The organism is Salinispora sp. CH2A1_6, assembly GCF_056820975.1.
This window is the reverse complement of record NZ_JBXEDG010000003.1, coordinates 909,219-963,951: the sequence shown is the minus strand read 5'-3', so window position 1 is coordinate 963,951 and position 54,733 is coordinate 909,219. Positions and strand designations below refer to the sequence as shown.

Here is a 54,733-nt window from a genome sequence, read left to right as displayed (position 1 = left end):
GGGCGAGGCGACCCGTCGCTTCGCCGACGAGGTCCGCGACGGCGGTTTCCCCACCACCGAACACACCTTCTGACCGGCCTGGCGGTGGCCCGGCCAACACCGGGCCGCCACCGACCGGCCACTCAGGGGAAAGGGTGAAGTTCTTGTTCGTGCTGAAGACAAGCTTCTTCCGGGCCTTGCTGATCCCTACCGCCGTCCTCGCTCTCACCGCCTGCGGCGGCGAAGAAGCCTCGGAGCCAGCCGCCTCCGAGTCGAACTCCCCCTCAGCGGCCTCCTCGTCGGCCCCAGCCGCAGCTGCGGCCAAGAGCGACGAGGAGGTTTGCGAAGCGGTGGTGGCAAACCTGAAGACCTGGAAAGAAGCCATGATGGAGACTGTCATGGCTGACGATGAGCTAACGGACGAAGCATTGACTGAGATCTTCAGCGAGCTGGCGACGGGAATGACCGAGATCGCCGCCGCCGGCAGCGCCGACAGCGAGGTCACCATCGCCATGCAGGCGCTGAGCGCGGAGGCCGAGAAGATGGTTGCCGACCCGAACCTGATGGAGGGAACGGACAACCCCGCCTACGAATCGGCTGCCGAAGCCGTCACCGAGGCTTGCCAGAAGGTCGGCGTCGTAGTCGAATGACGGCGATCTGATCAACAGGCCCGGGTGGCCGTGGGCTGACCAGGGTAATGCCGCTCGTGGGCTCCGCCGGGATTCCGGCGGAGCCCATACTCATCGCCCACGTCCACCCACAACCCGGCGATAGCAGGCTCCTACCCGGAGCTCACCGCCTTGACGGACCTCCATATCGGGGGTCGATCCGAGTAACATTCCCTTTCGTGCGTAAGACAACTCTCGTCCAAGCTCTGCTGGTCCCCGCCGCTGTCCTTGCCCTCACCGCTTGCGGAGGGGACGACCCGGAGCCGACAGCATCCGGGACACCGACGACCGACCCCACGACGGCCTCTTCCTCGGCGCCACCTGCGGTTGCCGCCGGCAAGGGCGACAAGGAACTCTGCGAAGCGGCCAACGAGGTCAGCTTGGAGCTCCGGCAAACCCTGCTCGACGCCGTGTCGGCAGGCCAGGAGCCGACGACGGAAATGTTCCAGGAGATCTTCACCGGGTTGGCGACGGAGTTCGCCACCATCGCCGCCACCGGAGAGGCCGACAGTGCGGTCGCCGCCGCGCTGACCACGTACAGCGAGGAGGCCGGCAAGGCGGCTGCCGCCGCGAGCCCGGAAGCCGCCGACAACCCCGCCTTCGACAAGGCCACCGACACCGCCACCGAGGCCTGCCAGGCGGTTGGTGTTTCGGTCGATTTCTGACCCCACGGCAACTGGGGCTGACCGACGAACATCCGCCAGTCAGTTAGCTATGGCCCGGTAGGACGTCCGTGCGGCCCGCTGGAAGCCCAGCGGGCCGCACCACAAGCCCAGCGGGCCGCACCACGTTTCGCCCAACCTCCGAACGCTGCTCCGATGGAGGGGCGGATCCGTCCGGGCCCACGCCACCCTTCAGAGGTCGGTGACGCGGATACCGGCGTGGGCCTTGTACCGCTTGTTGACGGCGATCAGGTTCGCCGTGAAAGCCTCGATCTGGTGGGCGTTCCGCAGGCGACCGGCGTAGATGCCACGCATGCCGGGAATCCGGGCGGCGAGAGCACCGACAATGCCAGCCAGTTCCCGCTCCTCGGTGCAGATCAGCACGTCCAGCTCGATCCGATCGATCTGCGGATCCGCCAGCAACGGGGCACTGACGTGGTTGAACGCCGCGCAGACCCGGGACTGCGGCAGCAGCGCGGCAGCCTGCTGGACGGCGCTGCCCTCCGCCACGGTGAGGGCATACGGGCCCTGCTTGTCGAAGCCGAGCGGGTTGACGCAGTCGACAACAATCTTGCCGGCGAGGGGTTCGGCGAGCGCGCCGACGATGCTGGCGTGGCCGTCCCAGGGCACCGCGATTACCACGACATCGCTGCGCCGGGCGACGTCCTCGTTGGCGGCCCCGGTGACGCTCGCGCCGGCGGGCATCCCGGGCAGGGCGGCGATCTCCGCAGCGGACTGGGCAGCGCGCTCGGCCGAGCGGGAACCGATCAGCACGGTCTGGCCGGCACGGGCGAACCGGTAGGCGAGACCACGCCCCTGGTCGCCCGTGCCGCCGACGATACCGACAGTGAGCCCGGAGACATCGGGTAGGTTGCTCGCGTCGTAAGCCATGCGAACATCCTCGCAAACGGCCGATGCACGAGCAGCAGTCGATGCTGTGACAATCCCCGCTGGGGTCAGGCCCGCTCCACCGGAATCCACAGTTCGGACTCCGCGGTCGTGCCGTCCGCCGCGACACTGCTGCGGGAGATCTCCGGACCCGGACGACTGCGGTACGGGGTTAGCCGGGAACCACAGGGTGAAGACGTCCCGCCACAGCTGCTGGACGGTCTGTGGGAACGGACCGGAGGTGGTGAAGACCGCCCACTTGCCGGCGGGTACCGCCATCGCGTCGAGCCCCTCCGGCACGCTCACGCCGGTGACCCGTGACCACACCGTGCCAGTAGTCCAGCTCACCGCCCTCCGCCCGACCCGTCAGCGATCTTGGTGCTGACGTTGACGATGCCCTTTGGTTCCTGGTCGGACAGCGCCGCCATCCGGTTGACTGTCTCCTGGTCGATGCTCCGGACGAACTCAACGATCGCGGGGTTCATCCCCTCGTGCACCAGGGGCACCCGGGTGCGCCGGCCATCAGGCGGAAACATCCTTGTCAACGATTTGGTAATCCATACTGCCACTCCCATCGAGGGTGAGACGGAAGGAGATCCGGGCCAGTTCAGCTACGTCGACCGGCTGGTCGAGTCGCTGCTCGAGGTGCGCCATGACATCGTTGAGCCGCTTCAGCACCCGGACCTCCTTCCCTTGTGCCCACGACGCCAGGGCCCCGCAGGCACCACCAACCCGACAAGCTATGCCAGATTCGATCAGGTCATCCCAGGCTGGGGAAGCTACCCGGCGGCGGCACCACGCGTTGCGGGACCAAGCTCCGGTGCACCGTTCCAGTCGACGAGTTGGACGATGACACCATTCGGGTCGCGGACCTGGAAGGCACGCTCGCCCCACTCCTCGGCGGTCAGGGGCATCGTGATCTTGACACCTTCGGTCTGTAGCCGCGCCAGCTCACCCTCAAGGTCGTCAACCACGAACGCCAGAATCACACCGCCGGCATGGTCGTCACGCTGGTCATCAGGGAGGGTGGCGAGTCCACGCTGCAGGAAGACAACGTGGACACCGGCGTCGTCACGGGTCAGCGAGGCGAACCCGTCCGCGGCCATCTCCTGACGAAACCCGAAGTGCTCGGTCAGGAAGGCGGCAGCGGCGGGGACATCCTCAACATTGAGTGATACGGCAGTGGAGGTGATCTTCATGGAAGAGTCCTTCTCGCGATGATCTGAATACCTCGTACGTCGTACGCTGTACATTGTACAACGTACGGAGAAATTGGGGAGATGACTATGGGTGCACCTGACGTGACCAGCGGCGGAGACCCCGCGCGTACGCTCGCCCTGCTCTGGCGGGAGCCATCGACGGCAGCGCGCCGAGGCCCGCAACGCGGCCTCAACCTCGACGCGGTGATCGAAGCGGCGACCAGCATCACCGACACCGAGGGCCTGACCGGTCTGACCATGCGCCGCGTCGCCCAGGAGCTGCGGGTTTCCCCCATGACCCTCTACACATACGTGCCCGGTAAGGCGGAGCTACTCGACGTGATGCTCGACGCCGCGTACGGCCGGATGTCGCGCGCCGACACCACCGGACAACCCTGGCGGATACGGCTGACCGCCGTGGCCGAGGAGAACCGGGCACTCTTCGATACCCACCCATGGACTGCCACGGTCTCCACGTTGCGGCCCCCACTCGGACCGGGTGCGATCGCCAAGTACGAGCACGAGCTGACCGCCCTGGATGGTTTGGGCCTCGACGACGTCGAGATGGACGACTGCCTGACCCTCCTACTGAGCTTCGTCCAGGCCAACGCCCGCGTCGCCGCCGATGCCCGGGCCACCGCCCGGCTCACCACCATGACCGACAAACAGTGGTGGGCGGCCGCCGGGCCGCTCCTGGCCCGGGTCCTCGACCCCGCGGCCTACCCGCTGGCCACGCGGGTCGGCAGTGCCGCCGGCGCGGCGCACGGCAGCGCCCACGACCCCGCCCACGCCTACGAATTCGGCCTCCGCCGCCTCCTGGACGGACTCGCCACCCTCATCGAACGCACGACATCCGCAGCCGCAGGGAGCTCCTGATCCCACTCGGGAGAGCGGCAACGAGCCGAGCAGCAACTCCAGAACGATCAGCGACTGGTGATGCTCCGAGTGTTCACTCGGCGGGGCGCCGGAGCAGAGTGACGGCGAAGTCGCTCTCCTCCCGCCACGGACGCAGATCCCAGGTGGCGAAACGGTGCTCCCGGCGTAGCCCGGCGGCAGCCGAATCATCGTCGAAAGCCGACAGCGGATAGCCCCGGTCCGTGCCGAAACCGACCGCCACGATGCCGTCGGGACGCAGGTGGGCCGCGATCCGGCGGAGCACGGCGGCCTCAGTGCCCGCAGCGACGAAGGTCATCACATTGCCGGCGACCACAGCGGCGTCGAAAGGTTCCGGCTCGCCGTCAGCGGCCAGATCGAGTTCAGCCAGGTCGGCCACGAGCCAGCGAGGACCGGGATAGGCGGCCCCCGCCGCCTCGACCAAGACGGGATCGGCGTCAACACCCACCACAGTGTGACCTCGCAAGGCCAGCGCGGCCGCGACCCGACCAGTGCCGCAGCCGGCGTCGAGGACCCGAGAACCCGGCGCTACCAGGGCGTCGATCAGCCGGGCCTCGCCGGCGAGGTCCGCCCCCTCCGCCGCCAACCGACGGAAACGGTCGATGTACCACTGGGAGTGCTCGGGGCCGGTTTCGGTCACCCATCGGGTCGGCTTTGCCATGACGACAACCGTATCCCCTGGGACCTTCACCCAGTCCGGCGCGGTCACCGCTGACCCCGGCCCCAACCAGCGGTTTCTCGTCCGTGGCGGGCTTGGTATCCGCCCGGAGACGGCTGTTGGCCGGCACCCGAACCGGGTGCCGGCCAACAGTTTCTTTCCCCCTTGGTTGGGTCAGGTCTGTGGGCGGGGGGTGTGGTGCTGCGGTGGGGTCAGTTGGTCCAGTGCGCGGCGACGAGGTCGGCGGCCTGGGTCTCCCACTGGGCGTAGTGGAACGGGTAGGCCGACACCTGGACCTTCTGGGCGGCTTCGGTCAACGGCAGTTCCTGCCAGCCGTCGACCTGCTTGAGCCCGTTGAGGAAGGCGGTGGTGGAGTACTCGGGGTCGGTGATCTGCTCCACGCTGCCCCAACCGGAGGAGGGGCGCTGCTGGAACAGGCCCTGCGAGTCGTGGTCGTTACGCGCACCCAGGTGACCCAGGTTCTCCAGCTTCGACTCCTGCAAGCTGGTAGCGATCGCCACCACGGCGGCGCGTTCGTCCATGCCGGCCTTCTTCGTGGCCTCGATGATCGCCTTCACATTCGATACCTGCTCGTCGCCCAGGTCGATGCGGGACTGCTTGCCCTGGGTGCCGTGCGGGATCAGCGTGTCCATGTCCGGCTTGTCCACCTGCACGGCAGCGGCGGCGGCGGGGGTGGTGTCGGTGAGGGTGGCCAGGGGGCCGGCGACGACACCGGTGGACAGGGCCAGACCAGCGATACCAAGCACACTACGACGCAGAATCGTGTTCACCATGAGGGTTGCTCCATTCGGGGGTCGACACCCATCACGCACGCCCGAAGGGGGTCAGGCGGCAACAGGGTGCAAGCACCGTCCGGCGCTCAAAACAAAACGAGAAGAAAAGAGAAGGGGGTCGGCTACCGCGGTCCGGGGACACGCACGGCGCCGGGTCCAGATGTAACGACCGGCGGACCGCCACCATTCCGGGGCTCACGCACGCCCGGCATCCGCCATCGGCGGGGCGCTTCCACGGCCGTACGCATGATGTAACGCCCCGACGGCCGCCGAGATTCCACCACCACGGTGCCCCCGACCACACCCCAAACCGGCATAAAGCAGATGGCAATGATGTTCAACCGTTATACAGCTGTAAATTAGCCTATAGCTGACTGTAATCCGTCCGCCCTGGAGATGGGATACAGAGGGCAAGAGTCCAGATATGCCCCGGTAGCGGCGCCGGAACGGGGTGCATCTCCCGCGCCCAGCCATGCAAACAGACCAGGAGGGGACACCCGTTCGGCAACGAACGGGTGTCCCCTCCGGGAATCAACAGACCAAGTCCGCAGAGCCCGACCGGGCTACGCGAGGGCCGCGTAGATCAGGAAATTGGGCCGAACTCGGTTGGGTCATCCCACCCCAGACTGCCTGGCGTCGTCGCGGGGTAGCGCCACACCTGCCCACTCGCCGACGCACCTGCAATCAGGGCGTCCCGCCCGTCCTGATCGGAGCGAATTGAGACGAGTTCGTCGCGTTCGGCCCAACCACCGCTCGCGACCTCAACTCGGTCGTCGAAGCCGCCACCGACCTTGCCCGGATACAACCATAGTTTGCCAGTGTCTTCCTCCACAGCCACCAAGTCGTCGTACGAGTCGTCGTTGAACTGGCCTCGCGCCAGAGCGCCAAGCGTGTTCCAGTTCGCGGTGTCGAGGTCGACGCTCGCCGCCCAGGTGGCATTGCCGTGCCCTGCCCACATGCGCAGTTTGCCGGTATTCCTATCTACAGCTACGAGGTCGTCGTAGGCGTCGTCGTCGAAACGACCAGCGGTGAGCCGCTCGTTTCCATGCCAGCCCCACCCGACAGGATCCGTGCCCTTGTAGCCCCACTCGGTTCCGCTCTCCGTGCCCGGCCATAGCCAAAGGTCGCCGGTGCTAGAGTTGATGGCCAGCAGGTCGTCGTAGCTGTCCGCGTTAAACCGGCCCACCGTCAGATCCCGGAACCCGGTCCAGCCTGTACCCACCTGGATTCGGGGAGCCCACACGCCGGCGCCCGTGCCCGGGTAAAGCCAAAGTCGGCCAGTATCCTTTTCGACGCCGATCAGGTCCGCATACTCGTCGCGGGTGAACTCGCCGGTGACCGCCTCCAACAACCTGTGCGGCTGCAGTGCTGGAACACGCCCGATCGGTGCTACCCGCTCGCCAAGCAGGCCGCCAGCCACAGCGCCGGGGTAAAGCCAGAGCTGGTCGCGTTCGGTGGCGATCAGGTCGTCGTAACCGTCGGGATTTAGCTTGCCGGCTGCGAGCGAACCAAGCGCGCTACCGCCCCCGGCAATCGTGATCGCCTGACCCCAGACTCCACCGCCAGCGGCGCTACCGGGATACATCAGGAGATCACCGGTGCCCCTCGCCAATGCCACGATGTCGTCATAGCCGTCCCGGTTGAAGCGGCCGACGACCAGTTCGGTGAGATTTCCCCAGCGCTTGCCAATCACCGTTGACACACTGAAACCACCAGCGCCGTTGCCCGGCCACATCCGCAGTTCGTTCGTGGAGCGCGCGACCGCTGCGATGTCGTCGTGGCCATCCCGGTTGAACTGGCCAGCGACCAGGTCGGTATTACCTTGCCAACCGCTGCCGACCTGCACCCTCTCTCCGAGCCCTCCGGCACCGTCGCCGGGAAACAGCCAGAGTTTCTCGGTAGCGGTTTCGATGACGAGCAGGTCGTCGTTGGCGTCCCCGCCGAACTGGCCGACAGTAAAGTCGCGGTAGTCGGTCCAGCTGACATCCGATCGGACCTGGATCCGGTCGTCCCAAAACCGGTCGGTGGCGGTCCCAGGATAGAGCCAGAGCTTACCGGTACCCGACTCGACCGCCATCAAATCATCACGGCCGTCTCCCGTAAACTCTCCCGTGACCGTGTTGGTCAATGCATACGGCTGCAGGCGGGTGCTCTCCCGGAACCAGTCGGCTAGATCATCGAGGCGAGTCTGGGTAGCATCGGTCCGGGTTTCGGTCTCACCGAGACAGCCACCTTGCCAACTGGTGTTGTTGATCGCAACGAGTTCGACACCTGACTCGGTCTCACGAAACGCCGGCCCACCACCGTCGCCCTTACAGATCGTTGCTGCGGCTGAGGTGCCGATGACCCCGATTGTCGTTGCTGCCACCTCGGAAACCGTAAAAGTAGCTGAATGTAAACGGTCGGGCACCCACTCGGTCGCAGTGCGACCATATCCGGTAACCCTCAGCGTTTCCTGTGCCAACGGTGCGGCAGTTGACCATTCGACTGGCGTCACATCAGTGACCGGCGCCGACAGCTCAACCAGCAGAACATTGCGGGTTGGATGCGGAACTAGAGTCGTCACTCCGAGGCGGTGGCCCGCGTTGCCGGCGAGATTGGTTCGCCCAACCAGTACGCTGGTCGGACGGCTGGGAACGGCCCCAGCAGGCGCTGACCCTCCTTCGGCAAAACAGGATTTCGCTGTAACGACCCATCGACTGGCAACGAGAGCGCCGGTACAGCTATGTAATTCACCAAAGTTCACCTTGGCCGAAAAGGGATACCCCCCGTCAGGGACCTCTTCTCCGCCGGAGACTGCAGATACAGCACTCCCCGTCAGCACACCAGCGGCCAGCCCGGCCACCAGCATGACGCCAACCCTGACCCGTAAGGATCTACTAAACAATTTCACTCCAAGTTATCCAGCCATCGGCTGGACCATCAATCAATATACAACACCCAAGGATAACCTCCCGCCGAAAAGCGCCCCACCCACGGGGTAAGCTAGGGCAAATCACCCAGAGCCGAAATTTTTATACAATATTAAGATCAGTGGAAATTTGCCTAGATAAACACCCCAGCGCGTTTGCCTCAATCAGTACGTGGAGCTGGCGGTAGCGAATGAGTCGACCGGCACGCCGGATATCAAGTAAAACTAAGCAGGCGCCAGGCTTTCGCTCGCTCCACCCCGGGGCGACGACATGACGCACTGTCAATAACACCATGTTCGCCCGAATTGCCCACTCCTTCAGCACGCTTCGATCAGTGCCATGTACACACAGACACGCAAGCTCAATTAGGGCAGACCTGCCTTCGAGCGCACCCCCATCATGAGCAAAGTCACGTAGATACTCGCTCCCGAAGGAGTCGGAGCTGCGATCTCTTTAGGGCGATGAGCGGCCCGAACCTTAAGGCTGTCAGATGCTGGCCAAAGTTGATCATGAAAGACTATCGACACCCGGAGATAGAACCAGCTCAGAGCCTTGATCAGGTCTCTGAGCTGGTGGGCGACGGACGAGTCGACCTGTACGCCGGATTCTGTGCGCGACGCGAGCCCGAGGGCACGCGCCGGCGGCGGTCATCCATCTCGGCCTGCCGTCACCGGCAGGCTCCAGCGGCCTACCCGCAGACATCGGGCGGGCCGCCCTCGATCGCCTGCGCGGGTTGTCGTCTCAGCAGAAGACGCCCCTTCTTGGCCTTGCTCCGGGTGGGGTTTACCGAGCCACCCCGGTCGCCCGGGGTGCTGGTGGGCTCTTACCCCACCGTTTCACCCTTACCGTCCCCGTCCGGAGACGGCGGTCTGTTTTCTGTGGCACTGTCCCGCGGGTCACCCCGGGTTGCCGTTAGCAACCACCCTGCCCTGTGGAGTCCGGACGTTCCTCGACGGCAGGTCGAAAACCCGCCGACGCGACCGCCCGGTCGACTCGTCCGTCGCGCACTCATCCTAACGACGCTGTCGCCGCACCCATTTCCGCCCCAACCACCACACCTATGCCCTGCACCGGGTACCGCGGGTGAGCGGCTCCCCGGGGCGTATTAGCCTGCCTGAGCATGCACATCGCCGACGCCGCGCTGCTCGTCCCCGCCGGCCTCGCCGCCGGCATGCTCAACGCGGTAGCCGGTGGGGGTTCGCTGATCACCTTCCCGGCGATGATCGCCGCCGGGTTGCCGCCGGTATCGGCGAACGTGAGCAACTCGGTGTCGGCCTTCCCCGGGTACGCGGCGAGCGTCGCGGGCGGTCGCGCGGAGCTGCCGCATGGTCGGGAGCTGTTGGCCCTGCTGCCCACCACCGTCCTCGGCACGGTCGCCGGTACCGTGCTCCTGTTGGCCACGCCGGCCCGGGCGTTCGAGTTGGTCGTACCGTTTCTGGTGCTCGGGGCGACGGCGGTGCTGGCGTTCCAGGGGCCGCTGCGCCGCTTCGTCGGACACCCCCGCGACCGGTCGAGGGGGCACCGTAGCGTCTCGGTGCAGGCCATGGTCGCGCTTGCCGCGGTGTACGGCGGCTACTTCGGCGCGGCGCTGGGAGTGATGTTGGTGGCGGGCCTCGCGCTGATGCTGGACGCGTCGCTGGTCCGGGTCAGCGCCATCAAGAACCTGCTCTCGGCGGTGATCGGGCTCACCACGCTGGTGGTGTTCGCACTGTTCGGGCCGGTGAACTGGCCGGCGGTTGCCGTGGTCGCACCGGCGACACTGGTCGGCGGGTACGCGGGCGCGCGGCTGCTCCCCCGGCTGCCACCGATGGTGCTCAGAACGGTGATCGTGGCGTTCGGGACGGCCATCGGGCTGTACCTGCTCTGGCGGACCAGAAGCTGAATGGACCAGCTGTTGAACGGAACAGCCGACGGCGTGGGCCAGAGGCTGAGGGGGCCAGCAGCCGGGTTGATCAGCTGGACGGGAGGTGGGCGGTGTCGTTGACGGAGCGTACGGCCACTCCGCCGTCCGGCCACAGGTCCACCACGGAGATTCCCGCCGCATCGAGGAACAGCCGATGCAGCAGCGTGTCTCCGCCCCCGAGAGCATCCCGCAGGATCAGTTTGATCGGCGAGACGTGCGAAACCACCACGACGGTCTCCCCCGGGTACGCCTTCCGCAACTCGTCAACCGCCCGCCGGCTGCGTGTGGCGACTTCGGCGAATGACTCCCCGCCGGGCGGGGCGACCGTCGTGGCGGCGAGCCACGCGTCCATTTCTCCGGCCCAACGCTCCCGCACCTCGGCGAAGGTGCGTCCGTCCCAGGCCCCGAAGTCACACTCGACGAGGTCGTTGTTGTCGCGGACCGGCTTTCCCCCGAGCACCGCGGCGATGGCCTCGGCGGTGTCCCGGCACCGGCTCAGTGGGGAGCTGACCACAGCCGCGGCCGCCGGGGCCAGCACGGCCACCCGGTCGGCGGTCGCTTCGGCCTGAGCCCGACCGTGGTCGGAGAGGGGCACGTCGACCCGGCCGGAGTAGCGGCGCTGTTCGGTGTACTCGGTCGCCCCGTGCCGGACGAGAAGCAGCCGGGTCGCGGTGAAGCTGGGCCGCGGCTCCCAGGAGGCGGGGGCGGTGGCCGGGTCGGTGCCGCTGGTTCGGGCGGTGGCGGCGCGGGCCGCGGCTTCGCGGGCCGCTGCCCGGGCGGGCGAGTCGGCGGCGGCCACCGGTCGGGGTTCCTCGGCTGCTCGCTTCGCTGGCCGGGCTGGTGCTCCGGCGGCGGCGTCCATGGCGGCGTTGGCCAGGGCATCGGCGTGTCGGTTGCGGTCCCGTGGAATCCAGGTGAACCGGACGGCGGCGAACGCGCCGACCAGCCCGGCTGCCTGCGCGGCGAGCGGACGCAGACCCGGGTTTTTGATCTGCCATCGGCCGCACATCTGCTCGACCACGAGCTTGGAGTCCAACCGGGCTTCGACCTCGGCGGCCCCCAGCTCGGCGGCGGCCTCCAGGCCGGCGATCAGGCCGCGGTACTCGGCGACGTTGTTGGTGGCGGTACCGATCGCCGCTGAGCGTTCGGCGAGCACCTCGCCGGTGCCAGGGTCGCGGAGCACCGCGCCGTACCCGGCCGGACCGGGGTTCCCCCGAGATCCGCCGTCGGCCTCGACGACGACCACACGCGGCGCCACGACTACAGCCCGGACTCGTTGGTACGGATCATGATCCGGCGACACTCCTCACAGCGCACCACGTCGTCCGGATCCGCCGCGCGGATTCGGGCCCGGTCCGCGCCGGAGAGTTCCAACCGGCACCCGCCGCACCGACCGGCAGTGAGCAGGGCCGCACCGAGTCCGCTCTCCGCCCGAATCTTGTCGTAGAGCGCGACCAGTTCATCGGGAAGGTCGGCGGCGAGGGGCTGGCGGGCGCCGCGCTTGAACTCCTCCTCCTTGGTGATCTCGCTCAGGCTGTCATCGCGGCGCTGCTCGACGGCATCCCGCTTCTCCCGGGCCTCGGTGATCCGCTTCTCGATCCCGGTCAGGACGCCCTGCGCGGTCTCCCGCTGCTCCATCAACTCCAGTTCGGCGTCCTCGAGGTCGCCCTGGCGGCGGTTGAGGGAGGCCAACTCGTGCTGAAGCGCCTCCAACTCCCGGGCCGGGCCGACGCCGGCGGCGAGGCGGTCCTCGTCCTTGCGCTTGCGGGCTCGCACCTGGTCAACGTCCTGTTCCAGCCGGTCGATGTCCCGGTCCAGGTCATCGATGGCCACCTGGGCGCGGGCGCGTTCGTCCTCCAGCGCGGACAGTTCCCGGGCGAGGGCGTCCAGTTCGGCCCGCTCTGGCAGCGTCCGACGGCGGTGAGCCAGTTGGGCGAGGGTGGTGTCGATCCCGGCCAGGTCGAGCAGGCGGCGCTGGACTAACGGTTCAGCCTTCATGGTCGGGCTCCTTGTCGTCCGCCGCGGGCGGGGCGGCATGTACGGTCCATGGGTCAGTCTCCAGGTCGGACACGAGCGTCGCTACGCCCATCGTCTCCCGCAGGGCGGCGGCCAGGTCGTCCAGCCACGGGCGTTCGGTCGCCCAGTGCGCGGCATCGAGCAACGCCGGACCACCGGTCGCCAGGTGCTCACTGGTGGGGTGGTGCCGCAGGTCGGCCGTGAGGTAGGCGTCCACCCCCGCGGTCGTCGCGGCGGCGAGGAAGCTGTCGCCCGATCCGCCGCTGACGGCGAGCGTACGCACCTCGCGTCGCGGGTCGCCGGCGGCGCGTACGCCCCAGGCGGTGGCGGGAAGCACGGCGGCGGCGTGCCGGGTCAGCTCGGCGAGGGTCATCGGCTCAGGGAGCTCGCCGATGCGGCCGATCCCCCGGCCGGCACCGTGTGCGGGTGCGCCGACGGCGGGAGGTGCCAGCGGCCGAAGCCCGGTCAGCCCGAATCGGGCGGCCAGTGCGTCGGAAACGCCGGGTTCGGCGACGTCCGCGTTGGTGTGCGCCACGTACAGCGCGACATCGGACTTGATCAGCTGGTGGACAATCCGCCCCTTATAGGTGGTCGGGGCGACCGACGACACCCCCCGCAGGAACAGCGGATGATGCGCCACGACCAGGTCGGCCCGGGCCTCAATCGCCTCAGCGACCGTCTCCGGCACCACGTCCACCACGCAGAGCACCCGGCGGACCGGCGCGTTCGGGTCGCCGAGGACCAGACCGACGCGGTCCCACTCCTGCGCCCACGCCGGTGGGTAGCGCCGCTCCAACTCGGCCACCACGTCGGCGACCGTCGGCGGGAATTCGGGTGTCCTCACGGCGGGCCAGCTTACCGGCGCGGGTGGGGACAGAACGCGTCGCCACCCAGGCGGACGGTCAGGCGACCCTGGTCGCCGCCGATGGTTCCGGCAACGCGGCCACCACCGCCTCCCAGGGGAAGGCGGTTAGGTGACGCTCACCGGATCCGGGTGGGTGCAGTGGGACGACGTGGTCGCCGAAGAGCACCGTGACGCCCCACTCGGAGAGCCGGCCGAGGGCCGTCTGGAACGCTGGGTGGGCGGCCATCGCCGCGTTGGTGAAGGGGACCGCGACCAGCGGCACCCCGCGGCCCTGCGCCTCCACGAGCAGGCCGAGGGGGAGGGTGTCGGCCATCCCCACCGCCCATTTGGTGACCGTGTTCACCGTGGCCGGGCAGACGATCATCGCGTCCGCCGGCGGCAGGACATCCGGGTCACCCGGGTTCTTGTAGTGGCTTCGGACCGGATAGCCGGTCTGTCGGACCAGCGCCGGCCGGTCAACGAACTGGGCCCCGTCGGGGGTGGTGACGACGCAGACCTCCCACCCGGCCTGCTGGGCCAGTTCGACGAGCCGGCCGACGCGACGGGCCAGCGGCGAACCACAGGCGAGCACGTAGAGAACCCGGCGACCAGCGTCGGTCGGCTGCGACGTGGCCAGCGGAGCGTCCACACTCATATTCCGACTCCCATGTGTTCAGCCAACTCCGCGATCGAGGCGGACGGGGTGCCCCGGGTGCGACGCAGGATGTCGGACATCACCTCGTGGGCGATCGGCCGGCAACGGATCTCGGACGGAGCGAGCCGGTCGCCTTGCAGCAGCATCTCGCCGGCGTTCACCACATCCCCAACCTGTGCGTAGCCCCGGGCGATGTCGAGCAGGTGGTGGGCACGGCGCTCGGGTAGCAGGGCGTTGAACTCCGGCCCGATGCGCTGGTGGACCTCTACTGCTCGGCCGCCGTCGCCAAGCTCTACGGCCGCTGCGGCGCGGTGCAACTCCACGTTGGTGGGCCCGAAGGAGGTCCAGTAGTGGTTCTGGTCGCCACCGAGCAGGGTGGCCGCCTCGTCGGCGCCGCCCAGGAGGTCATCCACTGTGGCGGTGTCACCGATCCGAGAGGCGGCCATCGCCCCCTGGAGCAGCAGCATGCCGTAGACCGACAGCCGATCCGGGGTAGCGTCGTTGTCGCCTCCCGGGGCCAAGCGGTTCGCGATGGCGACGTTGACCTCCAGGGCCGGGAAGGGGCGTCCCATCGCCACCAGGGCGTTACCGACCCGGGCGGTGGCGATGCCGGCCAGCAGCGGATCGTCGGCTCGTTGGGCTACCGCCATCGCCCGATCGGCGGCGAGCCACGCCAGGTCGCACTCCCCCAGCTTGCGCAGGACCGACGAGGCGATCTGGTAGACCTGCCCGAGCAGGTGCGCCGCCTCGCGGTTGTCGTCGCCACCGAAGCCGGCGTCGGCCGCCTGCGCGTCCCGCAGCAGCTTGGGCAACGAGCGAGTCAGCATCCCGTAGCGACCGTACTGATAGGTCAACCAGGCGTGGGTGACGGCCTTGCGCATGTCGGGCAGGGGCGGCGGGTACGGTGCCGCGTCGAAGTAGGCGCTCATCGCGTCGTACCGCTCCAGCGCCGCGCGAATCTCCTGCACCTCGGTCTGGTCGATACAGTTCAGCGCGTCAGACCGCCGTTCCGGGTCCTTGCCGAGCAGTAGCTGCACATCAACCCGGAGGGTGTCGGCGATCTCGTAGATGACGGAAAACTTGTCCAGCCGGCGTACCCCGCGCTCGACCTTGTCCACCCAGCTCTTCGACTTCCCCAGCCGGTCCGCGAAGACCTGCTGGGACATCTTTCGTCGCCCCCGCCAGTAGGCCACCCGACGCCCGATGGGTAGCTCGTCCATGTCCCGTCCCTTCCCACACGTCCACTCCGACCGATAAGCCAGATTTGTCGCGGGCACGGCGCTTTGTTCAGGTTTCTTCTGGTCGCACAGCATGTACGTCAGCTGATCAGCCGACGCTCCTAGCGTTCATGCAAGTTGCATCGGCCGTTCGTCAACTCAACGATCGCGGGTCGAGGCAGTGACGGTGCTCGACAGACGCCACCGGCACGACCGGATCCGGCGAGGGGAGATGGCACATATGTGGGGGAATATCGGACCGCGGGTCGCCCAGCTGTCACCCCTGGAGCGGGTACGGCTGCGCCGCGTCGCCGTGCGCTACGCGCTGCACGGCTGGGAGGTGACCCCCGGCGCGTGCCTGGCCCGCAGCCGCTTCGTCTGCGGACGGGCGGGCTGCCCCACCGTCGGCTGCCACCCCGCGCTGGTGGATTGGGAGCACTCCGCCAGCGCCGACCCGGCCCGGATCGCGACGTGGTGGCGGACCCGGCCACACGGCGTTCTGCTACCCACCGGGCGCGCCTTCGACGTCCTGGAGGTGTCGGCCCACGTCGGACGAGACGTACTCCTCGCGGTCCAGAACCATCCAGCCGGCCCGGGAGTACGCGGTCCGGTGCTCTCCACCCCCACCGGCCGGTGGATGTTCCTGGTCCGACCCGGCGACCCGCTTCGACCCGAACTTGAACACTGCTTCCACGTGGTGCGGCACGGCCCGGGTTCGTGGATCCCGGCCCCACCGACCCGGCTACCCGAAGGTGCCGTGCGCTGGGTGGTCGCCCCGGAGCAGGCGCGCTGGCAGCTCCCCGACTCGTACCTGGTGCAGAACAGCCTGATCGCGGAGTTACAGGCGACCGGAGTGCCACTGGCAGCGGAGCAGCTGGTCCCCGGTCACCTGCCGCTTCCTCGGCAGGGACGCTGACCAGCCCTGATGAGCCCACTCCAATGGCCATCGACGCACCCGTCGCACTGCCCATCACGCCCTCCGGACAGACGGTACCCAGCAGGCTGAAAGCCTGCTGGGTAGGTCAATACTGACCTTAAAGGTTGCAAGGCATCCACAAGGGAACTTAGCCCTCCGCGAGGATACTGAGCCAGACAAAAGGCCCCATTGAACTGGCCGCCAATCCAGAGCCGCCGCCGCACCACCGCCGCGCCACCGCCGAGCCGCTGACCCAGGGCATGGCGGCCCAGCCACTGGGCGCCAGCAACGTAGCCACGCAACTCTGGGCAGCGCCAGACCCGGTGCGTCGGAAAGTGTCAGCAGCAGGAGCGTGACCCGCTACCGCAGCGGGTATGCGCGGCGAACCGCTGAACACGTGAGGGGAAGGCACATGCTCAGCAAAGAGGATCAGCGCAGATTCGAGCAGATCACCCGCAATCTCCGGGAGAGCGACCCGGCATTCTTCGCTCGGCTGGACCATCGGGCGAAGGGCCACCGCGGCCGGTGGTTGATGCTGTTGACCATCGTGCTCTGGGCGGCGCTCCCGGCGACGACCGTGCTTGCCGGCCCGACGGCTGGTGCGGTCTGCGCGGTGGTCCTGGTGGCCAACGCCGTGGTCATGTGGCGCTTCCGGCGCCGCTGGCTATGAATCACCCGGCCTTCCGCCACAGACGATCAGTCGGTGCCCAGCGCGCCGAGCCGCCGATACGCCCGGCGTAGTCGCTCCACCAGCCCAGGGCCACCGATGGCCGGGGCCGGCGCACCGAGCTGCCGCAGCAGCAGCTCAGTCCCGGTCGCCAAGGTCGGCGGTCGGTCGGGCAGCGGAACCGGCGCGGTCCAGAACCGGTCCACCGCATCAGCCAGCGACGCCGCCGGCAGACCCGCCACCGACCGCGCGGCACCGGTCACCGGCGCCGACGACACATCGTCCGAACCGGCCCCTTCGGGTGCGGCGCCGGCACCACCCCGGCGCACCCGCAGCCGGTCCAGCAACTCGTCGCGACCACGGCCGCGCCAGTGCAGCAACGCGAACGGGTCGGCGTCGAACGCCTCGGCGAGAAGGTAGAAGGTCGCGGCGAGATGCTTACACGGCACTGCACCGTCGGGGCAGTTGCACCACTGGCCCAGCTCGGCCAGGTCGGCGGGGAACAGCGGCGCACCCGCAGCGGTGAAGAGCTCCTCCAACTCGGCGGGGAGATCACCGGCGAGTAGGCGAGCGCTGAAGAAGGCCTGCGCGGCCAACTCCTCCTCCACCCGGGACCAGAGCGTCGCCGGGAAGGGCGCCAGCGTGATCCGCACCTCGTACGGCCGGGACCGCGAGCCCTGCACCACGGCCGTCACCTCGCCCGGCATCACCTCCAGCCGCAGCACCTGCCCCGCCCGGGCGTACGACCGACCGCGGGTGAGGCGGGTGCCCAACGCGAAGGACTCCAACACCTCCAGGAACCGGCGGGACCACCAGGAGGTGCCGATCGCGCCACGGGTACTACGCGCGCGTAACCCTCCGGCGACCCGGCGCGGTGGACCGTAGTCGGCGAACCGGTCGGCCCGGCGGGCCGGCTTGTCACTGCCAGCGGCCCGGGGGCTCATTCGACCACCGCCCCGGCCTCCAGCTGGAACAGCTCCCGCAGCTGCGCCGTGGACAGCTCGGTCACCCACTGCTCACCGGCGCCCACCACGGTCGAGGCGAGCCGGCGCTTGTCGGCGATGAGCGCGGCGACCTTCTCCTCCACGGTGCCGGCGCAGACGAACTTTCGGACCTGCACGCGCCGCCGCTGCCCGATGCGGAACGCCCGGTCCGTGGCCTGGTCCTCCACCGCCGGATTCCACCAGCGGTCAACGTGCACGACGTGGTTGGCCGCGGTCAGGGTGAGACCGGTACCACCGGCCTTGAGCGAGAGCACGAAGAGCGCGGGGCCGCCCGGGGACTGGAACCGGGTCACCATCGCATCCCGGTCGGCCTTACCGACGCCGCCGTGCAGGAACAGCGTCTCCTGTCCGAACCGCGCCGACAGGTGGCCGCGCAGCATGCCGCCGAACTCGGCGTACTGGGTAAAGAGCAGGGCCTTCTCCCCCGCGGCAAGCACCTCGTCGAGGATCTCCTCCAGCCGGGCCAGCTTGCCGGAGCGGCCGGCCAGCGCCGAGTTGTCCCGCAACAGGTGTGTCGGATGGTTACAGACCTGCTTGAGCCGGGTCATGGCGGTCAGCACGAGCCCGCGCCGCTCGATGCCCTCGCTGGACTCGATCTGGGCCATCATGTCGTCCACCACCGCGCGGTAGAGGGCTGCCTGTTCCCCGGTCAGATTGCACACCACCTCCATCTCCAGCTTCGCTGGCAGGTCGGAGATGATCGACGAGTCGGTCTTGAGCCGACGCAGCACGAACGGGCCGGTGATCCGGCGCAGCCGCTCGGCTGCCTCCGCGTCGCCGTGCCGCTCGATCGGTTCGGCGTACCGCTTCTTGAACTCGGCGGCCGGACCGAGCAGGCCGGGATTGGCGAACTGCATGATCGACCAGAGGTCGGCGAGCCGATTCTCCACCGGGGTGCCGGTGACCGCGATCCGATGCCGGGCGGGCAACGCGCGAACCGCCTCGGCTTGCCGGGTCGAGGCGTTCTTGATCGCCTGTGCCTCGTCCACCACCACCCGATGCCAGTCGACCCCGGCCAGCTCCCCCGCATCCCGCGCCGCGACCGTGTACGTGGTAAGGACCAGGTCCGCGCCCGCCACCGCCGCGGTGAACGCCGCCCCCCGGGCCCGCTCGGCGCCGTGATGCACGTGGACCCGTACGCCCGGGGTGAAGGTCGCCGCCTCCCGCTGCCAGTTACCGACCAGGGACATCGGCGAGACCAACAGGGTCGGGCCGACGCCCGGCGGATCACCGGCGAACAACGCGAGTAGCTGCACCGTCTTGCCGAGACCCATGTCGTCGGCGAGCACCCCGCCCAAACCGAGGGACTGGAGGAAGGAGAGCCAGGCCAGTCCTCGCCGCTGGTAGGGGCGGAGCACGCCGCGGAACGACGGGGTCGGGTCCACCGGGGTGAGTTGCCGCTCCACGGCTCCGGCGAGCAGCTCCCCCAACGCACCGTCGGCCGCCACCTCGAGCACCGGCAGCGCGTCGGCGGCGGGGTCGGCGAGGCCCTGCCGCAGCAGGTCACCGACGGTCAGCTCACCGGTGGCGCGGAGCAGCCGCAGGCCGGCGGCGAGACGCTTCGGGTCCAGCTCCACCCAGCGCCCCCGCAGCTGGACCAGCGGCGATTTCAGCGCGGCCAGCGCTTCCAACTCCTCGGCGGTCAGCGGCTGGTCGCCGAGGGACACCTCCCAGCGGTAGTCGACCAGGGCATCCAGCCCCACCCCACCGCCCGCCCCGGCCACGGTGCCCGGGGCGGTGCGGCTCTGGGCCTGTAGTCGCGCACCGAGCCGGGATGAGGGACGCCGCCACCACGAGGGCAGCAGCACCGCGAACCCGGCTGCGTGCAGCACCGGCGCGCCATCGCGGAGAAAGCGGTGCGCGCCCGCTGTGTCCAGCTCCAGCGCCTCCGGAGTGGCGGTGCGCAGGGACGAGTTCAGCTCCGGCCAGAGCCGGCTGGCCCGCCCCAACTCGGCCAACAGGGCCTCCTGCGGAGCGGCCGGGCCGGGTAGGGCCACCGGCTCGTGCCAGATCCGCGCCGCTTCAACATGCAGGCCGGGCTGGTCAGCCGGTTGTAGGCCGAACTCGACCCGCCACGGCCCCTCGGCCGCGACCAGACCACCGGCCGTCGCCTCGAACAACCCATCCGGTGGCGGCTCCACCAGCCGAAAGCTGGCCCGGACCGCCCCTCCCACCGCATCGCGCTGCCAGGCGTCCAGCTCGCCGCGCAAGGTGTCGAGCTCCACCGAGTCGGCGACAAAGTCACGACGCGGGCCGGTGAGCGCCGCCAGCCACGCCGTGACCGCACCCCGCGGACGAGTTCCCCGGGCAAGGGCGGTCTCCGCGAGGGCAGTGCGCACAGCCGCGTCGGTGAGCGCGTCGAGCGCCTCGGCCACCAGTTCCCCGGGCTCCGCGACGGCCGCCGTCGGTCGCCTCGTACCCCGAGCCCGCGGCGATGCACCACCGTCGGCGGGCGCTTCTGCTCCGCTGGTTACGGGTCTTTCCGGTGCGCGGGCCGCGGCGAGCGGATCCGGATCGATCTCGACGGCGGCGCGGGCGGCGGGCGGCAGGGCGAGAGCGAGGGCACGGGCCCAACCGGCGTCCACGCCGGTGAGCAGCGGCCGCCACACCGCCCACGCGGCGGCGCTGGCCCGCTCCCCCGAAGGCGGGGTCAACCGGGCCGGGGCGGCTCGACCGGCGCGGGTGGTGCCCGTGCGTTGCCGTGCCTCCGAGGCCGGCCGCGGTTCACCGCCGGGCTCCGGCCGGACGCCGGGCAGGACCCGACCGCGGGCGGCGAGGTCCACGGCGAAGGCCGCCAGCTCCGCAAGGTGACGCAGGGTGGCACCGGGTACGGCGTCCGGTAGCGCGCCGACCACGGTGATCCGCGAGAGCAGCGACAGGGCGGTGTCCGGGGCGTACACCAGGGCGGGCACCCGCCACCCGGCCAACGTGACGGGTCCACGGAGCGGTTCGACCGGCGCGGTGCGGACCAGCTCCGGCGAGTCCAGCGGCGAACCGGCCCGGGTGGGCAGGGTGAGCAGCGCCGTGCCGGGGGCGGTCGGCTCGGCGACCTCGGCCAGGGCTGCGGCGAGCACGGGGTGACCGGCGGCGAACGGGTGTGGTCGCTCGCGGGGCGCCCGCCCGGCCCGGCGAGGTGCCCGCGGCGCCGACGTGCTGTCCTCGGCCCAGATGGCGAGCCCGCTGCCGGGCCGCCACGACCCGTGGACAACCAGCACGCGACCTCCCCTCGTTGGCGCCCCGGCCCAGGATAGGCGGGGTGGCAGCGAGGCTCGTCACCGCTGTAGCAGACCCGTTCCTGACCCGTACCCGTTTTCCGGGGCCGACGCTTCCGCTCCGCCAGCGCGCCGGTCGGGGCAGGATGGGCGCATGGCGCCAACCGTGGAGATTCCGCTGGCCGGTGGTTCGTCCGACGGGCAGACCGTCACCGTCGAACTGGACCCGAACGGTCGCCCACCGCTGACCCACCACCACCTCGGCGACGGCGGACTCGCCGACGCCGAGATCTACGAGTTGGAGACGGTGGGGGGAGATGCCAGGAGGTGGCGCTACTGCTGGCGGGGTCCGGCGGTCTGACCGGTTCACCCGTCCACGGAGACCATCGACTGGGTCCGGAGACTCTCCAGCACCACCCGGGTCACCTTCGAGGTACCCCGGGCCTCCTCGCACACCTCGGCGACCCGCCGGGCGGTGGCCTCGGCGCGCTGCTCCCGCTCGTCCCACAGCCGGTCAACCTCGGCCAGTAGCGGGCCCTCGACCTCCCGCTCCACCCCACGCAGGGCGGGGACGCCGAGGCGCTGGGCCAGGTCGAAGACCTTGCCGGCGTACGGGAGGGGAAGAAATGGGGTGTTCACCATCGCGGCGAAGATCAGAAAATGCAGCCGCATGCCGACCGCCAGGTCGAAGTGGCGCATCAGGCCGAGCACCTGCTGGGGTGAGTAGCTGCCGTGCAGGATACGCCCTCGTTCGGCGGCGACCATATGCGACAGCACGCCGTGGGAGTGCCGGATGTCATCCCGCTCCATCGGGACAAACAGGACATCAGCATCGATCCGGTGTACCAAGAAGTCGCCGATCTGGGCCAGGAGCCGGTGGTAGCCGTCGACATCGAGCCGTTCGGCGGCCCGCCCCGGTTCACGCACACTCATCCCGACCAGATGCCGACCCGACGGCACTCCCTCCTCCCGAAGCAGGTGCACGGGGAAGTCCTCGGGCTCCAGGAGAAACGCCGGATCCGCGGTGACCGTGATCGGGTTGAGCAGCCCAGCCTCCTCCAGGAGCATCCGAGACTCCTGGTCCCGCACCGTGACCTGGGTCGCCCCGGCCAGGGTCTCGCGAACCATCCCGGTGTCCACCATCTCGCTGAGCGGGCCGACGCCCACCGCGTAGGTGAGCAGCGGTAGGCCGCGCTCCTGGGCGACCCGAACAACCCGCAGGTAGCGACGGGCCTCCTGGTCGTAGAGGATGCCGCCGCCTCCCAGGATGAGCAGATCGAGCTGAGCGAGCATCGGGGACGAGTCGGTGCGGCTCACCCCCTCCCACGGCACCGCCTCCACATCCGGGTGCGCCGCTCGGGTGTGATCGGGGTTGCGGGAGAAGACGATGATCCGGGCGTTCGGCTCCTGCTCCCGCAGGTCGGCCAGGAGGCCGGTGAGGATCGCCTCGTCACCGAGGTTACGACCGCCGTACGAGCCGAGCACGCCGATGGTCAGGCCGGTGCCAGCTGTCATCCGTCGCTCCTCCCCGGGTGCGTCCATGCGGATTTCCCGGTACGCCGAGGAACAGTCCTGCCCCGCGCGACGGGTAGGGACCCGGCGGCCGGACGGACGGCGGGGGAGGCCGGACGGACCGCGGGGGAGGCGTCGCCGGGCCGAGGCTGGTGTCAGCCGGGAGGGCCGGCGGGATGGGTGAGGAAGGGCAGCACCGCCGCCGGCAGGGCCGGAGACGAGAGAATGTCGTAGTGGGTGAGGCCGGGCAGCACCGCCAACCGGGCGGCCGACCGACCGGTGCCGTCCCAGCCAGCGTCCCGGTGACCGCCACCGAGCAGCCCGAAGAACTCCACCATGTGCGCGGTGGTCACCGAGTCCGCGTCGGCGAAGACCAGCAGCGTGGGCAGGACGAGGGCGGCCACCTCCGCCGACCAGTCGTACTCGCGCCGCAGCAGTTCCCCCGACTTCGCCCACAGCCGGGGCCACTGGTCCGGCCGGGGCGCGATCCGGAGGTAGCGCCGGTGCGCCGGGGTGCCCCGCATCCGCTCCCCCACCGCCTCGTCCTGCTGGGCCATCTCGGCGCGGGTCTCTCGATACCAGCCCTGCTGGCGGCAGGGCGCGGAGACCACCACCAGCCGGTTGACCAGGTCCGGATGCTGGATCGCGGTACGCAGCCCCACCCCGCCGCCGAGCGAGTATCCGAGCACGTCCGCCTCAGTCAGACCGAGCTTCGTCAGCAACGCGGCGACGTCGTCGGCCAGTGACTCGTACCGGAACGGACGGTCCACGTCGGCGGTTCGGCCATGCCCCTGAAGATCCACCGCCAGGACGCTGCGCCGCTCCGTCAGGGCCGGCAGGAGCGGGGCGAACAGCTCGGTCGACCCGAAGCCGCCGTGCAGCAACACCAGCGGGGGCCCGGTTCCGTGCCACTCGTACCACATTCGAAGCCCGTTGACATCGGCGTAGCTCACGGTTCCCCACCCGACCTCCGGCGGCCCGCACCACCGTGCATACCGGTGATCCTATTGCCCGGATGTCGCCGTCGGTGCTGGCTGTTCCAGGTCTGTCGCGGAACCGTTCCGACTGCTTGCCGGTGTCCTGGCGGCTCTGGCGACGACACGCCGTTGGGCGTCGTATCGCCCGGAGCTGCTCGGCGCACCGTGCGCGAGCGGGGTCGATAGAGCGCGATGGCTGCAGCGGCGAGACAGACCCCCGCCCAAGCGGCGAGTGGGACCGTGCTGCCGAGCTGAACAGCTGCGGCACCGAGCGGAATCGCGAACGCAACAGGCCCGAACATCGCCATGTTGACCAGGCCGGATACTCCGCCCGAGCACTCCCGCCGGAGTGTGCCGTTGGGTTGCGGTCACCGCTGCGACCGCTGCCACCCGACGTGATGCGTCCACGAAACCAGGTGAGGCGCCATCCGGGCCACGCAGGAGCCTTCGAGCCTCGGCAGAATTCGAACCCGCCTCATGTTGACGGGTATGATCCGTAAATGACAGGCAGGCCGGAGGCGACTGGCGGTCGGAAACGACCAACACAATTAGTCAGCCGCAGAAAACTGATGACGCTGGCGGGCGTCGGAACGCTTGGCGGGCTAACCGCCCTCGTGGGGACGAAAATAGCCCCTCGGTGGACTGACCGTAGCGCCCACGGAATCGACCCCGCCTGGATAGAGCCCGCCGATGTCAGCGCCACCCCCGCGCCACCGACGACCACCGGCACCGGCACCGGCACCGGCACCGGCACGCTACCGTCCCGAGAAGAGATCATCAGCCAGTACGGTGCCCGGACACCACACTACTGGGGATTACACCCGGACAGTTCCTGGTCGACATTTCCGACCGACACCTCGCTGACTCGCAACTCCGTCTGCCTGACGTTCGATGCTTGCAGCGACAGCAGCGGTTACGACGAACGGTTGATCAACACGCTGCGGGCGCAGCGCATACCGGCGACGCTGTTTGTCAACCAGCGCTGGGCAATTACTCATCGACAGGAATTCGAAAGCCTGGTGGCTGACCCCCTGTTCGAGATCGGCAACCACGGCACCAAACATCGCCCGTTGTCGGTTTCCGGTCGCTCTGCGTACGGAATCGCCGGCACGAAGAACGTTGGCGAGGTGTACGACGAAATCGCCGGCATGCACACGTGGATGGCCACAAACTACGACCTCCAGCCAAAGTTCTTCCGCCCTGGAACAGCCCACGCCGACAACGTGGCCACGCAGGTGTCCCGAGCGATGGGCGAATGGATCGTGATGTTCAGCGTCAACGGCGACTCCGGCGCCACCGCAAGCGCCGACCAGGTCTACCAGCAGTTCCTGCGGCTCCGCCCCGGCGGAATCCTGCTGGCACACTTCAACCGCCCTGGATCGGAGACAGCCGCCGGGGTCGAACGCGCACTTCCGGTTCTCATAGCACGCGGCTTACGTTTCCGACGACTCGACGAAGTACTCCCTGTTGCGACTTCTCCGGAGCGGCCTCCCCGTTGGTGAACCGTCCGCACCAGACGGGTCGCCGACGCCACGACGGCACTCGTCATCGCGCGCGCGGCACCCATCGACTGGCGCCCCACGCTCGGCCATCCCACAAACTCGTCCGCTCCGGTCGACTGAGGGCGGTTTCGCCACGCACTCCGTCCCGCCGGGTGACGATCAGTGTGCGGTTCCAGCGGGGAGCGGGGGTGACGTGACGCAGGCGGGCGGAGGGCCGAGACACCGGTATCGGCGAGACAGCGAGATGTCCCGGGACACCGCCCGGGTGGAGGCCTTCAGCGACGCCGTGATCGCCGTCGCACTGACTCTGATGGCGGTCGAGCTGCTCCAGTTCAACCCGGAGGGAGCGGCCGACACCGACCTGGTGTCGCGGCTCCGACAGGAGTGGCGAGCCTTCCTCGCCTACATCATCACCTTCGCTGTCGTCGGCCAGATCTGGCTGGCCCACCACAACAGTTGGCGATACGTGGTCCGGGTTGACCAGATGCTGTTGGTGCTGAACCTGCTGATGCTGATGTTCGTGGCGGCCATCCCGTTCACGGCCAACCAGCTCTCGGACCACCTTCGCGGCAGCGATGTGGACCAGCGGTTGTCGGCCGCGATCTACGTCGGCGCCGTGCTCGGCGAAGCACTGTTTTTCAACCTGGCCTGGTGGTGGGCACGCTGGCGTGGACTGCTCAACCCGGATCTCGATCCCCAACTGGCGGCGTCGGTCTCCCGCCGGTACCTCATTCGCCCGCTGCTCTACCTGATCGCCTTCGCCATCGTCTTCATCAACCCGATCCTCAGTCTGCTCGCCTACCTACTGCTGGTGGCGATCTACCTGATCCGCGGCCCGGGTGACCTCCCGCCTGCCGGACGGGCGGAAGACGAGTGTGGCTAGCCTTCCTCGTCGGCCGCGCCGAAACCGGGCAACACCGGTAGCTGCTCACCGGCCACCGGCCCACACGTTCATGCCCCATCCATGAGGGCAGCTCGACAGCGCGTGCGCCAACCCAGATCGGCCCCGGACTCGTTCGCGGCGTTCGTCGGCGCGCTCACCGCGGTCCACAATTCCGAACCGCACGCACCACGCGAGGATCACCGCCGGGGTCCGGTCATCGTCAGTGCCGGTGATACGGGGTGGGCGCGGCAGGTTTCGAACCTGCGACCCCTCGCTTGTAAGGCGTCCAGCGGCGAGCGGCAAAGCAACACGCACTCACCGCGCTAGGAAGGTGAGCGACAACCGTATAGGCGAGTTCTGCTTGATTGGAAGGGCCTATCCTGCGCGACGACGACGACCCGACTCCGTCGGCCGCCCTGTGCGGAACTTCAGGTATTGCACCCACTCGCGCTTCTCGATCTCAGACACAGCCGGATCTTGAAGAATCTGAACGACCTCTTCCACCGTTGCGTCGAACATCCGCGGGGGCTCCGGTCCGAGCCCAATCTCTTCCCGTGTGAGGTAGCCGAGCGCGACGGCCGCCTCCCGCGGGTCGATGTTCAGCACGCGGCAGACTGCCCGGACCTGCTCGGGGTCCGGACGCTCCACCCTCCCGGCCTCCCACCGCAGGTACGTCGACCGAGACAGGCCGGCCTCTTCGATGACGTCCTCCTGCGTCCAGCCTTTCGCCTTGCGACCCGCACGCAGGAGCTGCGCGAAGTCGTGACCTCGTTGTTCGGGAGACGCCATGCGGACACGGTAGGTCTGTTGTTCGGACATTGTCGTCGTCATACATGACACGTGTCGTCTTTGAGACGATGAGCCAGGGCGGGCTAGACAGCAGTTAGAGAGCGTTGCCTCTAGTGTCATAGATGACACTCTACATCGACCAAATGTCATACAAGGAACCTGCAAGCCTCGCTTGCGTCTCACCTATGAGACGTGCATGATAGTGCCATGCATGAGACCTCAATGGTCGCTCGCAGTGCCACCTCAGACACATGGCGACTGCGCTGGGACATCGTCAACAAGCGTTGCGCCTCCCTCGGCGCGCAGACCGACGACGAGCGCGCCACCTTAATGGGTATCTCCCGCGCCACCCTCAACCGCTGGCGCCGGGGCATCGACACCACCGCCCGTCAGGAACGCCGGGCCGCAGAGCGCCTCGGCCTCCCCCGTGACGCCATGTGGGAACGGGCGGCCTCATGAACCAGCAGCTCCGCAAGGACCGCGTCGCCGCCGGCCGTATCGGTGGGCTCCGCCGAGCCGCTCGCGACCTTGATCCCAAGGCCACCGGTCAACGCGGCCAGCGCGGCCTCGCTGCCCGCTGGGACGCCCAGGTTCCCGCCGAGATCACCGACCCCGCCGAGCGGGCCCGTCGAATCGATCTGCTGCGTCGCGCGCACATGGCGGATCTTGCCCGCAAGTCCGCTAAAGCCCGCACCCGTCAGGCCGCCGCATGAAAGCCCTCAACCCGCTCCGGCTTCGCGCCTTCATCACCCAGATCGACAGCACCAGCGGCCCCGACGCCTGCTGGATGTGGCGCGGCCACATCAACCCCGACGGCTACGGGGTCTTCGGCAAGGGCAGCGAGGGTGCCCACCGGGTCGCCTACGAACTGATGGTCCGCCCCGTCCCAGACGGCCTGAACGTCGACCACCAGTGCCACAACACCGACATCACCTGTCCCGGTGGTATCGAGTGCCGGCACCGACGGTGCGTCAATCCGACCCACCTGGAAGCGGTAACGCAGCGGCAGAACCTGCTCCGCTCCCGCCACACCATGCCCCATCACAACGCGGCGAAGACCCACTGCCGGCAGGGCCACGAGTACACGCCACAGAACACCTACTCGCGGCGCACTCCGAAGGGCTACGCCCGGCGCGAGTGCAAGACGTGCCGCCGTGAGCGGTTGGGCAGCAAGGCCGCTCAATGACCACCGCCGCCTTACTCGCCCGCGCGGTCGCCCTCATCGCGGTCGGCCTGGCCCTCATCGCCGTCGGCCTCACCTCACTGTCCGCGTCGCCGACCCCGGAGCGGGAGCCGCGGTGGATGCGGCCGGCGACTCCCGCTGAGGAGCGGGAATGGCAACGGCAGCGCCTTGTCGACCTCATTGACGAGGCGCGCACCAGTAAGTGAGCCCCCCGCCGCACCACCGGCAGAGGGCTCGACACCCGGACCAGAACCTGATCAACCAAGGAGTCCAGATGCACACCGATCGTACCGACACCACCGAGCGCCAGATGTGCGCCGCCGTCGGGAGTGCCCGCGAGCGGGAGATCCCGTTCGCGGAAATCGAGTCAGCGTTCACCCTCGCCGACTACGACACCTACCCAGCCGTCGGGGTCATGCCCCGGGCCGGCTACTACATCCGGATCAGCATCGGCCGTGGCCGATACGACTACTTCTACACCGATCTGGACGGCGTGATCACCAAGGCGCCGCGCGGCCACGCCCGGGACTACAAACCCGGCAGGATCACCGGTTTGGAATCTGCGGTAGCGCAGTACGCCGAGGGCGGTGCCCGATGAGCGCCCAGTCCTGGCCACTCACGGCCGCCGACGCCGCCCCGATCACCGTCCCGGACCTGGGGTGTGGACACCTGCCCGGGGAGAGCTGCGACGGGGGGTGCACCTACTGGCGGGGGGTCGCGACCGGCGAGTACCCGCCGCCGGAGGTCGAGCCGATGCTGCCGCCGCACTGCCCCGGCCTGCTGCCGCTGACCGATCCGGCGCTGCGGGAGGTGGCCTGACATGCCACGTCACCAGCAGACCCACTCCGGCCCCGGGGTGTGCCCCGGCTGCCTGACCGTGCCCGGCCGGACTCACGGCCCGGCGTGTCCGGCGGTGGAGGGTGCCCGGCACGCCGCCGCGCCGCACGCGGACACCGTGCGGATCGTCGTCGGCCTGCTGGTCGGCGTGCCTCTCGGCGTCGCCATCTACGTGCTGGCCGCCCTGCTGATCTGGAGCCTCACATGACCGAGACGACCTACCTGATCTGGTCCAATCATCACTCGGCATGGTGGGGGCCGGGCGGCTGTGGTTACCGCCTCAACCCTGGCGATGGTGGCCGCTACACCCGTGCCGACGCTGAGCAGTGGCTCGGCCGTGGCTGCGACTGCTGCCGTCTCCCCGAGCTACTCGTGCCAGCCGAGTGGGTCATCGGCGCGGGTGACCGTGTCATCCAGAGCGCTATCAGCGCGGCGGCACGGGCCGCCGTCGAGGCTGGCACGGTTAACACGCACTACCGGCGGGTGACCCACGTCGACAACATGGTGCGGGAGCTGACCGCCGAGCTGGATAAGGCGGACGCCGAGCGGGCCCGCCTCCAAGACGAGCTGGACACCACGACGGCCGCCTACCAGCGGCGTACCCGGCAGGTCGCCCAGTGGCGGGACCTGGCCCGTGGCTTGTCCGCCGGCCTGCGGCGGGCCCACGCCGACCGGGAGCAGGCGATCAGCACCTCCCAGCGGCTGCGGGTGGGTTTGGTGGCCGCGCGGGAGCGGCTCGCCGGTCGTGAGGAGGCGGGCCGGTGAGCGACGACCTGCGCGACGAGATCGTGGACATCATCTCGCCCCACGCCATGGCCTGCCAGGAGCACGACTGCAACTGGTGCGCCAACGCCATGAACCGGGCCGACCTCATCCTCTCCACGCTGGCCGACTGGCTCACCGAGCCCGGCCGGGACTGGCGGGCGGGGCTGGCCCTCGCTGAGGCGTGCGCCGGGTCCGACGGTATCGATCCGGACCAGGCCGTCGGCGCCGTGCTCGCCGAGCTGGCCGCAGCGATCCGGCCGCCCGCCCCTCCGGGCCGCCGGCCGACGTTGGCCGACCGGTACGCCGCACTGCCGGACGGGGGCCCGTCGTGACCGTCAGTCGTCTGCTTACCTGCACCGCCGATTCCCGTACCGAGAGCATCCCGGTAGAGCAGGCCCGGGTAGCCGGTTGGCGCTGTGGCGTCACCGCTGGCGGGCGGTGGGTCGCCTGGTGCCCCGAGTGCGCCGGGGTGGATGCCGGCTACTGGGACCGGCGGACTCCCGACCTGGCCTGCTGTGTCACCTGTGACCTGCCTGAGCACCGGTGGGATCCGGCTGACCGGCTGTATCTGTGCGGCGCCAGCCAGTGTCCCGACTGCACGCGCGTCGACCTCGACGAGGAGCGGCGCCTCGACCATCTCGACGAGCAGGAGGCAGCGGTATGAGTGTGGACCAGGCCACCCTCGACGCGGTCATCGCGACCCTGACCGGCGGCAAGACGCCGCAGCCGCATTGCCTTGCTCGGTGTGGGGAACGTCTTGACCCGATGCTGGTCACAGATCCGGGTTCCGGCGCCGGCTGGCACATCGGGTGCGAACCAGCACCGGTGCCGACACCGACGCCGCCGCCGGCAGATCTGTTCACCACCCCCACCGCCGAGCCGGCCGCCGATCCGCCGTCAACGGTCGGTGAGCTTCGACCGGTGTTGATTGACTACGACGCCAGCCGTCCCCGCTCGGTGCAGCGGCGGCTCGGCCCGTCGGAGTTGGGTACGCCGTGTCAGCAGCAGATGGCCCGCAAACTCGCCGGGGCACCGCGCCGCCCGGTCAACGCCCCCACGTGGGCGCCGTTTCAGGGCACCGCGGTGCACGCCGAGATGGAACAGGTCGTCGCGTTCTGGAACGCCCAGCTCGGCCGGGAACGCTGGCTGGCAGAGGACGACCTTGAGGTGGACCCGGGACTACCCGGGGTGGACGGTATTCGTGGTCACGGTGACGCGTTCGACACCGACCACCACATGGTCGTCGACTGGAAACACGTCGGCACCACCGCCCTGACCAAACTGCGTACCGCCAAACGGTCCGGTAAGCCGCCCGGCGAGCAGGTGTCGCCCGACTACCGGGTGCAGGCCCACCTGTATGGGCTCGGCCATGAGCGTAAGGGCCGGCGGGTGCGTCACGTCCGTCTCGTCCTGTTGGCCCGGTCGTGGCAGTACGACGGCTCCGACGAGTGGACCGAACCGTACGACCCGGACATCGCCCACCGCACGATCGACCGCTACTACGCCACCGTGCAACTGCTTCTCGACCTGGACGTGGCCGTCAACCCGGCGTTCATCGCCGCTATCCCGGCCACCCCCAGCGCTGACAGCTGCAAGTGGTGCCCGTTCCACCGGCCCGGCCAGCCCACCGGCTGGGATGGGTGCGCCGGTGACACCGCCGCGCACCAGCGGCGCGTTGGCCGCTTCACCGACGGGCTCATCGCCCCCTAGAACCTCCGGCCGCCTACTGGTGGCCGGTTAACCCACCCACCCAGCGGCCCTATCCGGGCCACGGACCCAAGGAGCACCACATGACGATTACCGCCCAGGACTTCCTGATGGGCAGCGGCAGCAAGTCCGCCAAGTTCCCCTCTGTCGGCACCACCGTTACCGGGCAGATTGTCCGTGAGCCGGAGGTCACCCAGCAGACCGAGTTCGGCACCGGCCGGCCGCTGACCTGGGACGACGGCAAGCCCCGCCTCCAGCTGGTCGTGCAGATCCAGACCAGCGAGCGGGACCCGCAGGACGTGGAGGACGACGGCGTCCGCGCCATCTACGTCAAGGGCAAGAGCCTCACCAACGCCGTCCGCGACGCCGTCCGCAAGGCCGGTGCCCAGGGCCTCGAAGTCGGCGGCACCCTCACCGTCGCCTACGTCGGTAACGGTGAGGCCGACCGTGGTATGCCGCCGAAGCTCTACACCGCCACCTACCAGCGGCCCACCCCCACCGCCGACTTCCTCAACGGCGGTCAGCCGGCCGACACGACCGCCGCCCCGGCCGCCGACACCGCGCCGGCCGGCGTGGACCCGGCGCTGTGGGCGCAGATGAGCACCGACCAGCGCGCCAAGCTCCGCGCCGCCATGGGCCAGTAGTTCCGGTGCCCCCGCGTCGCCGGCCAGCCCCGGGAGAGTGGCTGGCCGGCGGCCCCGGAGCACCGGCACCACCCACCCCGGATAGACAAGCGCAGGAGTCAGATAGATGACGAGCACCGAGCAGACGGCCACCGGCCTCGACCACACCATGGTCAGGACGTGGTTCGACGTGCTCTATGTCAACACCCCCGGCCTCGTCCACATCTCATCCACAGGTAACTGGTCCGGCCGCGCCTTCACCGACTACGACCAGGCCACCGACTACGTGACCGAGCTCGACAAAGCCCAACCGGAGGGCATCTACCTACGCGCCACCACCCTCAAAGAACAACCGGGCAAGGGCGGCCGGGGCAGCGCCGCCGACAGCCTCGCCCTGCCCGGCCTCTGGGCCGACCTCGACATCGCCGGCCCCGGCCACAAACACGACGTGTGTCCCGACGACTGCACCAAAGGCCATGGACACATCACCCGGCCGCTGCCCCCCACCGAGGCCGACGCCCGACACATCATCACCGAGGCCGGGCTACCCGACCCCACGCTGTGGGTGCACTCCGGCGGCGGACTCTACCCATGGTGGCTGCTCGACCAGCACACCGACATCACCAACGACAACCTCTCCGACCTGGAACAACTGTCCACCCGCTGGCAGGCCGTCATCGGCCGGTCAGCCGCCGCCCTCGGCTGGCACTACGGCACCGGTGTCGGCGACCTCGCCCGCGTGCTCCGCATCCCCGGAACCATCAACCGCAAGGCCGGCCTGGAGCGACCCTGCCGCATCATCGACGCCCGCCCCGAGCGGTACAGCCTCGACCAACTCCACGCCGGCCTGCGCGACGCCATCAGCCGCCACCCCGACCCGCAACCCGCCCCGCCGCCGGCACCCCGCCGCCTGGAGGTGGTACGGCCCGCAGGACACATCACCCCCAACGACGACTTCGAGGCCCGCACCGGCTGGGACGACCCCCTGCTACTCGGCGGCGCCGACTGGACCGTGGTCAAGGGCGTCCCCGGTTCCTACTGCGAATGGCGCCGCCCCGGCAAAACCGACCCCGGTATCTCCGCCACCACCGGACACGACCCGACCCGCGACCGCCTCAAAGTGTTCACCGACGCCACCGAATTCGAACAAGGCCAGGTGTACACCAAGCCCGGCGCCTACGCCGTGCTCCACCACGGCGGCGACCATAAGGCCGCTACCCGCCACCTCGCCCGCCTCGGCTACGGCCCCCCCACCGAGAAAACCGACCCGGCCGCCGAGCAACGCGCCGCGATCGCCGACCTACTCCCACCCGGGCAAGCCGCCCGCGTCCTAGCCGCCGTGGACGGCACCGCAGCGCGGGTGCTCGCCGAGCCCAAACCCGAGGCCCGATTCTTCGGCGCCACCCAGGACGGGCTCGCGCGGGCGCTCGTGGAGCACCACGGCGACAGGCTGCGTTACTGCCCGCAACGCGGCCGATGGCTGCACTGGACCGGCCACCGGTGGCTGTGGGACGAAGCCGAATGCCACCGCGAACTCATCCGTACCCTCGCCCGAACCCTGCCCGACGGCGAAGGCTGGGCACGATTCAAGGCCAGCGCCCTGTCCGCCAACGGCGTCACCGGTGTCGCGCGCCTCGCCCAGTCCGACCCCAACATCACCGTCCACCTCAACGACCTCGACGCCCGGCCATACGAACTCAACACACCCGCCGGCACCATCGACCTGCGCACCGGAGAACTACAGCAGGCCGACCCGGCCGCCCTTCACACCAGATGCACGGCGGTCGCCCCCGACTTCGACCGCCGATCCGAGGCGTTCGAACGGTTCCTCACCGACACGTTCGCCGACGCTGACCTACTCAAGTACGTACAACGGCTGCTCGGGATCTCCACCATCGGCACCGTCCTCGAGCAGCTCCTGCCGTTCGGCCACGGCACCGGCGCCAACGGCAAGAGCACCCTCCTTGAAGCGGCCATGCACGCCCTCGGCGTCGGTGAAACCGGATACGCCATGGCCGCCCCCGCCGAGATGCTCATGGTCCGCCGACACGCCGAGCACCCCACCGAACTCGCCCAACTCGCCGGCGCGCGCCTCGTCGTATGCTCCGAACTCGACGACGGCCAGCGATTCGCCGAAGCCCGCGTCAAACAGCTCACCGGCCGCGACTCCATCAACGCCCGCTTCATGCGCCGTGACCCGTTCACCTTCATCCCCAGCCACACCCTGTGGCTGCTCGGAAACCACAAGCCCGCCGCCCGCACCGGGGGCCCCGCCTTCTGGCGAAGGGTCCGGCTGCTGCCCTTCACCCAGGTCGTACCCGAAGACCGCCGCGACACCAAGCTGGGGGAGAAACTCGCCGACGACGCCCCCGCCATCCTCGCCTGGATGGCCCGCGGCGCCGCCGACTACGAGCAGAGCGGACTCCGCGAGCCCACCCTGGTCCGCGCCGCCACCGACGCCTACGAGGCCGACCAAAACACGGTGGCCCGGTTCGTCGAGGACATCTGCCACGTCGCCCCCGGCAACCCCCACATCCGCGTCTACCGCGACGAACTCCGCGCCGCCTACGAACGGTGGTGCCACGAAGGCGGGGACGAAGAAGTCACCCCGCGTACCTTCGCCCAGCAGATCCGCGACCTCGTCAACGACGACGGCCGGGGCAAGACCGGCGGCCGCCGCTACTACACCGGTATCTGTCTTCTCGAGGCCGACCGTGACGACGAAGTGCCCCACGCCTCGGAGTGGTACCGGTGAGAAGTGCCCCAACGCCCCAGCCGCCGACAGCCCCAATTGTCCGAACCGGGGCACTTATCGGGGCACTTAAGGGCACTTCTTCAAACACAAGTGCCCCAGCCCTGACCTGGGCAGATACCCCCGCTGGGGCACTTGGGGCACTTGTGCCGGAGTTGACAAGCCCTTCACGCGCACACGCAAGGCAAACAAACCGGCAGACGTGCCCCAAGTGCCCCACGGACGGTGGGCAATGACCGCCCACCTGATCACCACCCCCATCACCAGCGACACCCATCCCCGCTGCGGCGCCACCGTCCTCACCGGCCACGCCGAAGGACTCCACACCCGCGTCGACCTCACCCCACTCAACCGGGCCGGCGAAATCGCCGCCCTGCTCGACAACCTCCAGACCTACACCCTCACCCGCGGCGGACTCATCCACCGGGACGCCACCCGCATCGCCGGCACCACCCTCACCGGACCAGTCCTCGCCGAACACCGCTGCCACCGCCCGGTACCAACCCACCACCGCCAGCCCAGCCCACCAACGACCCCGGCCGTCATCACCGCCGGCTGCCCCTACTGAGGAGATTTGATGCCCCGTCCCCGCGACATCGGCACCCGAACCGAAACCGCCGTCGTCCGCTACCTCCAACCCCACGGGTGGCCCCACGCAGAACGGCGCAGCCTCCGCGGCGCCCACGACGCCGGAGACATCACCGGCACCCCCGGCATCTGCTGGGAGATCAAAGGCGGCGACGCGGCCCGAACCGCCTCCGACCTCACCATCAGCCGCTGGATGTTCGAGCTCGCCACCGAAATGGTCAACGCCCACGCCAACATTGGCGTCCTGGTCGTGCAGCGCGCCGGGATCGGCCCCGCCAACGCCGGGCGTTGGTGGGCCGTCATGCCCGCCCACCAGGTCATCGCACTCGCCACAGGTGTTCGGCCGGCACTGCGAATGCATTGGCCCGTGCGGATGCTGCTCGCCGACGCCGCCACCCTCCTGCACGCCGCCGGCTACGGCCAACCCCAACCCGCCACCGCCGCCTGAGGAGGCCGCCATGCCTGAGATCCGCACCGTCCACACCGCCCGCACCGCCCACGACTGCCAGGCAGAGCCATGCGCGAACACCATCCGGCCCGGCGACCGGTACCTTGCCGCCGCCCTGCCCCCCGGTGACGAGCATGTCGGCAACGAGCACTGGGGACGGCTGCGCATCTGCGAGCCCTGCGCCACCCGCTGGGGTCAAACCCTCGACGAGCAGGCCACCCCACGCCGCCCCACGCCCAGCACACCTGAGGAGATGCCATGACCCAGCACGTCAACCTGCCCATCCACCGCGAGTACGACCAGGCGCAGCGTGCGCTCACCGACGTGTGGGCCGCCCTCAACCGCGCCAGCTGCCACAACCCCCTCGCCACCGCCGCCGAACTCATCGACCAGCTCGCCGCCGAGCGGGACCGCGCGCACGACGCCTCCGCCACCGCCGCCGAGCTGATCGGCACCCTCGCCGCGCAGCGGCACCGCGCACACGACCTCGTCGAGCTGCTCGACCTGGTCACCCTCATCACCGCCGCTGAATCCCGCGCGGCCGACAGGGACAGGGGTGACCGTGACCAGATGCCTGCATGGATGACCGGCGACGACAGCACGCCCACACCGCGACAGGACAGCCCGGACCAGACCCCGGCCACGCGGGCCGGCCGTCCGACGGCCTGGTATGACCTGCCCATCGCCGCCGGCATGTGGCGCGCCGACGCCGCCGACGCCCATGAGTAGCGCATGGCGCGGCGGCAGCACCAGCGCCGTGACACCGCACCACCTCCACGCCACCGCCGCCGCCTGGTCCATCCACACCGCCAGACAGCGCCTCGACGTGCTCGCCTCCACCGAGGCCCGGCACCGAGGCGACACCCTCACCGCCGCCGCCCCCATCCTGCGCAGCCCCATCCACGGCACCATCCACCCTATCGGCGGACACGCCGACCCGGTGGCCACGCTGACCGCCGACCGGCCCCCACCGCTTGCGCAGACGTGGGCGCAGCGGATCCAACGCCTGAACGGCCGACTGACGTGGCTCGCCAACACTTACCGGCTCCCGGCCGGCCGCGACCCGATCCGGCGCATCCTCCACGCCCTACCCGGACTCGGCCTGCCGCCCCGTGCCCTCGGCCTCCTCGCCTCGCACCTCGCCGACGAGGACGAGCTGGTCCGCGGCTGGCTCAACCAGCCGCCCTACCGCACGCGGATACCCGGCGACTGCCCCGGCTGCCGGCAACGCTCCCTCGAGGTGACCACCATCGGACCCGCCACCGCCCGCACCGTGATGTGCGCCGCCGACTGCCGGCACACCCCCGGCTGCCGGTGCCCCGGAGGGCTGGAGGGCGTGCGGCACATCTGGCCTCGAGACACCGCACTTGGCGTGGTCGCAGGGCACGACGCTGGACGCGCGGCGTGATCCGTGACCCGAGCACCGGCCGCGAGTGGGGCACCGCCACCCAACTCGCCGCCGCCCTCGGCGACGACGTCACCGTCGCGATGGTCCGCCGCTGGCGTGACCGCGACGGACTCACCACCCGCGCCGGCTACAGCCCATTGGACGAGGCCGCCCGCATCGAGGCCGCCAAGCGCCTCTCACCACGCGGACGGCCACGCCCGACTTGACCTTGCGATAGCGCGTCCGGCATGATTTGTTCACCAACTCCGCTAGGCGGAGTGTGCCCAAAGCCCGGTCGACCACTCAGTGGCGCCGGGCTTTCGCGTACCAGGACCGGGACGCGACGAGGGGGAGGTGGGCAGGTCGCAGGCTGGGATGGCCTGCCCGCACACCACACCGGGAGAGGGGTAGCCGTGCCGCGAGCCCTCAAACCCTGCTCCGCCCCCGGATGCCCCACCCTCGTTGCATACGGTCGATGCCCGGCACACATCCAGCAAGCAGAGCAGCGCAGAGGCACCGCACGTCAGCGTGGCTACGATCACCGTCACCGACGTTTCCGCACCGCCGTGCTGAAAGGCGATCCCCTCTGCGTCTGCAGCGATCACACCCACGACCATGACGGCCAATGCTTACGGCCTTCTACTGTGGCCGACCACCACCCACGATCACGACGTGAGCTGGTTGACGCGGGCCTCGACCCTAACGACCCACGTTACGGGCGCGGCCTGTGTAAGCGATGCCACGACAAGCACACCAGCCTGTCGCAGCCCGGGGGGTGGCACGGGGAGTGTGGATCTAACGGTGTTTCCGGCCTGACCTGCCAGGCGTTGTGCCTGGTGAGGAGGGTGCCGTGATGACCGCGACACTGAACGATCAGACCGGACGTAAGAAGCGGCCCGAGTCGACCGCGGAGGCGAAAGCCGCCGTCGAGTTGGTCCGAGCCGCCAAGGAACAAGGGCTGTCGTTGACGGGCCCGGACGGGCTGCTCAAGCAGCTGACCAAGACGGTCCTGGAGACCGCACTGAACGAGGAGATGACCGAGCACCTCGGCTACGAAAAGCACGACCAGGCCGGTGTCGGGTCGGGCAACATCCGTAACGGCACTCGGTCGAAGACGGTGTTGACCGACGGCAACGGCCCGGTGCAGATCGATGTGCCGCGGGACCGGGCGGGCACGTTCGAGCCGCAGATCGTCCGTAAGCGGCAGCGGCGCTTGTCGGGGGTCGACGAGGTCGTGTTGTCGCTGTATGCCAAAGGCCTCACGACCGGGGAGATCAGCGCGCACTTCGCCGAGATTTACGGGGCTTCGGTGTCGAAGGAGACGATCTCCCGGATCACCGACAAGGTGCTCGAGGAGATGGCGGATTGGTCGCACCGGCCCCTGGACGAGATGTACGCCGCGGTGTTCATCGACGCCATCGTGGTCAAGGTCCGTGACGGGCAGGTCGCCAACCGGCCGTTCTATGCCGCGATCGGCGTCACCCTCGACGGCGACAAGGACATCCTCGGTCTGTGGGCCGGCGCAGGTGGTGAGGGCGCGAAGTTCTGGATGAGCGTGCTCACCGACCTACGCAACCGCGGCGTCAAGGACGTGTTCTTCCTCGTCTGCGACGGGTTGAAGGGCCTGCCCGAGGTCGTGACGAACGTGTGGCCCCGCACGGTGGTGCAGACCTGCGTGATCCATCTGATCCGCAACACCTTCCGGCTCACCTCCCGCAAGTACTGGGACGAGATCAAACGCGACATCAAGCCGATCTACACCGCCGTCAACGCCGACGCCGCCCGAGCGGCGTTCGACGACCTGGCCGACAAGTGGCGCGGCCGGTATCCGGCGGTGATCCGCTTGTGGGACAACGCCTGGGCGGAGTTCATCCCGTTCCTCGACTACGACCTGGAGATCCGCAAGGTCATCTGCTCGACCAACGCGATCGAGTCGCTCAACGCCCGCTACCGGCGGGCGGTCAAGGCCCGCGGCCACTTCCCCAACGAGCAGGCCGCGTTGAAGTGTCTGTACCTGGTGACTCGCTCCCTGGACCCCACCGGAGCAGGCAGAACCCGATGGACGATGCGCTGGAAACCCGCGTTGAACGCCTTCGCCATCACCTTCAGCGACCGCTTCCCAGCCGCTGAAACCTACTAACCAAGATCGCCGGAAACACCGCTAGCGAGACAGCCCCGTGGCACGCGCGATAGGCGGGCCGAGTGACCAACCCCGGTCATCACGGAGGGTGATGGCAAGGGTGGGGGTGGGGGATGGCCCCCGAAGGCATCCGGCGGTAGTACCGCCGGGGAGGGTGATTCTGCCCCGTACGGGTTCGTCAGAGTTTTGGTCACGGAAGGTGACTGGCTCTGGAGTGCCGCGCAAGGCGGCTGACGGAGGTTGACATGTCGCCTGGGCCGGCCCCGAAGCACGGCAGCGTTCGTGCGCGACGTAACCGCACCTCGACTGGGGCGATGCTGTCGGCGGTGCACGCCGTCGTGGCGCCTGATCTGCCGACGGCGCATGACTGGCATCCGATGACGGTGTCCTGGTGGCGTGACGTGTGGGCGTCGCCGATGGCTCCCGAGTACGACGACTCGGACAAGCATGGCCTATTCCTACTGGCCGTCCTGGTGGATGATTTCTGGACATCGCCGAGCAAGGAGTTGGCGGCGGAGATCCGGCTGCAGCGGCAGTGCTTCGGGCTGTCGCCGATCGACCGGCGTCGCCTGCAGTGGGAGATTGAACGCACCGATGAGGCGCAGGACAAGGGGCGCAAGCGGCGGTCGGTGAAGCCGAAGGCTGCACCAGGTGACGACCCGCGCAACGCCTTGCGCATGGTGTGAGCACCTTCGTTGTTCCCCCGCTCGATGGGGAGCCGTGGCCGACGCTCGGCAAGGGCGTCTGCGACTTGATCGAGGAACGGGCGGTGTTCGGGCCGGGCTCACTGAAGGGTCAGCCGGCCAAGCTGGATGCCGAGACGAAGGCGATCATCTACAAGGGGTACGAGGTCTTCCCCCGCAGTCATCCACTGGCGGGGCGGCGCCGGTTTCGGCGGGTGCGGATTAGCGCCAGGAAGGGGACGGCGAAGACCGAGAAGTTGGGTTGGGTGGCGTTCGCCGAGCTGCACCCGGAGGGGCCGGTGCGGTTTGACGGCTGGGATGCCTATGGCAACCCGGTCGGTCGTCCGGTACGTGACCCTTACATTCCGCTGCTGGCGTACACCGCCGAGCAGGTGGAAGAGCTGGCCTTCAACGTGCTGTACGTGGTGTGCACGGAGGGCGTGGACGCGGATCTGTTCGACGCTGGCCTGGAGCGCATCATTCGTCTCGACGAGCGGGGCCGGGCGGACGGCAAGGCAGTCCCGTTGGCGCAGTCGCCGAACGCCCGGGATGGTGCCCGGACCACCTTCCAGGGCTACGACGAAACCCACCGCCTTGACCTGCCTCGCAACATCGAGGCGTACGAGACAATGGAGGCGAACCTACCGAAGCGGCCCTTGGATGATCCGTGGTCGATGGGCATCACCACCGCCGGAGAGCCGGGCAAGGGCTCGGTGGCGGAGAGGGACAAGGACGAGGCCGAGGCGATTGAGCGTGGGGAGATCGAAGAGCCGGAGCTGTTCTACTTTCACCGTGAGGCATCCCCTGGTCATGACCTGGGGACGCTTGAGGGTCGGGTGGAGGCGATCCGGGAGGCGTCCGGCCCGGCCGCGGAGTGGTCTGACCTGCGGGGCATCGCGAAGCAGTGGGACCGCCCATCCGCTGACCACACCTACCTGGAACGGGTGTGGCTGAATCGGTGGACGAAGTCCGCGGCGCAGGCGTTTGACGTTAAGCGATGGCGCGAGCAGCTCGCTCGCCCGGTTTTCAGTATTCCCCGCGGCGCGATGGTGACCGCCGGGTTCGACGGGTCCCGGTGGAAGGACACCACCGGCCTGGTTGTCACGCACGTCCCTACCGGCTTTCAGATGCGGTACGGGCTGTGGGTGCCGGAGGACTGCCCGGGTGGTGAGGTGCCCACTGGTGAGGTGGACGAGCTGGTCGAACAGCTCTTCGCGACGTTCAACGTGCTGCGGCTATATGGTGACCCGGCGCAGGGCTGGGATGACCCGCTGGCGAGCTGGGCTGGCCGGTATGGGATGAAGCGAGTCGTGTACTTCTACACGGACTCGCGGAACCTGCGGAAGACGGCGACGATGTGCGCCAACTATGCCGGGGCGATCAGGGGTGGCGATGTCACCAACGACGGCGACGCGGTGTTCGCCCGGCATGTCGGGGCGGCGCAGAGGCGTGAGCTGAACCTGGTCGACGACGAAGGTAAGCCGCTGTGGGTCATGGCCAAGGAGCGCCACGACTCACCAAACAAGATCGACCTTGCGATGGCGGGCGGTTTGTCGTGGCAGGCCCGGCTGGACGCCGTCGCCGCGGGCTTAGCCGTAGACAGCGGCCCGTCGTATGCCTACAGCGCCTGAGGGAGGGACGTCGTGCCGCTGACTGCCGAACAGGCGCTATCAAGGACGCGCAAGCTGTACGACGTCATCTCTGCCCGCCGCGACGACGTGCAGCGGTCCGAGGACTACTTCCGGGGCCGGCAGAAGCTGCGGTTTGCTACCGAGAAGTGGCGGGAGTACCACGCCGACCGGTACCGCGAGTTCTGCGACAACTGGTGCCAGCCCGTTGGTAACAGCCCGAACGAGCGGCTGCGGTTGGATGGATTTCGGCTCGATGACGACCCGGAGCGGTCGGACGCGGAAAAGCTGCTGTGGCGGGACTGGCAGGCCAACGACATGGAAGCCCAGTCGTCACAGGGCTTCCTGGAGTCCATCATCGCCCGCCGTTCGTATGTGCTGGTCTGGGGCGACAATGACGACCAGCCGGTGGCGACGTGGGAGCGCCCCGACCAGGTGGCCGTTGGCTATGACGTTGAACGCCCTGGTCAGCGCGTGGCAGCGCTGAAGACTTGGACCGACGGCGAGACCGAGTACGCCACCCTCTATACCGCCGATGAGGTGTGGAAGTTGCAGCGGCCATACAGCCGGGTGACTGGCACTGCCGACATGCTGCCGGGTGCCGCTGGCTACGAGTTCTTCGAGTCCACCTCCGGCCTCGCCGTGCCGATGCGGGATTCGGCGGGCTGGACGCCCCGACAGGGAGTCGACCGCAACCCAATGCCCAACCCGCTTGGCGTGGTGCCGGTGGTGGAGTTTCCGAACCGGCCCATGCTCGGACGGGAACCACTCTCGGACATCGCGGGCACTGCGTCGATGCAGGACGCGATCAACCTGCTGTGGGCGTACCTGTTCACCGCGGCCGACTTCGCGTCCATGCCGGCGCGGGTCGTGATGGGTCAGGAGCCGCCGAAGATCCCGATCCTTGACGAGAGCGGGCAGAAGGTTGGCGAGAAGCCCGTCGACATTAAGAAGCTGGCCGAGGACCGCATTCTGTGGTTGACCGGGCAGGACACGAAGATCGGCCAGTGGGATGCGGCGAAGCTCGACGTGTTCACGCAGGTGATCGAAACCGCGGTGACGCACATTGCCGCGCAGACCCGCACCCCACCGCACTACCTGGTGCTCGGCAAGGGGCTGGTGAATGTGAACGCGGAGGGCATGAAGACCGCCGAGACGGGGCTGGTCATGAGGGTCAAAGAGATGCAGCTGTTCCTCGGCCCCGCCGTCCGTGAGGTGTTCCGGCTGTTCGCGCTGGTACGCAATAGCAAAGGTCTGGTGGAGCAGGCGAAGTTCGGCGTTGTTCAATGGAAGGACGCTGAGAACCACTCCGAGGCGCAGATGGTCGACGCGTTGGTGAAGCTGCAAACGGTTGGTTTCCCTTTCGCATGGCTCGCAGAACGGTATGGGCTGTCTCAGCCCGAATTGGCGCGGGTGATGACGATGCGACAGAACGAGACCGAGCAGGACCCGATCGCGACCCTGGCCCGGTCGCAGGCCGGCGGGAGCCCACCGCCGCTGCCGCAGGGGTGAACGGTGAGCGTCCGGTCGCTCGCCTCGGAGCACTACCGGCATCGCAGGCGGTTGACGCGGGGCGTGGAGGCGCTCGCGGCGAGGCTGTGGCGGCGGGTGGACCGGGCGCGTATCGCCGACTCGTGGGCGCTGCTCGCGCCGCAGTTGCTGGCTGTGCTGGTGGGGGCGCAGCGGGAAGCGGCGGGCGCGGCGGACGGCTACCTGGCGGCGGTGCTGGCAGCGCAGGGTATCGACGCGGCGGCTGACGGCCGACTGGCGGTAGATGCGCTGGCGGGAGTGGCGTCGGACGGCCGTGACCTCGGTGTGCTGCTGAACCAGCCGGTGCTGACCGCGTTGACCGGGTTGTCCCGGGGTAGCCGGCCGTCGTTGGCGCTCGCGTCGGGTGAGGCAGCAGTACGAATGATCGCCGCGACGCAGGTCGCCGACGCGGGTCGGGTCGCCGACCAGGTGGCGCTCACGGCCCGCCCTGCGGTGCAGGGGTATCGGCGGATGCTGGTAAGCAAGTCGTGCTCGCGGTGTGTGGTGCTGGCCGGGAAGTGGTTCCGGTACAACCGGGGCTTCGCCCGGCATCCGAAGTGCGACTGCATTCACGTGCCGGCGGCTGAGGACACCGCGGCGAGCATCAGCACCGACCCGCGCAAATACTTTGAGTCGCTGTCCCGCGAAGATCAGGACCGGGTGTTCACGAAGGCCGGGGCGGAGTCAATCCGCTTGGACGCGGACGTCAGCCAGGTCGTCAACGCCCGACGCGGGGCGCGAGGGCTCACCACCGCGGGTGCGCGGGTGACCGGCCCAGAGGCGCGGATACTGCGCGGCGGTCGTGGCCGGGGACGGCTTGAGGCGGTTGACGTGTACGGCCGCCAGCTATATGTCACGACGGAAGGGGTGACCGTTCGCGGGCATGCCGGCATCGCGCTCGGCGCTCGCCGGGATGGGGTCCGCCAGGCCAGTTCGCGGTACCGGTCGTCGCGCACACCCCGGCTGATGCCGGAGAGCATCCTCGCCGTCGCCAAGGATCGAGAGGACGCAATTCGCCTGCTTAGGCAATTCGGCTATTTCCTGTAGACCTCCCTACGCGCAAGGCGTGGGACCGACCCCGCAACGGAGTCACAGCATGTCCGACACGGATGACATCAAGCCGGACGAGACCGACGGCATCGACACCAATTGGGTCGTTGATCCGGACGGCGCCGACAAGCTTGACGACCCCGGCAAGAAAGCCCTCGACGCCATGAAGGGCAAGTGGCACAGCGAACGCGACCGGCGCAAAGCCGCGGAGCAAGAACTGGCCGCCCTGAAGGCGCAGGAGGGCGAGGACAGGAAGTCCGACAACCGGCCGGACCCGGACGAGATCCGCAAGCAGGCTAAGGCGGAGGCAGCCGTTGAGGTGCTGCGGGACCGGGTGATGGACAAGGTCGAGACGAAGGCGGCGAAGTTGTTCGCCGACCCCGAGGACGCCCGCGCGCTGCTTGCGTCCCACGTCGATGACTTCATCGAAAACGGCAAAGTCGAGCTCGACGCCATCGAGGAAGCGCTCGATGACCTGCTGAAGCGAAAGCCCCACCTGGCCGCGCAAGGCGGACGACGGTTCCAGGGCAGCGCCGATGGCGGGGCCCGCAAGGGCAACGGGCCGGCGCAACTCACCCGCGACGACCTGAAGGGCATGAGCCCAAAGGAGATCGTCAAAGCCAAGGCCGAAGGACGTCTACGGGACGTACTCGGTCCGAAGTAGCCAGGAGAACAGATCATGGCGATCACAAACTTTGTCCCCGAGGTGTGGGCGGCCGAACTGCTGGTCGCGCTGGAGAAGTCCCTCGTCTATGCCGGTCCCGGCGTGGTCAACCGCAACTACGAGGGCGAGATCAGCCAGTACGGTGACACCGTTCACATCACCGGTCTCGCTGACCCGACAATCGGCACCTACACCCCGCACACCGACATCACCGTTGAGGCGATCACCGACAATACCCAGGCCCTGCTGATCGACCAGGCGAAGTACTTCGCATTCGAAGTTGACGACCTGGAGAAGCGGCAGGCCCGCAGCGGCGGCATGGTGCTGACTGAGCAGGCCCGCAAGGCCGCGTACCGGCTGCGGGACACCGCCGACCAGTATGTCGCCGGTCTGATGGCTGCCGGTGTCGATGCCGGAAACGTGATCGCGGAGCAGACAGTCTCGGTGTCCTCCACGGCCAAGGCGTACGACGTGCTTGTCGACCTGGGCGTGAAGCTCGACGAAGACAACGTCCCGGAGGATGGCCGATGGGCGATCATCACCCCCGCATTTCATGGCCTCCTACTCAAAGACTCTCGGTTCGTCGCCGCCGGTGACGCCGCGGGCGCGGCAACCCGCGCCAACGGCATGGTCGGCGAGGCGGCCGGGTTTTCCATCCGCAAGTCCAACAATGCTCAGGACGGACCCGGTGCGGGCGCGGGCAAGCTGGTCTTCGCCGGCTACAGCGGCGCGGTTACCTACGCCGAGCAGATCGCCAACACCGAGGCCACCCGCAAGGAGAAGGGCTTCGCGGACATCGTGAAGGGCCTGCACCTGTACGGCAGCAAAGTAGTCCGGGCGACCGGTCTGGCCGCTGCCGACGTCATCGTGAGCTGATTACGGTGAAGCCGGGAGACAAGCTGCGGTTCCGGGGGCCGGCGGGCGCTGAGTTCGTCATCACCGTCGGCGTCGCGTTCGACCAGCGCACCATCGCCGCCCGAGTCGAGGCGGGCGAGTGGAAGCCGGTCGAACCGGCGGCAAAGCCTGCCGTCAAGCGGGCCCTGACGAAGAAGAAGCCCGTAAAGGGCGAAGTCTGATGGCCGACACGTTGGCGGCACCGGAGGACCTCGCCTCCCTGCTCCAACTCGACTACACCACCCTGAGTGCAGCGCAGCATGCCACCATGATCATGCTAGTCGAACTGGCTACGGCGAAGGTCCAGCGGGCGGCCGGCGGGCAGCGAATCCTCGAGGGCACCGACACCGCAGTCATTGACGTCGAGGATGGCTACCGCGACCGGCACTTGGCGCTGCCACAGATGCCAGTGCGGTTCGTCGCCTCTGTCGAGATCGAGGGCGTCGCGGTGACGGATTGGCGGCTTTCGCAGCAGATGCTGTGGCGTTCAGCCGGCTGGGGGTCCTGGCGTAAGCCGACACAGGTATCGGTTACCTACAGCCACGGCTATCCGACGGGATCGCAGTGGCTGCAACTCGGCCGCGATCTCACTCTCTCGATGGCGCGGATGCCGTTCGACAACCCGTCCGGCGCCGTGTCAGAGGCGATCGACGACTACCGGATCAGCTACGCGGAAGCCAATGCACGGATGCAGATGACCGAGCCAATGCGGCAAGCGATCGCGGACGCATACGGCACGAGCGCCTACGTGACAGTGTCCCGGTGAGCGCTGCATCCGCGCTCGCCCGTGGCCGGCGTGCTGCCGAGGCGCTGATGGTCGACACTTGCCTGATCCAGCGACGCACTGGCGAGACAACCGACGACGACGGCAACGTGACCTCCACGTTCGTCACCGTCTACAGCGGCAAATGCAAGGTGCATCAACAGTCGGTACAGGCCCGGGCGGCCGACCCGGGTGAGGCGTACGTGCTGATGGTGCGCCGTGAACTGCACCTGCCAGTCGCTACGTCGGTCGGGGTGCGGGCGGGTGACGAGGTGACGGTGCTCGCGTGCGTGCATGACGCGGATCTGGTGGGTCGGGTACTGGTCGTGCGGGACGAGGCGGCGAAGAGCGCGGCGACCGCGCGGCGGCTGGGCGTGGAGGAGCGGACGTCATGACGCTGAGCGTAGAACGCCGGGACCTGGATCAGTGGATGATCACCCTCGGTAAGGCCGTATCTGCCGGGCCCGATGAGGCGGCAAAGGTGGTTGCGAAGGGCGCGCTGAATATCAAGAACGACGCACGGCGCCGGATCGGCCGCCCGGCGCATGCCCCGGCGTATGCGTCGGCGATCACGTACGACACGTACCGCTGGTTCACCGGCCCGGCGGCCGACATCGGACCAGACAAGGGTCGCAGGCAGGGCGCATTGGGCAACGTGCTTGAGTTCGGCACGGTTAACAACGCCCCGATCCCGCACATGATCCCGGCCGCCGAGGCTGAGTCGTCGCGGTTCGAAAAGGCCATGGGTGATCTCGCGGCCCGGCTTTTGGAGGGTGGATGATCCGGGAGCACGCCGACGCGCTGCTGGCGCTGGCTCGGGCCACGCTGGCCGTCCATGACGGGTCGGTGCCCGACGGTGCGCTACCGCCGTACGTGCTGGTGTACTTCGCCGACACCGACCCTGACCTGGCCGAGTCCCGTTCGCTGATAGGCGGCAGCACCCGCCATGTTCTTCGGGCCTACGCGCACTGCGTTGGCGGGAACGCCGGAGCGGCGCGTGCCGTGGCCGACAAGCTGCGTACCGCGTGGCTCGATGTCCGCCCGACGGTCGCCGGCCGGCAGTGCCAGCCGATCCGGCGCGAGGACGGCCAGCCGGCACAGCGGGACGAGTCCACCGGGTCGGTCGTTCTGGACCAGGTCGAGGTGTATCGGCTGGAGTCCGAGCCGGCGTGATCCGACCAGGAAAGTTCGCTGTCCGCCGATGGCGGAACCCGACAGGAAGGACCACCGCCGATGGCTGCGCTTACCTCACAATCGATCGTCACAGCCGGTACCGCGCCGGCACCGATCACTCCTACCGCATCCGACACGATCGCCGGCGGGCAGATGGGCCCTACCGGCTGCGCACTGCGGGTCATAACGACCGGCACTGCCACAAACGTGTCTGTCCTCGACCCGGGCCGCACCCCGCTCGGCAACCCGGGCACCGTGACGGCGCTGGCAGCCCCGGCGACCGGTGAGCGGATGCTGCTGGTCCCCGCCTCGGCCGTCGACTCAGCCACGGGGAACGCCACGGTCACCAGCTCGTCGCAGACGGGCGTGACGTACGAGCTGTACCGGATCTGAGGTGGCCGTGGTGAACGACTTCGTGTGGCTCACCCACCCGGAGACGGGTGGTCATTTCCGCTGTCCCAGGGCGGCGGTGGGGGGCTGGAAGGCCACTGGCTGGGAGCCGGCTAACGAGCCGCCAGCCGAGCCGAGCCCCGTGGTAGCCGAGCACCTCGCACGGCGCGAGCAGCGGCAGACCCAGGCTGCCGTCGCGGCCGAGCAGATCAACAAGCCGACCAGGAGGGCCGCCCGGCGCGGCACCGAGAACGGAGAGATGAGCGATGGCTGACGTCCTCGCCGATGGCATGACCCGCGTCGCGTGGGCGCCGGCCATCGCCAGTATCAACGCCCCGGCGACCATGGAACTGGACGCTGGGATCTTGCTCCAGTCGGTGATCACCGCCGACGGGCTGATGGGCTTCGAGGCCACCACCGCAGAGGTGGATACCACGAGCCTGGCAAGCACGTTCGACACCAAGACCATCGGCCGGGATTCGTTCTCGGGCACCGGGCTGCGGATGAAAAAGCAGGATGGCACCGACACCGCCTACGACACCCTGTCGCGCGGCGCCTCCGGTTACATCGTGATCCGGCGGGACGTCGCCGAGTCGACGGCGTGGGCGTCCGGGCAGGCCGTGGAGGTGTATCCGGTGACCTGCGGCCAGCGGAAGCTGCTCCCCCCGGAGGGTAACTCGGTGCGCAAATACGAGGTGCCTACACCCATCACCGTCCCACCGTCGCTGTCCGCGACCGTTGCCTGACGGCCGGGGAAGGACCGGGCATGAGCAAGAGCAAAAAGACGGCCAAGGAGCTGATCCGGGCCGCGAAGCTGCCGGAGACGGCCGTACCGATCTGCCTTCACGCCGACCTGGTGGCGGAAGTGGAGGCAGCGGAGCGGGAGCTGGCCGACGCGCAACGCCATCCCGCGGACTCCCTCGCAGCGGGCGGAAAGGCCCGCCAGGTCGCCGAGCGGATCGAGGCACTGCGGCAGCAGATGCTCGACCACACCGTCGACTTCCGTCTGCGAGCTCTGGCCCGGCCGGCATGGCGGGCACTGATGGAAGGGCACGCTCCCCGCAAGGACGACAAGGGTCAGGTCGACGAACGCGACAAGTACGTCGGCGTAAACGTCTCCACGTTCTTCGAGGCGCTGGTGCGCGCATCCGTCGTTGAGCCCGAGCTGGATGTCGAGGACTGGCGGCTGCTACTAGACGAGCGACTGACCGACCGGCAGTTCGATCAGCTCGCCGACGCGGCGTGGAGCCTGAACCGGCGGGATGTGGATATCCCTTTCTCGCTCGCCGCCTCGCGGATTCTCCAGAGCAGCGGGCCCGAATAGAGGCGGCCGAAAGGCTCCGGATCAGCCCACGACGGCTGGACGGGTGGGAACCCACCACCACCTACACCTACGACAGCGACAGTCGGCTGCTCGGCTCGACCCCGGAGCCAGAGTGGTCCGAGCAGGATGTTGCGTGGATCCTCGCCCTCGCTCATCTGCGGGCGGAGGAGGAGGCGTACCGCTGTCCATCGTGCGGCGGGGACCAGCGGGAATGCTGCTCGCCGGAGACAGAGGGCAAGTTCGACGTCCCGCCGCCGGTTAGATGTCACGCCACAACGGCGCTACTTGCGGCCCAGCCGGCGCATCAGGAGTCGCCGCAGCGTGAGGCGCTGCTGTGGCGGGCGAAGCGACGCTAACGGCGCTTCCGTGTCGCCAAGAACCAGACCAGACCGCCGATCAACACGGCAGACGACACGAAGCAGCAAAGCGTGGCGATATGCCACGGCCTGAGAGCACCCATGACGAAGCACCATATCGGGCACCACTCAACCGCACTGTCCCCCTGGAGGTGGATTTATGGCCATACGTACGGTCGGTGTCCGCCTACAGGCAGAGGTTTCGGGATACGTCAACGGTCTGCGTACCGCCACCCGGTCGACGCGGGACTTCACAGGCGAGCTGGATAAGGCAGCCAAGGCAGGCCACCTAGATGCTGTGGCGGACCAAGCCGGCGCGATGGGGCTCGCTCTCGCGGGCGGGTTCGCAGTCGGAATCACCGCCGCCGCCAGGTTTGACAAGCAGATGAGCGCAGTACGCGCGACGACGCATGCCTCCGCCGGTGATATGAAAATGCTGCGCACCGCCGCACTTCAGGCCGGCAAGGACACCGCTTTCAGCGCCACCGAGGCGGCCCAGGGCATCGAGGAACTCGCCAAGGCCGGCGTTTCGACGGCGGCGATCCTCAACGGCGGCCTCAAGGGCGCCCTCGATCTCGCCGCAGCCGGCGGCCTCGAGGTGTCAGATGCCGCGGAAATCGCCGCATCCGCTATGACCCAGTTCAAGCTGTCCAGCAACCAGATTCCGCACCTCGCCGATCTGCTCGCTGCAGGTGCCAGCAAGGCGCAGGGGAGCGTGCACGACCTCGGCATGGCGCTGTCGCAGGGCGGGCTAGTGGCAGCCCAGATGGGCCTGTCCATCGAGGACACGACGGGCACGCTCGCAGCGTTCGCCTCCGCAGGGCTGATGGGGTCAGACGCCGGCACATCACTCAAGACCGCGATGCTGATGCTGGCCAACCCGACCGACAAGGCCAAAAGCGTGATGGCGGAGCTGGGCATCCAGACCTACGACGCGTCCGGGCAGTTCGTCGGCATTACCGCGCTCGCGGGGCAACTCCAGGAGCGGCTCGGCGGCCTCACCCAGGAGCAGCGCAACGCCGCGTTGGCCACAATCTTCGGGTCAGACGCGATCCGGGCGGCGAGCATCCTGTACGAGCGGGGCGCCGACGGCATCCAGACCTGGATCGACAAGACCAACGACGCCGGGTACGCCGCGGAGACGGCCCGCACCCGCATGGACAACCTTGCGGGAGATATTGAGCGTCTGACCGGGTCACTGGAGACGCTGGCGATCGAGTCCAGCTCGGGCGCTGAGTCCGGGCTGCGTACGCTCGTGCAAGGGGCGGACAACCTGGTCAACTCCCTGTCCGGCATCCCTGCACCGGTGCAGAACGCCGCCGTGATCGTCGCCGGGGTGTCTGGTGCCGCGCTGCTCGCGGCGGCAGGTGCGGCGAAGATGCGCAGCGCCACCGCGGACGCTCTTGGAGAGTTGCGGAAGACGGGCCCAATCGGGCAACGGGCGGCGGCAGGGCTGGAGCAGACGGGCAAGGCCGCCGGCCGGGTCGCCATCACGCTGGCCGCCCTGCAGACGGCGTCGGCGCTGATGGGTAGCAGCGTGAACGCCCAGACCGAGGTGTTGGGCAAACGCATGACTGATTTCGCCAGAAGCGGCGAGATCGGCGGCGAGGCAGCCCGAGTGTTCGGTGACGACCTCGGGAAGCTAGACCAAGCGCTAACGGACGTCGCAGACACGGGCGCGTGGTCGAGCTTTGTGCGGGGCACCACCGGCCTGGTGGAAGGCATCACCGGCGTCGGCAATGCTTATGACCTCAGCTTGCAAAATTCCAGGAAGCGGCTGCAGGCGCTCGACCAGACCCTGTCGCAGATGGTCCAGTCCGGGCAGGGACAGCAGGCGGCAGAGATCTTCCAGCAAATCGCGGAACGGGCCCGCGAGCAGGGCGTATCGGTCAACGAGTTGAACAAGGTGCTGCCTGGCTACGCGGCGGCGGTTGAGATGGCCGGCGACAAAGCCAACGGCGCCGCCGGGAGCGTGGCCGAAGTCGGCACCGAAGCTGCTGATGCTGCAGACAAGGTTCAGGAACTGAAGGACGCATTCGATGCCCTGTTCGACATCCAGATGGATCTGGATCGGGCGACGATCGCCTACCGGCAGGGCTTGAAGGATCTCAAGGCGGAACTGGTCGAGGGCAAACGGACCCTGGAGACGACAACCCAGGCGGGCCGGGACAACGCGACGGTGGTGCTGGACCAGATCGAGCGAATCAAGGATCTGCGGCAGGCAAATATTGAGAACAACATGTCGGTCGAGGACGCCGACGCGGCGTACATGTCGCAGATCGGATCACTGCGGGCTGTCTTGATCCAGATGGGCTACAACGAGGATCAGGTCGACGACCTGATCGGCAAGTACAAGGCAGTGCCGGGCAAGGTCGCGACGACGGTGACAGCAGACACGATCCAGGCGGAGCGGGAGCTGGCCCAGGTGCGGGATCTGATCACGCAGATTAGGTCCAAGAAGGTAGTCATCACCACTCAGCACAACGAGATCGTCACCCGGTCGGAGGGGCGGAACGCGCCGATCGGCGATGGCGTGGGTGGCCGGCGGTGGGGTGGCATCACCGAGCACGCCCAGTGGGGGGTGCTGCGGGAGGCACAGATCGCCTCGCCGCAAGGCCCTGCCAGGTATGCGTGGGCTGAGCCGGCGACCGGAGGAGAGCTGTTCGCCCCGAAGTACGGGGACCCGAACCGCACGAAGGCGATGGTCAGCTACGCGATCGAGAACTGGTGGGGCGGATGGCGGAACTTCCTCCCCGCCATGGGTGCCGGGATGGGACAGGCCTCGGTCGGCTCGCCGGTGACGAACCACTACTACTGGCAGCCGCAGAGGGCCGTGGCCAGCATGGAGGACTTCAGGGCGTTCCAGTCTCGGCAGGACGCCTTGGCACGGGTGGGGAGGCCCCACTAGATGCCCATCTACGTCGGCACCCCCGTCCCGCCGCCGATAAGGCCGGTGGATCCTGGCCGACCTCAAGCGGTGTGGATCGCCCCGGACGGTACCGAATGGCAGTTGACCTCAGAAAACGAGCTGCACTTCACCCTGAACGCCGTAACCGGGTGGGGTGCGGCGCCGATCAGCATCGTCGCCGATGCGCACCCACGCGGCGGCACCCGGGTGCGACACATCCAGCCACACGCACGCACGATCACGTGGCCGATCCGAGTCCGCGCCGACACGCATTTGGAGTTGGTCGCGGGTTGGCGGGCGATTGCGCGGGCGTTCACCATGACCCGCCGGTTGGGCCCCGGCACCCTACGGGTGATGCGCCCGGACGGAGATGCGCGGGAGATTCGCGCCTACTACGAGGCGGGGTTCGACGGCGAACCCGGCCAGGGCCACACCTACGACACGGCGGTGCTGTCGCTGTACTGCGAGGACCCCTTCTGGAGTGCGGTGGCTCCAGTCAGCACCCTCTACACGAACGGGGCCGCTGTGTCGTATCTGGATCCGTACCTGACGGTTAGCCCGTCGAGTGTGCTCGGCGCGGCGACAGCCGTCAACGCGGGTGATGTGGAGGCGTGGCCGGCGTGGACGATCGTCGGGCCCGCCTCGCAAGTACAGGCCACCAACTCGACCACCGATGAGACGTTCACCCTGACGGCGACGCTGCTCGCAGGGGAGACGGCGACAATCACCACCGACCCGCCGACGGTGCGCGGCCCGGCCGGGCAGAACTGGACCGGCCACCTTGACTGGCCCGGGGCGGTGTTGTGGGCTTTGCAGCCCGGCCTGAACGACGTCGACTTCGCGGTGTCCGGATCAGCCGCCGATACGCAGATCGCCCTCTCCTACACCCCTCGATATGAGACGGCCTGACTGATGCCTCTGATGCTGTCCCAGCCTGCGCGGATCACTCTGCTGATCACCGACCGGAATCTCAATGTCATCGGTGACCCGATCAGTGACTGGACTGGCCTGGACGTAACGCTGCAATTCAACGATGTCGCGTCGGGTGGGTTCAGGGCGCCGCGCACGGCAGTCACTGCCGCCCAGCTGACGGCTGGGCGGCGGGTGGTGGTCATCCGGAACGGTGCGGTGTTCTGCGCCGGCCCAATCGAGGCCCCCGGCCCGGAGGACTGGTCGGTGGAGGGTCAGGCCTCCGGGCCGGGTCAGGTGGAGGTCCGGTTCGCCGACGACCTTGCCGCAGTGGTGTCGCGGGTGACCTACCCGAACCCGGCGGCGCCGGCAACCGCCCAGACATCCACCGCGCGGTGGACGGCCACCAATGAGGCCGGCGATGTCATCCGGTCGCTAGTGGACCTGAACGCGGGTCCGGGGGCTCTGACGGCACGGCGGGTGCCGCAGCTGGCTCTCGGTACCGGCGCTGGTATCGGCGCACAGATCACCTTCGGTACACGATTCGAGCCGCTCGGGGACGCACTGCGGTCGGCGGCCATCGCCGGCGGCGGGCTGGGATTCCGCACCCGGCAAGACACGGGCGCCGCGCAGATCGTCTTCGACGTGTATGCGCCACAAGACCTCAGCGGGACGGTGCGGTTCAGCCCAGGGCTGGGCAACCTGCACTCCTACCGGTATGACCCGCAGGCGCCGACGACGACGGCGATTGTCGGCGGGCAGGATGTCGGCACGTCGCGACTCGTAGTGGAACGAGTCGACACGGCCGCGGAAGCGGCGTGGGGGCGAATGGAGCGGTTCGTGGACCGGCGCCAGGTCGCCATCGCCGCCGAGCTCGATCAGGCCGGCGATGAAGAGTTGGCGCGAGCGGCGGAGACGGCCCAGCTGTCGTCGGTGACGGTCGACACGGACGACCAGCGGTTCGGTGTGCACTACCACCTCGGCGACCGGGTGTCGCTGGAGCTGGCCTCCGGCGTGGAGGTCGCGGACGTGGTCCGGGCGGTGCACATGCAGGTGACCCCGGATGCCGGTGAGCTGGTGACCGCGCTGGTGGGGTCGCAGGACACGTCTAGTGACCCGAGATGGGTCAGATTCCTACGGGACGTGGCTCGCCGGATCGACCGATTGGAGACAATCTGATGGAGACCTGGTACCCGAACCCCAGTGTCACGCAGCTGCAGCACGAGCACCTCATCGCCCTCGCCGTGCCCACCGGTGTCGTGGGGCATCCACAAGACCCG

At 68.8% G+C, this 54,733-nt stretch carries 66 protein-coding genes, 1 other RNA gene and 1 pseudogene (2 of these 68 only partly in view); 49 read left to right on the top strand and 19 right to left on the bottom strand.

Features of this window, described 5'->3' with window-relative positions:
• The 3 genes from panB to AC1UKG_RS09500 form a co-directional block, all read left to right on the top strand.
• Window positions 1-73 carry the final stretch of a 3-methyl-2-oxobutanoate hydroxymethyltransferase gene (gene panB, locus AC1UKG_RS09510; RefSeq protein ID WP_018742951.1) on the top strand. It extends 773 nt beyond the left edge of the window, so only the last 73 of its 846 coding nucleotides appear in the window; its start codon lies off the left edge, out of view; it ends in the stop codon at window positions 71-73.
• A 76-nt stretch (window positions 74-149) separates the two neighbouring features.
• Window positions 150-629, top strand: a complete 480-nt coding sequence (locus AC1UKG_RS09505; protein ID WP_026271252.1) for a hypothetical protein — start codon at window positions 150-152, stop codon at window positions 627-629.
• A gap of 197 nt (window positions 630-826) precedes the next feature.
• Window positions 827-1,312, top strand: a complete 486-nt coding sequence (locus AC1UKG_RS09500; RefSeq protein WP_018742953.1) for a hypothetical protein — start codon at window positions 827-829, stop codon at window positions 1,310-1,312.
• Window positions 1,313-1,501: 189 nt separating this feature from the next.
• On the opposite strand, the gene npdG is transcribed toward AC1UKG_RS09500, so the two are convergent.
• From npdG to AC1UKG_RS09475, 5 genes and pseudogenes are all read right to left on the bottom strand, one after another.
• Window positions 1,502-2,200: an NADPH-dependent F420 reductase gene (gene npdG / locus AC1UKG_RS09495; protein ID WP_482641675.1), complete on the bottom strand. Its 699-nt coding sequence runs from the start codon at window positions 2,198-2,200 to the stop codon at window positions 1,502-1,504.
• Window positions 2,201-2,425: 225 nt separating this feature from the next.
• A pseudogene (locus AC1UKG_RS09490) lies at window positions 2,426-2,476 on the bottom strand (GyrI-like domain-containing protein); the annotation flags it as partial.
• 65 nt (window positions 2,477-2,541) lie between these two features.
• Window positions 2,542-2,733, bottom strand: a complete 192-nt coding sequence (locus AC1UKG_RS09485) for a hypothetical protein (RefSeq protein ID WP_482641673.1) — start codon at window positions 2,731-2,733, stop codon at window positions 2,542-2,544.
• Window positions 2,720-2,875, bottom strand: a complete 156-nt coding sequence (locus tag AC1UKG_RS09480) for a hypothetical protein (protein ID WP_018813758.1) — start codon at window positions 2,873-2,875, stop codon at window positions 2,720-2,722. The genes AC1UKG_RS09485 and AC1UKG_RS09480 overlap by 14 nt, the downstream gene beginning before the upstream one ends.
• Before the next feature lie 101 nt (window positions 2,876-2,976).
• On the bottom strand, window positions 2,977-3,396 hold the full coding sequence (locus AC1UKG_RS09475; protein ID WP_018742958.1) for a VOC family protein: 420 nt from the start codon (window positions 3,394-3,396) through the stop codon (window positions 2,977-2,979).
• Window positions 3,397-3,483: 87 nt separating this feature from the next.
• On the opposite strand from AC1UKG_RS09475, the gene AC1UKG_RS09470 reads away from it, so the two are divergent.
• Window positions 3,484-4,272, top strand: coding sequence for a TetR/AcrR family transcriptional regulator C-terminal domain-containing protein (locus AC1UKG_RS09470; RefSeq protein WP_026271253.1), 789 nt, complete (start codon window positions 3,484-3,486; stop codon window positions 4,270-4,272).
• 73 nt (window positions 4,273-4,345) lie between these two features.
• On the opposite strand, the gene AC1UKG_RS09465 is transcribed toward AC1UKG_RS09470, so the two are convergent.
• The 4 genes from AC1UKG_RS09465 to rnpB all read right to left on the bottom strand — a co-directional run bounded on the left by AC1UKG_RS09465 (window position 4,346) and on the right by rnpB (window position 9,650).
• Window positions 4,346-4,951, bottom strand: coding sequence for a class I SAM-dependent methyltransferase (locus AC1UKG_RS09465; protein ID WP_482641674.1), 606 nt, complete (start codon window positions 4,949-4,951; stop codon window positions 4,346-4,348).
• A 209-nt stretch (window positions 4,952-5,160) separates the two neighbouring features.
• Complete coding sequence (locus tag AC1UKG_RS09460) at window positions 5,161-5,742, bottom strand: hypothetical protein (protein WP_482643047.1); 582 nt, start codon at window positions 5,740-5,742, stop codon at window positions 5,161-5,163.
• Window positions 5,743-6,325: 583 nt separating this feature from the next.
• Complete coding sequence (locus tag AC1UKG_RS09455; RefSeq protein ID WP_080644725.1) at window positions 6,326-8,593, bottom strand: trypsin-like serine protease; 2,268 nt, start codon at window positions 8,591-8,593, stop codon at window positions 6,326-6,328.
• A gap of 641 nt (window positions 8,594-9,234) precedes the next feature.
• Window positions 9,235-9,650: RNase P RNA component class A (gene rnpB / locus AC1UKG_RS09450), an RNA gene on the bottom strand.
• Between the two features lie 124 nt (window positions 9,651-9,774).
• On the opposite strand from rnpB, the gene AC1UKG_RS09445 reads away from it, so the two are divergent.
• Window positions 9,775-10,536 carry a sulfite exporter TauE/SafE family protein gene (locus AC1UKG_RS09445; protein WP_018744717.1) on the top strand — a complete coding sequence of 254 codons (762 nt, stop codon included), beginning with the start codon at window positions 9,775-9,777 and terminating at the stop codon, window positions 10,534-10,536.
• Between the two features lie 70 nt (window positions 10,537-10,606).
• Here AC1UKG_RS09445 and AC1UKG_RS09440 read toward each other — a convergent pair whose 3' ends face one another.
• The 5 genes from AC1UKG_RS09440 to AC1UKG_RS09420 are packed head-to-tail and all read right to left on the bottom strand — an operon-like array spanning window position 10,607 to window position 15,292.
• Complete coding sequence (locus tag AC1UKG_RS09440) at window positions 10,607-11,815, bottom strand: bifunctional RNase H/acid phosphatase (RefSeq protein ID WP_026271618.1); 1,209 nt, start codon at window positions 11,813-11,815, stop codon at window positions 10,607-10,609.
• A 2-nt stretch (window positions 11,816-11,817) separates the two neighbouring features.
• On the bottom strand, window positions 11,818-12,555 hold the full coding sequence (locus tag AC1UKG_RS09435) for a CT398-like coiled coil hairpin domain-containing protein (protein ID WP_018744719.1): 738 nt from the start codon (window positions 12,553-12,555) through the stop codon (window positions 11,818-11,820).
• Window positions 12,545-13,417: a Nif3-like dinuclear metal center hexameric protein gene (locus AC1UKG_RS09430; protein ID WP_033669356.1), complete on the bottom strand. Its 873-nt coding sequence runs from the start codon at window positions 13,415-13,417 to the stop codon at window positions 12,545-12,547. The genes AC1UKG_RS09435 and AC1UKG_RS09430 overlap by 11 nt, the downstream gene beginning before the upstream one ends.
• Before the next feature lie 58 nt (window positions 13,418-13,475).
• Window positions 13,476-14,072: a flavoprotein gene (locus tag AC1UKG_RS09425; protein WP_482642751.1), complete on the bottom strand. Its 597-nt coding sequence runs from the start codon at window positions 14,070-14,072 to the stop codon at window positions 13,476-13,478.
• Complete coding sequence (locus AC1UKG_RS09420) at window positions 14,069-15,292, bottom strand: helix-turn-helix domain-containing protein (protein WP_018739162.1); 1,224 nt, start codon at window positions 15,290-15,292, stop codon at window positions 14,069-14,071. The genes AC1UKG_RS09425 and AC1UKG_RS09420 overlap by 4 nt, the downstream gene beginning before the upstream one ends.
• A 229-nt stretch (window positions 15,293-15,521) precedes the next feature.
• On the opposite strand from AC1UKG_RS09420, the gene AC1UKG_RS09415 reads away from it, so the two are divergent.
• Entirely contained in the window at window positions 15,522-16,205 is a 684-nt protein-coding gene (locus tag AC1UKG_RS09415) for a bifunctional DNA primase/polymerase (protein ID WP_026271617.1), read from the top strand.
• Between the two features lie 412 nt (window positions 16,206-16,617).
• Window positions 16,618-16,875: a DUF3040 domain-containing protein gene (locus tag AC1UKG_RS09410; RefSeq protein ID WP_018216509.1), complete on the top strand. Its 258-nt coding sequence runs from the start codon at window positions 16,618-16,620 to the stop codon at window positions 16,873-16,875.
• A 26-nt stretch (window positions 16,876-16,901) separates the two neighbouring features.
• On the opposite strand, the gene AC1UKG_RS09405 is transcribed toward AC1UKG_RS09410, so the two are convergent.
• On the bottom strand, window positions 16,902-17,816 hold the full coding sequence (locus AC1UKG_RS09405; RefSeq protein ID WP_018744723.1) for an SWIM zinc finger family protein: 915 nt from the start codon (window positions 17,814-17,816) through the stop codon (window positions 16,902-16,904).
• Entirely contained in the window at window positions 17,813-21,091 is a 3,279-nt protein-coding gene (locus AC1UKG_RS09400; protein WP_482642752.1) for an SNF2-related protein, read from the bottom strand. The genes AC1UKG_RS09405 and AC1UKG_RS09400 overlap by 4 nt, the downstream gene beginning before the upstream one ends.
• A gap of 151 nt (window positions 21,092-21,242) precedes the next feature.
• Between AC1UKG_RS09400 and AC1UKG_RS09395 the strand changes: the two genes are divergently transcribed.
• Window positions 21,243-21,449 carry a hypothetical protein gene (locus AC1UKG_RS09395; protein ID WP_018216512.1) on the top strand — a complete coding sequence of 69 codons (207 nt, stop codon included), beginning with the start codon at window positions 21,243-21,245 and terminating at the stop codon, window positions 21,447-21,449.
• A 5-nt stretch (window positions 21,450-21,454) separates the two neighbouring features.
• Here the strand turns inward: AC1UKG_RS09395 and AC1UKG_RS09390 are convergent, their stop codons facing one another.
• Together AC1UKG_RS09390 and AC1UKG_RS09385 are read right to left on the bottom strand one after the other, a co-directional pair.
• Window positions 21,455-22,603 carry a polysaccharide pyruvyl transferase family protein gene (locus tag AC1UKG_RS09390; RefSeq protein WP_018814956.1) on the bottom strand — a complete coding sequence of 383 codons (1,149 nt, stop codon included), beginning with the start codon at window positions 22,601-22,603 and terminating at the stop codon, window positions 21,455-21,457.
• Between the two features lie 152 nt (window positions 22,604-22,755).
• The gene (locus AC1UKG_RS09385; RefSeq protein ID WP_482642753.1) at window positions 22,756-23,553 is read right to left on the bottom strand and encodes an alpha/beta fold hydrolase; all 798 of its coding nucleotides are present in this window, start codon (window positions 23,551-23,553) and stop codon (window positions 22,756-22,758) included.
• A 593-nt stretch (window positions 23,554-24,146) separates the two neighbouring features.
• Here AC1UKG_RS09385 and AC1UKG_RS09380 point away from each other — a divergent pair.
• Window positions 24,147-25,079 (top strand): polysaccharide deacetylase family protein, encoded by a 933-nt coding sequence (locus AC1UKG_RS09380; protein WP_482642770.1) that lies wholly within the window; start codon window positions 24,147-24,149, stop codon window positions 25,077-25,079.
• Window positions 25,080-25,323: 244 nt separating this feature from the next.
• A complete protein-coding gene (locus AC1UKG_RS09375) occupies window positions 25,324-25,962 on the top strand; it encodes a TMEM175 family protein (RefSeq protein ID WP_018744728.1) in 639 nt (212 codons plus the stop codon).
• Between the two features lie 375 nt (window positions 25,963-26,337).
• On the opposite strand, the gene AC1UKG_RS09370 is transcribed toward AC1UKG_RS09375, so the two are convergent.
• A complete protein-coding gene (locus AC1UKG_RS09370) occupies window positions 26,338-26,781 on the bottom strand; it encodes a helix-turn-helix domain-containing protein (RefSeq protein ID WP_482642754.1) in 444 nt (147 codons plus the stop codon).
• Window positions 26,782-26,958: 177 nt separating this feature from the next.
• Between AC1UKG_RS09370 and AC1UKG_RS09365 the strand changes: the two genes are divergently transcribed.
• The 39 genes from AC1UKG_RS09365 to AC1UKG_RS09175 form a co-directional block, all read left to right on the top strand.
• Complete coding sequence (locus AC1UKG_RS09365; protein WP_230514299.1) at window positions 26,959-27,210, top strand: hypothetical protein; 252 nt, start codon at window positions 26,959-26,961, stop codon at window positions 27,208-27,210.
• Window positions 27,207-27,464 carry a hypothetical protein gene (locus tag AC1UKG_RS09360; RefSeq protein ID WP_018251841.1) on the top strand — a complete coding sequence of 86 codons (258 nt, stop codon included), beginning with the start codon at window positions 27,207-27,209 and terminating at the stop codon, window positions 27,462-27,464. The genes AC1UKG_RS09365 and AC1UKG_RS09360 overlap by 4 nt, the downstream gene beginning before the upstream one ends.
• Window positions 27,461-27,937, top strand: coding sequence for an HNH endonuclease signature motif containing protein (locus AC1UKG_RS09355; protein WP_482642755.1), 477 nt, complete (start codon window positions 27,461-27,463; stop codon window positions 27,935-27,937). The genes AC1UKG_RS09360 and AC1UKG_RS09355 overlap by 4 nt, the downstream gene beginning before the upstream one ends.
• Window positions 27,934-28,140, top strand: a complete 207-nt coding sequence (locus tag AC1UKG_RS09350; RefSeq protein ID WP_482642756.1) for a hypothetical protein — start codon at window positions 27,934-27,936, stop codon at window positions 28,138-28,140. Before AC1UKG_RS09355 ends, AC1UKG_RS09350 begins: the two co-directional genes overlap by 4 nt.
• Before the next feature lie 68 nt (window positions 28,141-28,208).
• Complete coding sequence (locus AC1UKG_RS09345; protein ID WP_482642757.1) at window positions 28,209-28,532, top strand: hypothetical protein; 324 nt, start codon at window positions 28,209-28,211, stop codon at window positions 28,530-28,532.
• A complete protein-coding gene (locus AC1UKG_RS09340; RefSeq protein WP_482642758.1) occupies window positions 28,529-28,753 on the top strand; it encodes a hypothetical protein in 225 nt (74 codons plus the stop codon). The genes AC1UKG_RS09345 and AC1UKG_RS09340 overlap by 4 nt, the downstream gene beginning before the upstream one ends.
• Window position 28,754: 1 nt before the next feature.
• Window positions 28,755-28,979: a hypothetical protein gene (locus tag AC1UKG_RS09335; RefSeq protein WP_482642759.1), complete on the top strand. Its 225-nt coding sequence runs from the start codon at window positions 28,755-28,757 to the stop codon at window positions 28,977-28,979.
• A gap of 275 nt (window positions 28,980-29,254) precedes the next feature.
• Window positions 29,255-29,536 (top strand): hypothetical protein, encoded by a 282-nt coding sequence (locus tag AC1UKG_RS09330; protein ID WP_482642771.1) that lies wholly within the window; start codon window positions 29,255-29,257, stop codon window positions 29,534-29,536.
• Window positions 29,533-29,868, top strand: coding sequence for a hypothetical protein (locus AC1UKG_RS09325; protein ID WP_482642760.1), 336 nt, complete (start codon window positions 29,533-29,535; stop codon window positions 29,866-29,868). Before AC1UKG_RS09330 ends, AC1UKG_RS09325 begins: the two co-directional genes overlap by 4 nt.
• Window positions 29,865-30,200 (top strand): hypothetical protein, encoded by a 336-nt coding sequence (locus AC1UKG_RS09320; protein WP_482642761.1) that lies wholly within the window; start codon window positions 29,865-29,867, stop codon window positions 30,198-30,200. Before AC1UKG_RS09325 ends, AC1UKG_RS09320 begins: the two co-directional genes overlap by 4 nt.
• The gene (locus AC1UKG_RS09315) at window positions 30,197-31,246 is read left to right on the top strand and encodes a hypothetical protein (RefSeq protein WP_482642762.1); all 1,050 of its coding nucleotides are present in this window, start codon (window positions 30,197-30,199) and stop codon (window positions 31,244-31,246) included. The genes AC1UKG_RS09320 and AC1UKG_RS09315 overlap by 4 nt, the downstream gene beginning before the upstream one ends.
• 80 nt (window positions 31,247-31,326) lie before the next feature.
• Window positions 31,327-31,887: a hypothetical protein gene (locus AC1UKG_RS09310; RefSeq protein ID WP_482642763.1), complete on the top strand. Its 561-nt coding sequence runs from the start codon at window positions 31,327-31,329 to the stop codon at window positions 31,885-31,887.
• A 106-nt stretch (window positions 31,888-31,993) separates the two neighbouring features.
• Window positions 31,994-34,621, top strand: coding sequence for a DNA primase family protein (locus AC1UKG_RS09305; protein ID WP_482642764.1), 2,628 nt, complete (start codon window positions 31,994-31,996; stop codon window positions 34,619-34,621).
• A gap of 229 nt (window positions 34,622-34,850) precedes the next feature.
• Window positions 34,851-35,186 (top strand): hypothetical protein, encoded by a 336-nt coding sequence (locus AC1UKG_RS09300; RefSeq protein WP_482642765.1) that lies wholly within the window; start codon window positions 34,851-34,853, stop codon window positions 35,184-35,186.
• Window positions 35,187-35,195: 9 nt separating this feature from the next.
• On the top strand, window positions 35,196-35,654 hold the full coding sequence (locus tag AC1UKG_RS09295) for a hypothetical protein (protein WP_482642766.1): 459 nt from the start codon (window positions 35,196-35,198) through the stop codon (window positions 35,652-35,654).
• A gap of 10 nt (window positions 35,655-35,664) precedes the next feature.
• Window positions 35,665-35,916 carry a hypothetical protein gene (locus AC1UKG_RS09290; protein WP_482642767.1) on the top strand — a complete coding sequence of 84 codons (252 nt, stop codon included), beginning with the start codon at window positions 35,665-35,667 and terminating at the stop codon, window positions 35,914-35,916.
• Window positions 35,913-36,383: a hypothetical protein gene (locus AC1UKG_RS09285; protein ID WP_482642768.1), complete on the top strand. Its 471-nt coding sequence runs from the start codon at window positions 35,913-35,915 to the stop codon at window positions 36,381-36,383. Before AC1UKG_RS09290 ends, AC1UKG_RS09285 begins: the two co-directional genes overlap by 4 nt.
• 28 nt (window positions 36,384-36,411) lie before the next feature.
• A complete protein-coding gene (locus AC1UKG_RS09280; RefSeq protein WP_482642772.1) occupies window positions 36,412-37,062 on the top strand; it encodes a hypothetical protein in 651 nt (216 codons plus the stop codon).
• Window positions 37,059-37,268 (top strand): hypothetical protein, encoded by a 210-nt coding sequence (locus tag AC1UKG_RS09275; RefSeq protein ID WP_482642769.1) that lies wholly within the window; start codon window positions 37,059-37,061, stop codon window positions 37,266-37,268. The genes AC1UKG_RS09280 and AC1UKG_RS09275 overlap by 4 nt, the downstream gene beginning before the upstream one ends.
• 626 nt (window positions 37,269-37,894) lie before the next feature.
• Window positions 37,895-39,181 carry an IS256 family transposase gene (locus AC1UKG_RS09270; protein ID WP_482641803.1) on the top strand — a complete coding sequence of 429 codons (1,287 nt, stop codon included), beginning with the start codon at window positions 37,895-37,897 and terminating at the stop codon, window positions 39,179-39,181.
• A gap of 245 nt (window positions 39,182-39,426) precedes the next feature.
• Complete coding sequence (locus AC1UKG_RS09265) at window positions 39,427-39,867, top strand: phage terminase small subunit (protein ID WP_482642331.1); 441 nt, start codon at window positions 39,427-39,429, stop codon at window positions 39,865-39,867.
• The gene (locus tag AC1UKG_RS09260; RefSeq protein WP_482642330.1) at window positions 39,864-41,495 is read left to right on the top strand and encodes a hypothetical protein; all 1,632 of its coding nucleotides are present in this window, start codon (window positions 39,864-39,866) and stop codon (window positions 41,493-41,495) included. The genes AC1UKG_RS09265 and AC1UKG_RS09260 overlap by 4 nt, the downstream gene beginning before the upstream one ends.
• A gap of 12 nt (window positions 41,496-41,507) precedes the next feature.
• Window positions 41,508-43,004: a phage portal protein gene (locus AC1UKG_RS09255; protein WP_482642329.1), complete on the top strand. Its 1,497-nt coding sequence runs from the start codon at window positions 41,508-41,510 to the stop codon at window positions 43,002-43,004.
• Window positions 43,005-43,007: 3 nt separating this feature from the next.
• Entirely contained in the window at window positions 43,008-44,069 is a 1,062-nt protein-coding gene (locus AC1UKG_RS09250; RefSeq protein WP_482642328.1) for a hypothetical protein, read from the top strand.
• A gap of 49 nt (window positions 44,070-44,118) precedes the next feature.
• Window positions 44,119-44,736, top strand: a complete 618-nt coding sequence (locus AC1UKG_RS09245) for a hypothetical protein (RefSeq protein ID WP_482642327.1) — start codon at window positions 44,119-44,121, stop codon at window positions 44,734-44,736.
• A gap of 15 nt (window positions 44,737-44,751) precedes the next feature.
• Window positions 44,752-45,612 (top strand): major capsid protein, encoded by an 861-nt coding sequence (locus tag AC1UKG_RS09240; protein ID WP_482642326.1) that lies wholly within the window; start codon window positions 44,752-44,754, stop codon window positions 45,610-45,612.
• Between the two features lie 5 nt (window positions 45,613-45,617).
• Entirely contained in the window at window positions 45,618-45,812 is a 195-nt protein-coding gene (locus tag AC1UKG_RS09235) for a hypothetical protein (RefSeq protein ID WP_482642325.1), read from the top strand.
• On the top strand, window positions 45,812-46,396 hold the full coding sequence (locus tag AC1UKG_RS09230; RefSeq protein ID WP_482642324.1) for a hypothetical protein: 585 nt from the start codon (window positions 45,812-45,814) through the stop codon (window positions 46,394-46,396). Before AC1UKG_RS09235 ends, AC1UKG_RS09230 begins: the two co-directional genes overlap by 1 nt.
• On the top strand, window positions 46,393-46,788 hold the full coding sequence (locus AC1UKG_RS09225; RefSeq protein WP_482642323.1) for a DUF6093 family protein: 396 nt from the start codon (window positions 46,393-46,395) through the stop codon (window positions 46,786-46,788). Before AC1UKG_RS09230 ends, AC1UKG_RS09225 begins: the two co-directional genes overlap by 4 nt.
• On the top strand, window positions 46,785-47,174 hold the full coding sequence (locus tag AC1UKG_RS09220; protein ID WP_482642322.1) for a hypothetical protein: 390 nt from the start codon (window positions 46,785-46,787) through the stop codon (window positions 47,172-47,174). The genes AC1UKG_RS09225 and AC1UKG_RS09220 overlap by 4 nt, the downstream gene beginning before the upstream one ends.
• Window positions 47,171-47,566, top strand: coding sequence for a hypothetical protein (locus tag AC1UKG_RS09215; RefSeq protein ID WP_482642321.1), 396 nt, complete (start codon window positions 47,171-47,173; stop codon window positions 47,564-47,566). Before AC1UKG_RS09220 ends, AC1UKG_RS09215 begins: the two co-directional genes overlap by 4 nt.
• Window positions 47,567-47,773: 207 nt before the next feature.
• The gene (locus AC1UKG_RS09210) at window positions 47,774-47,959 is read left to right on the top strand and encodes a hypothetical protein (RefSeq protein WP_482642320.1); all 186 of its coding nucleotides are present in this window, start codon (window positions 47,774-47,776) and stop codon (window positions 47,957-47,959) included.
• A 10-nt stretch (window positions 47,960-47,969) separates the two neighbouring features.
• Entirely contained in the window at window positions 47,970-48,230 is a 261-nt protein-coding gene (locus tag AC1UKG_RS09205) for a hypothetical protein (RefSeq protein ID WP_482642319.1), read from the top strand.
• Complete coding sequence (locus AC1UKG_RS09200; protein WP_482642318.1) at window positions 48,223-48,702, top strand: phage tail tube protein; 480 nt, start codon at window positions 48,223-48,225, stop codon at window positions 48,700-48,702. Before AC1UKG_RS09205 ends, AC1UKG_RS09200 begins: the two co-directional genes overlap by 8 nt.
• 20 nt (window positions 48,703-48,722) lie before the next feature.
• Window positions 48,723-49,280 carry a hypothetical protein gene (locus tag AC1UKG_RS09195; RefSeq protein WP_482642317.1) on the top strand — a complete coding sequence of 186 codons (558 nt, stop codon included), beginning with the start codon at window positions 48,723-48,725 and terminating at the stop codon, window positions 49,278-49,280.
• Window positions 49,281-49,796: 516 nt separating this feature from the next.
• Window positions 49,797-52,544, top strand: coding sequence for a phage tail tape measure protein (locus AC1UKG_RS09190; RefSeq protein ID WP_482642316.1), 2,748 nt, complete (start codon window positions 49,797-49,799; stop codon window positions 52,542-52,544).
• A complete protein-coding gene (locus AC1UKG_RS09185) occupies window positions 52,545-53,453 on the top strand; it encodes a phage distal tail protein (protein WP_482643195.1) in 909 nt (302 codons plus the stop codon).
• 12 nt (window positions 53,454-53,465) lie between these two features.
• A complete protein-coding gene (locus AC1UKG_RS09180) occupies window positions 53,466-54,632 on the top strand; it encodes a siphovirus ReqiPepy6 Gp37-like family protein (protein ID WP_482642314.1) in 1,167 nt (388 codons plus the stop codon).
• Window positions 54,632-54,733: the 5' end (the start) of a hypothetical protein gene (locus tag AC1UKG_RS09175; protein ID WP_482642313.1), read on the top strand. It continues 909 nt past the right edge of the window; the window shows 102 of its 1,011 coding nt (coding positions 1-102); its start codon is at window positions 54,632-54,634; its stop codon lies beyond the right edge, outside the window. Before AC1UKG_RS09180 ends, AC1UKG_RS09175 begins: the two co-directional genes overlap by 1 nt.

Coding starts and splice junctions, on each gene's coding strand:
- AC1UKG_RS09355 (WP_482642755.1), top strand. CDS start 27,461: ATGAAAGCCCTCAACCCGCTCCGGCTTCGCGCCTTCATCACCCAGATC.
- AC1UKG_RS09415 (WP_026271617.1), top strand. CDS start 15,522: ATGGCACATATGTGGGGGAATATCGGACCGCGGGTCGCCCAGCTGTCA.
- AC1UKG_RS09340 (WP_482642758.1), top strand. CDS start 28,529: ATGAGCGCCCAGTCCTGGCCACTCACGGCCGCCGACGCCGCCCCGATC.
- AC1UKG_RS09285 (WP_482642768.1), top strand. CDS start 35,913: ATGACCCAGCACGTCAACCTGCCCATCCACCGCGAGTACGACCAGGCG.
- AC1UKG_RS09185 (WP_482643195.1), top strand. CDS start 52,545: ATGCCCATCTACGTCGGCACCCCCGTCCCGCCGCCGATAAGGCCGGTG.
- AC1UKG_RS09460 (WP_482643047.1), bottom strand. CDS start 5,742: ATGGTGAACACGATTCTGCGTCGTAGTGTGCTTGGTATCGCTGGTCTG.
- AC1UKG_RS09395 (WP_018216512.1), top strand. CDS start 21,243: ATGGCGCCAACCGTGGAGATTCCGCTGGCCGGTGGTTCGTCCGACGGG.
- AC1UKG_RS09335 (WP_482642759.1), top strand. CDS start 28,755: ATGCCACGTCACCAGCAGACCCACTCCGGCCCCGGGGTGTGCCCCGGC.
- AC1UKG_RS09365 (WP_230514299.1), top strand. CDS start 26,959: ATGCATGAGACCTCAATGGTCGCTCGCAGTGCCACCTCAGACACATGG.
- AC1UKG_RS09380 (WP_482642770.1), top strand. CDS start 24,147: ATGACGCTGGCGGGCGTCGGAACGCTTGGCGGGCTAACCGCCCTCGTG.
- AC1UKG_RS09360 (WP_018251841.1), top strand. CDS start 27,207: ATGAACCAGCAGCTCCGCAAGGACCGCGTCGCCGCCGGCCGTATCGGT.
- AC1UKG_RS09485 (WP_482641673.1), bottom strand. CDS start 2,733: ATGTTTCCGCCTGATGGCCGGCGCACCCGGGTGCCCCTGGTGCACGAG.
- AC1UKG_RS09455 (WP_080644725.1), bottom strand. CDS start 8,593: ATGCTGGTGGCCGGGCTGGCCGCTGGTGTGCTGACGGGGAGTGCTGTA.
- AC1UKG_RS09315 (WP_482642762.1), top strand. CDS start 30,197: ATGAGTGTGGACCAGGCCACCCTCGACGCGGTCATCGCGACCCTGACC.
- AC1UKG_RS09265 (WP_482642331.1), top strand. CDS start 39,427: ATGTCGCCTGGGCCGGCCCCGAAGCACGGCAGCGTTCGTGCGCGACGT.
- AC1UKG_RS09470 (WP_026271253.1), top strand. CDS start 3,484: ATGGGTGCACCTGACGTGACCAGCGGCGGAGACCCCGCGCGTACGCTC.
- AC1UKG_RS09350 (WP_482642756.1), top strand. CDS start 27,934: ATGACCACCGCCGCCTTACTCGCCCGCGCGGTCGCCCTCATCGCGGTC.
- AC1UKG_RS09270 (WP_482641803.1), top strand. CDS start 37,895: ATGACCGCGACACTGAACGATCAGACCGGACGTAAGAAGCGGCCCGAG.
- AC1UKG_RS09195 (WP_482642317.1), top strand. CDS start 48,723: ATGAGCAAGAGCAAAAAGACGGCCAAGGAGCTGATCCGGGCCGCGAAG.
- AC1UKG_RS09465 (WP_482641674.1), bottom strand. CDS start 4,951: ATGGCAAAGCCGACCCGATGGGTGACCGAAACCGGCCCCGAGCACTCC.
- AC1UKG_RS09310 (WP_482642763.1), top strand. CDS start 31,327: ATGACGATTACCGCCCAGGACTTCCTGATGGGCAGCGGCAGCAAGTCC.
- npdG (WP_482641675.1), bottom strand. CDS start 2,200: ATGGCTTACGACGCGAGCAACCTACCCGATGTCTCCGGGCTCACTGTC.
- AC1UKG_RS09240 (WP_482642326.1), top strand. CDS start 44,752: ATGGCGATCACAAACTTTGTCCCCGAGGTGTGGGCGGCCGAACTGCTG.
- AC1UKG_RS09435 (WP_018744719.1), bottom strand. CDS start 12,555: ATGAAGGCTGAACCGTTAGTCCAGCGCCGCCTGCTCGACCTGGCCGGG.
- AC1UKG_RS09180 (WP_482642314.1), top strand. CDS start 53,466: ATGCTGTCCCAGCCTGCGCGGATCACTCTGCTGATCACCGACCGGAAT.
- AC1UKG_RS09305 (WP_482642764.1), top strand. CDS start 31,994: ATGACGAGCACCGAGCAGACGGCCACCGGCCTCGACCACACCATGGTC.
- AC1UKG_RS09345 (WP_482642757.1), top strand. CDS start 28,209: ATGCACACCGATCGTACCGACACCACCGAGCGCCAGATGTGCGCCGCC.
- AC1UKG_RS09475 (WP_018742958.1), bottom strand. CDS start 3,396: ATGAAGATCACCTCCACTGCCGTATCACTCAATGTTGAGGATGTCCCC.
- AC1UKG_RS09190 (WP_482642316.1), top strand. CDS start 49,797: ATGGCCATACGTACGGTCGGTGTCCGCCTACAGGCAGAGGTTTCGGGA.
- AC1UKG_RS09375 (WP_018744728.1), top strand. CDS start 25,324: ATGTCCCGGGACACCGCCCGGGTGGAGGCCTTCAGCGACGCCGTGATC.
- AC1UKG_RS09295 (WP_482642766.1), top strand. CDS start 35,196: ATGCCCCGTCCCCGCGACATCGGCACCCGAACCGAAACCGCCGTCGTC.
- AC1UKG_RS09215 (WP_482642321.1), top strand. CDS start 47,171: ATGATCCGGGAGCACGCCGACGCGCTGCTGGCGCTGGCTCGGGCCACG.
- AC1UKG_RS09200 (WP_482642318.1), top strand. CDS start 48,223: ATGGCTGACGTCCTCGCCGATGGCATGACCCGCGTCGCGTGGGCGCCG.
- AC1UKG_RS09230 (WP_482642324.1), top strand. CDS start 45,812: ATGGCCGACACGTTGGCGGCACCGGAGGACCTCGCCTCCCTGCTCCAA.
- AC1UKG_RS09425 (WP_482642751.1), bottom strand. CDS start 14,072: ATGAGTGTGGACGCTCCGCTGGCCACGTCGCAGCCGACCGACGCTGGT.
- AC1UKG_RS09445 (WP_018744717.1), top strand. CDS start 9,775: ATGCACATCGCCGACGCCGCGCTGCTCGTCCCCGCCGGCCTCGCCGCC.
- AC1UKG_RS09420 (WP_018739162.1), bottom strand. CDS start 15,292: ATGGACGAGCTACCCATCGGGCGTCGGGTGGCCTACTGGCGGGGGCGA.
- AC1UKG_RS09220 (WP_482642322.1), top strand. CDS start 46,785: ATGACGCTGAGCGTAGAACGCCGGGACCTGGATCAGTGGATGATCACC.
- AC1UKG_RS09370 (WP_482642754.1), bottom strand. CDS start 26,781: ATGTCCGAACAACAGACCTACCGTGTCCGCATGGCGTCTCCCGAACAA.
- AC1UKG_RS09405 (WP_018744723.1), bottom strand. CDS start 17,816: ATGAGCCCCCGGGCCGCTGGCAGTGACAAGCCGGCCCGCCGGGCCGAC.
- AC1UKG_RS09245 (WP_482642327.1), top strand. CDS start 44,119: ATGTCCGACACGGATGACATCAAGCCGGACGAGACCGACGGCATCGAC.
- AC1UKG_RS09290 (WP_482642767.1), top strand. CDS start 35,665: ATGCCTGAGATCCGCACCGTCCACACCGCCCGCACCGCCCACGACTGC.
- AC1UKG_RS09390 (WP_018814956.1), bottom strand. CDS start 22,603: ATGACAGCTGGCACCGGCCTGACCATCGGCGTGCTCGGCTCGTACGGC.
- AC1UKG_RS09410 (WP_018216509.1), top strand. CDS start 16,618: ATGCTCAGCAAAGAGGATCAGCGCAGATTCGAGCAGATCACCCGCAAT.
- AC1UKG_RS09300 (WP_482642765.1), top strand. CDS start 34,851: ATGACCGCCCACCTGATCACCACCCCCATCACCAGCGACACCCATCCC.